We start from the raw sequence: 54,956 nt of genomic DNA, 5'->3' as shown, positions 1-54,956 counted from the left end.
GCTCGAAGTAACCGGATTCGCCGTTGACGTTGACATACAGCGCGTCGAAGGACGTACCGCCCGCAGTCAACGCATCGCGCATCACCGCGGTCGCTTCAGTCAGCAGGTCCCGGATGGCGGTCTTGGTCAACGCTGAGGCAATCCGGTTCCCGTGAATCTTTGCCCGCCACAACGCTTCGTCGGCATAGATGTTGCCGACCCCGGAGATGACGTTCTGGTCGAGCAGGACGCGTTTGATCTCGGTCCGCTTCGCCCGAATGGCGGCCACCGCCCGGTCGAGGTCGAACAGCGGGTCCAGCGGGTCACGGGCGATGTGCGCGACGGCCTCGGGCAGCCGGGTGCCGTCGACATCGACAAGTGGGGAGAGTGCCCAACCACCGAAGGTGCGCTGGTCGACGAACCGCAACTGGGTACCGTCGTGCAGGGTGGCGCGAATGTGCGCGTGCTTCTCCTGCGGCGCGTCGGCCGGCTGCACCAGCATCTGACCGCTCATCCCGAGATGCACGACCAGCGCGTACTCGGGATCGTCGAAGGTGAGCCACAGGAATTTCCCGCGCCGCTGCGCGGAATCGACCCGCAGCCCCTGTAACCGGGCGGCGAGATCGGCGGCGCCTTCGAGATGCCGCCGTACCGACCGTGGATGGGTGACCGACACCGCGTCGATGACCCGGCCGACCACATGCTCGGCCAGACCGCGTCGTACGACCTCGACCTCGGGAAGTTCGGGCACGTCAGGATTCGGCGGTCAGCGCCTGATAGGCGGCGCCCGCCGCCTTCTGCTCGGCTTCCTTCTTGGAACGTCCGATGCCCTGGCCGTAGGACTGCCCGGCGATCACCGTGGTCGCAGTGAACTCCTTGTCGTGGTCGGGGCCGGTCGAGGTGATCTCGTAGCTGGGCACACCGATGCCACGTTCGGCGGTGAGCTCCTGAAGGCTGGTCTTCCAATCGAGCCCGGCGCCCATGCGGGGCCCGCGCTCGAGCAGTTCGGCGAACAGCCGAAGCACGACGCCGCGCGCCACCTCGATGCCGTGCTCGAGATGCACGGCACCCAGCAGGGACTCCATACCGTCGGCGAGAATGCTGGGCTTGTCCCGGCCGCCGGTGAGTTCCTCACCCTTGCCGAGCAGCAGGTGCGGTCCGAGACCGCCGCTGCCGAGCCCGCGCGCCACCTCGGCGAGCGCGTGCATGTTCACCACACTCGCGCGCAGCTTCGCCAACTCACCCTCGGACTTGTCCGGGTGCTCGTGGTACAGGCGCTCGGTGATGCTCAGACCGAGTACGGAGTCGCCCAGGAATTCCAGGCGCTCATTGGTCGGCAGCCCACCGTTCTCGTAGGCGTACGACCGGTGCGTCAGCGCGAGGCGCAGCAGATCCGGCCGTACGTCGACTCCGAGGGCGGTGAGCAGGCTCGCGTGGTCACCGGTCGCTCCGGTGGCGTCCTTGCTTGAGGTCACGTCGCGTGCAGATCGAACCGTCAGACGGCTGCGGTGACCTGGCGACCCTTGTAGGTGCCGCAGGACGGGCAGGCCACGTGCGGCAGGGTCTGCTGGCCACAGGCGCGGTTCGGGCAGGTGATCAGGGTCGGCGCGGCAGCCTTCCACTGGCTGCGCCGCGACCTGGTGTTGGAACGGGACATCCGGCGCTTGGGAACGGCCACGACTGACTCTCCTAGTTCTTAACGGGGTTCGTAACTACTACTGGTCTTGGTCTTGCTTGGGCGCGTCTTCATCGAAAGACTCTGCGGCGGCAAATGACGCGAGCTTGGCCCAGCGAGGGTCAAGTATCTCATGCGAGTGATCAGATCCCGCAATCGCCATCCGCACCCCGCATTCCGAGCACAGCCCGGTGCAGTCGGGGGTGCACAGCGGCTGGAGCGGAAGCGCCAGTCCGATCGCGTCGATGATCACCGGTTCCAGGTCGATGGTGTCGTCGACCAGGCGGTGGATATCGTCTTCCTCGGTGGTCTGCTCGGTGGCACTGTCCGGGTAGGCGAACAACTCGGTCAGTGACAGCCGCACGTCGCCGGTGAACGGCTCCAGGCAGCGTGAGCACTCCCCCTCGGTCGGCGCGGTCACCGAACCGGTGACCAGCACACCTTCGGACACCGATTGCAGCATCAGATCGAGCTCCATCTCGGCGCCCGCGGGGACGGCGATCATCTCCAGCCCCATCCGATCGCCGAGAGTGACGGTGCGCCGCAACTCCCGCATATCGCCGGGGCGGCGCCCCAGGCTGCGAGTGTCGAGCACGAAGGCACCGTCGGGCTCGCGGCGCGAGGCCGCACGCGAACGCGATACGGAACCGCGGTCAGCGGGCATCACGAACTCACCTCACGATCGGAAAACAGGATGGGCAACCACTCCACAGTACTGGAGCGGGCTATCCGATCCCAAATGCGAGCGTCAGCGCCGGTACTCGGAGAGGTAGTCGGGGGCGCCCGTGCCGGAGCGCAGCTGGTGGCGGCCACGGCCGACGGTCCGCAGGGTGGTGTTCAGGGTCTCTTCGAAGTCGGCCAGCGTGGAGTCGACGTAGTGGTCGCATTCGTCGCGCATCCGGTCGGCCTCGGCCTGGGCGCTGTCGATCAGGCGCGCCGATTCGGCGTGCGCGGCCCGCACCACTTCGGTCTGCTGCACCAGGCGCGACTGCTCGGCCTGACCATCGGCGACCGAGCGATCGTAGGAGGCCTGACCGGCTTCGATCATGCGCTCGGATTCCACTCGGGCCCGTCCGGTGACGGCCTCGTACTCGGCATTGCCGTCGGCGACGACCCGGTCGGCTTCGGACTGGGCGCTGGCGACGAGCCGGTCGGCGTGCGCGCCGGCCTCCGCGACCATCCGGTCGGCGTGGGCCTTGGCGTCGGCGAGGATGCGGTCGGCTTCGAGGCGGGCGCTGCCGATGGTTTCCTCGGCCTGCTCGTTGGCGGCGGTCACGGTGGTCTCGGCCGAGGATCTGGCGTCGGAGACGAGTTTGTCCCGGTGGTCGAGGACATCCTGGGCGTCGTCGAGTTCACCGGGCAGCGCATCGCGCACGTCGTCGAGGAGTTCGAGCACGTCACCGCGCGGCACGATGCAGTTACGAGTCGGCGGGATGCCACGCGCCTCTTCGACGATGGCCACCAGCTCGTCGAGTGCTTCGAATACGCGATACATGGCTCACTCCCGCTTCTCTGCCGTGTCTACCTAGGCCAGTGTGCCTCCGATCACCGCCCACGCCGAGACCTTGTAGCGGTGTGTCGTCGTCAGTGTCTCGCACGCCACACAAAGAAGTGGAGAACCACCCTCCGCTTGGTGCTACATTTTTAGATGACATTGATGAAGGAATGACCATGACGGTTCTCGAAGCACCACGGCAGGCGGTTCTCCCCGCGAGCATGTACACCCCGTGGGCTGTCGCATACCCGGGCATCGGCACTCTGACCGACGTCCGATTCGAGCGGCTGGTGCGCTACCTGCGCGGGGACCGCGCCTTCGCACAGCTGATCCGGTTCGCGCTGGTCGGCGGCTCCAGCAATGTCGCCTATGTGCTGCTGTTCTTCGCCATGCACGGAATCGGACCGCTGGTGGCCAATGTCGCCGGATCGGTCGTCTCCACCGTGATCGCCAACGAACTGCACCGCCAACTCACCTTCCACGCCGCCGGACGAGTCGGCTGGTTCACCGCACAGTGGGAGGGCGGCGGCCTCGCCCTCATCGGCCTCGGGCTCAGCACGGCCGGCTTGGCCGCCCTCGAGATCTGGGCGCCCGGGCTCGGCGGCGCGGCACAGGCGGGTGCGGTCCTGGCGCTGACCGCGGCGGTCGGCGGGTTGCGGTTCCTCGCGCTACGCGGCCTGGTCTTCTGACGAACGCGAAAAGGCCCCGATTCCCAAGGAATCGGGGCCTTTTCGCGTTCAGGCGCGTTTCTCGGCGAGCCGCGCGAGCAGCCGCTTGTGCACCGACGCGGGCAGCATGTCCGAGACGTCACCGCCGTAGGCGGCCACCTCCTTGACCAGCGAGCTGGACAGATAACTGTAGGTCGGATTGGTCGCGATGAAGAAGGTGTCGACGCCGGTGAGCTTCTTGTTCATCTGCGCCATCGGCCACTCGTATCCGAAATCGGTGGCGTCGCGCAGTCCCTTCACGATCGCCCCGATCCCCTCCTGCTTCGCGAAGTCGACGGTCAGCCCCTGCCAGGACGCCACCCGCACATTCGGCAGCTCCGCCGTCGCCTCGCGCAGCATCTCCATCCGCTCTTCCACCGTGAACATGCCCTGCTTCTTCGGATTCACCGATACGGTGATCACCAGCTCGTCGAATTGCGCCGCCGCCCTGATGAATACGTCGAGATGCCCGTTGGTGACCGGATCGAAGGATCCGGGACACAATGCTCCAGCCATGCCCTCGACCCTAATGCGGGCCGTAAGCCTCGCTGCGCTCGGCATACTGCCCGCTGACCGGATCGATTGCGCATCGGGGGCGCTTCGCTTCCCCGGTGCCGTCCACCTTCGGGGCTTGCCTCGCTGCGCTCGGCAGTTCGCCCTAAGGTTCAGTGGGACCGTCGTATTCGGCGAGTTCGATGCGGGTTTCGCCGTACTTGCGGGCCTTGGCGGGGGTGTATTCCCGAGGCCAGGTGAGTTCCGGGGAGCGGATGGATCGTTCGACCAGGACGAGGGCGCCGGGCGCCAGCCAGCCGTGGTCGGCGAGCAGGCGCAGGTCGTCGGCGACCACGGTGGTGTCCACGTCGTAAGGCGGATCGGAGAAGACGAGGTCGAATTCGCCCGCGCCGCCCTGGCGCAGGATCGAGGCGACCGCGCCCTGACGCAGCTCGGCGCCCGGCAGACCCAGGTCGGTGATGTTGCCGCGGATGACGGCGGCGGCCTTGCGGTCGGATTCGACCAGCAGCGCGTGGCCCGCACCGCGCGAGAGCGCCTCCAGGCCGAGCGCACCCGATCCGGCATAGAGGTCGAGCACGCGGGCGCCGTCCAGGTCGAGCCTGGCGTCGAGCGCGCTGAACAGCGCCTCACGGACCCGGTCCGAGGTGGGGCGGGTCCCGGCGGGCGGCACCCGCAGGCGCCGCCCGCCCGCCGACCCGGCGACGATACGGGTCATTCGGACTCGGTGACCGCCAGTTCGACCAGCAGATCACCGCCTTCGACCTGCTGTACCTTCGCGATCGCGACCCGGGCGACGGTGCCTGCCCGCGGCGCGGTGATCGCCGCCTCCATCTTCATCGCCTCGATGGTGCCGATGACGTCGCCCGTCGCGACCGAATCACCTTCGGACACCGCCAAGGTCACGACACCGGCGAACGGCGCGGCGAGATGACCCGGGTTGGTCTTGTCGGCCTTCTCCGCGACCGGCACCTCGCTGGCGATGGAACGGTCCCGCACCGCGACCGGACGCAGCTGGCCGTTGAGAATGCACATCACCGTGCGCATACCGCGCTCGTCGGGTTCGGAGATGGCTTCCAGGCCGATGAGCAGCGTGACGCCCTTCTCCAGCTGGACGCGATGCTCCTCGCCGTGGCGCAGCCCGTAGAAGAACTGGTTGGCCGACAGCCCGGTGGTGTCGCCGTACTTCTCCCGGTGCGCCTCGAATTCGCCTGCGGGACCGGGGAACAGCAGCCGGTTCAGGGTGGCGCGCCGCTGCAGCGAGTCGCCGGACAATCCGGCCTCGTCGGCCGGGGTCAGTTCGGTCTCCGGCTTCGCGGGCCCGCGCCCGGCCAGCGCCTTGGTCCGGAACGGCTCCGGCCATCCGCCCGCCGGGGTGCCGAGTTCCCCACGCAGGAAGCCGATCACCGAATCCGGAATGTCGTAGCGGCCGGGATCGGTGGCGAACTCCTCGACGCTCACCCCGGTGCCGACCAGCGACAGCGCCAGATCACCGACCACCTTGGAGGACGGCGTCACCTTCACCAGGCGACCCAGCAACCGGTCCGCCGCGGCGTATTTCGCTTCGACCTCCTCGAACCGATCGCCGAGCCCGAGCGCGATCGCCTGCTGCCGCAGATTCGACAGCTGGCCCCCGGGGATCTCGTGGGTGTAGACCCGGCCGGTCGGGGCGGGCAGCCCGGATTCGAAGGGCGCGTACACCTTTCGCAGCGCCTCCCAGTACGGCTCCAGATCGCAGACGTTCTGCAGATTCAGCCCGGTGTCGTATTCGCTGTGCGCGGCGGCCGCGACGATCGCGGAAAGCGCCGGCTGACTGGTGGTTCCGGCCATGGCGGCGCTGGCGCCGTCCACCGCGTCGGCACCCGCCTGCCAGGCCGCCAGATAGGTGGCCAGCTGACCGCCCGGCGTGTCGTGGGTGTGCACGTGCACCGGCAGATCGAAGTTACTGCGCAGCGCCGTAACGAGTTTCGCGGCCGCCGGAGCCCGCAGCAGACCCGCCATGTCCTTGATCGCGAGCACATGCGCGCCCGCATCGACGATCTGCTCGGCCAGCTTGAGGTAGTAGTCGAGGGTGTAGAGGGTTTCGTTCGGGTCGGTGAGATCGCCGGTGTAGCTCATCGCGACTTCGGCCAGCGTGGTGCCGGTTTCGCGGACCGCGTCGATGGCCGGGCGCATCTGGTCGACATTGTTGAGCGCGTCGAAGATGCGGAAGATGTCGATGCCGGTCGCGGCGGCCTCGGAAACGAAAGCGCGCGTGACCTTTTCGGGGTACGGCGTGTAACCGACGGTATTACGGCCACGCAACAGCATCTGGAGGTTGATATTCGGGATCGCCTCGCGCAGGGCGGCCAGCCGCTCCCACGGATCCTCGAACAGGAAGCGCAGCGCCACGTCGTAGGTCGCGCCGCCCCAGCATTCGATGGACAGCAGCTCCGGGGTCAGCCGGGCGACGTGCGCGGCGACGCCGAGCAGACCGCCGGTGCGCACCCGGGTCGCCAGCAGCGACTGGTGCGCGTCACGGAAGGTGGTGTCGGTGACGCCGACCGCCTTCTGCTCCCGCAGCGCCTGCGCGAAACCCTCGGGGCCCAGAGTGAGCAGCCGCTGCCGCGAACCGCTCGGCGGCGGCACGCTCAGATCGATGGCGGGCAGCTTGTCGTGCGGGTACACGGCGGTGGGGCGCGGGCCGTGCGGCTTGTTGACCGTGATGTCGGCCAGATAGTTCAGGATCTTGGTGCCGCGGTCGGCGGAGCCGCGCAGGGTCAGCAGCTGCGGGCGCTCATCGATGAACGACGTGGTGACCCGGCCCGCCCGGAAATCCGGGTCGTCGAGCACGGCCAGCAGGAACGGGATATTGGTCGTGACGCCACGGATGCGGAACTCGGCCAGCGCGCGCCGCGCTCGGGCCGCCGCCGCCGGCAGGTCGCGGCCGCGGCAGGTCAGCTTGACCAGCATCGAGTCGAAGTACGCGCCGATCTCCGCGCCCAGGTTCGCGCCGCCGTCCAGGCGGATGCCCGCGCCGCCGGGGGTGCGGTATGCGGTGATCCGGCCGGTGTCGGGCCGGAATCCGTTCGCCGGGTCCTCGGTGGTGATCCGGCATTGGAGCGCCGCGCCGCGAATGGACACCGTGTCCTGGCTCAGGCCGAGGTCGGCCAGCGACTCCCCGCTGGCGATCCGCAGCTGCGACTGCACCAGGTCGACATCGGTGATCTCCTCGGTCACCGTGTGTTCGACCTGGATGCGCGGATTCATCTCGATGAAGACGTGGTTGCCGCGCTCGTCGAGCAGGAATTCGACGGTGCCCGCGTTGCTGTAGCCGATCTGGCGGGCGAAGGCGACGGCGTCGGCGCAGATCCGGGCGCGCAGCGCCGGGTCCAGGTTGGGCGCGGGCGCGAGTTCGATGACCTTCTGATGGCGGCGCTGCACCGAGCAGTCCCGCTCGAACAGGTGCATGACATTGCCGTGCTGGTCGGCCAGGATCTGCACCTCGATGTGGCGTGGATTCACCACGGCCTGTTCGAGGAACACGGTCGGGTCGCCGAAGGCCGACTCGGCCTCGCGCGAGGCCGCCTCGATCGACTCGCGCAGCTGCTCGGGCGCGGCCACGCGGCGCATGCCGCGGCCACCGCCACCCGCGACCGCCTTGACGAAGATCGGGTACTCGAGCTCCTCGGCCGCGGCCAGCAGCTCGGCGACATCGGCCGAGGGCGCGCTGGACTTCAGTACCGGCAGCCCCGCGGCCCGGGCCGCCTCGATGGCGCGGGCCTTGTTCCCCGCCAGCTCCAGCACCTCGGCGGACGGGCCGATGAACGTGATGCCCTCGCGCGCGCACGCCGCCGCCAGGTCCGGGTTCTCCGAGAGGAAGCCGTAGCCCGGGTAGATGGCGTCGGCGCCCGCGGACTTGGCCGCGTCGATGATCGCGTCGATGGACAGGTAGGCCCGGACCGGATGGCCCTCCTCGCCGATCTGATAGGACTCCGCGGCCTTCAGACGGTGGACCGAATTGCGGTCCTCGTGGGGAAAGACGGCGACCGTCCCGATGCCCAGTTCGTAGGCCGCGCGGAAGGCGCGGATGGCGATCTCGCCGCGATTGGCAACCAAGACTTTGGAGAACATTGACCCAAGGTACCTGGCGCACAGCACTGGACCGACAGGGATCCGGGCTTCGCAGGAATCTTCACAACCGGCCCTAGCAGCGTTGCGAAGTTGCGGAAATCCAGGCGTCACATCTCACCGCCGAGGACGCGGCGGTGCGCGGAGCACATCGCGGCTGCGCCTATGCTGGACAACGCAGCTGGTTTCTCCGGTGTGTGACGAGTTGGAGCCCCGACGTCACATCCGGAGTCGAGATCCCTGGGGATCGAGAGGGAACCCGGTGAGAATCCGGGACTGTCCCGCAGCGGTATGCAGGAACGACCGCCGTCAAGAGCACTGGAATCATCCGGGAAGCGACGGCCAGTAGGTGAGCCCCCGTGAGGGGGTCGGCCAGAAGGCCCGTGCCCGCGAGTCCGAAGACCTGCCGACTGTGCCGGATACGCCGTATCCGGCGGCCACCGCCTCGTGGATTGGGCGCGCGGACCACCAGTTCCGACAGATCGGGCTCCGTTTCTTCGCGGCGCGCCGAATTTGTCGGCTCCGGTGCCGCCCGCCCGTATGGCGTCGGCTCACATCCCACACAGCACTGGAGCGCCATCGTGACTGTTTCTATCGACAATGGGTTCACCGCAACCGTTCTCGGCCTGCCCCGGGTGGGCCCGCGCCGAGAACTCAAGCGCGCCACCGAGTCCTACTGGGCCGGGCGCCTGGACGCCGACGGTCTGCACGGCGTCGCCGCGGATCTGCGGCGCCGGCAGTACGCCGAATTGATGTCCGCCGGACTGGATTCGATTCCGGTCGGCACCTTCTCCTACTACGACCAGATGCTCGACACCGCCGTACTGCTGGGCGCGCTGCCGCCCCGGGTGGCCGCGATCGAGGATCCGCTGGACCGGTATTTCGCGGCGGCGCGCGGCACCGCGGCGATCGAACCACTCGAGATGACCAAATGGTTCGACACCAACTACCACTACCTGGTGCCGGAGATCGGCCCGGAAACCACGTTCTCGCTGCACCCCGAGATGCTGGTGGCGCAGCTGGCCGAGGCACTGGAGCTCGGTGTGCCCGCGCGGCCGGTGCTGATCGGCCCGCTCACCTTCCTGAAACTGGCGAAGGCGACCGATGGTTCCGCGCTGGATCGGCTCGCCGAACTGCTGCCGCTGTATCGGGAGTTGTTGCGGCAGTTGGCCACCACCGGGGCGAGCTGGGTGCAGATCGACGAGCCGGTGCTGGTGACCGATCTCACCGAGGCCGAGATCGAGCTGGTGCGTGACACTTACCGCGCGCTGTCAGCGGGGGACGATCGTCCGGCGATCCTGGTGGGCACCTATTTCGGGCAACCGGCGGCAGCCTTGGCCGCGTTGGCGGACACCGAGATCGAGGCTGTCGCGATCGATTTCACCGCCGTCGCGCCCGGCGCGGTGACAGCCGGTGCGGCGCTGGCGGGCAAGCTGCTGGTGGCGGGCGTGGTCGACGGCCGCAATGTGTGGCGCACCGACCTGGACCGGGCGCTGACGACGCTCACTGCGGTACAGGATTCCGTTGCGGCCGTGGCTGTTTCGAGTTCGTGCTCGTTGCTGCACGTGCCGTACACGTTGGCCGCGGAGACCCGGCTGGAGCCGACACTGCGGTCCTGGCTGGCCTTCGGCGCGGAGAAGGTCGCCGAGGTGCGTCTGCTCGCCACCGCGTTGCATTCGGGAACCGAGGCCGTTGCCGCCGAATTGGCTACGGTACGTACGGCTCTGGAATCGCGCCGCCGTGATCCGCGCCTGGCCGATCCTCAGGTCCGGGCCCGGCTCGACGCACTGGACGCGGACGCGGACCGCCGTGGCCCCGCCGAGGAGCGGCGCGCCCAGCAGGCCGAACACCTGCGTCTGCCCACCCTGCCCACCACCACGATCGGCTCCTATCCGCAGACCTCGGCGATTCGGCTGGCCCGGGCGACCCTGCGCAAAGGCCAGATCGATCAGGACGAGTACGACCGCCGGATGCGCGCCGAGATCGCGGCGGTGATCGCACTACAGGAGCGCCTCGGCCTGGACGTCCTGGTGCACGGCGAACCCGAACGCAACGACATGGTGCAGTATTTCGCCGAGCAGCTGGCGGGTTTCGCCGCCACCGAGGCCGGTTGGGTGCAGTCCTACGGCACGCGCTGCGTGCGGCCGCCGATCCTCTTCGGTGACGTGTCGCGGCCCGCGCCGATGACGGTCGACTGGATCACCTACGCGCAGTCGCTGACCGGGAAACCGGTCAAGGGCATGCTGACCGGACCGGTGACCATTCTGGCGTGGTCGTTCGTGCGGGACGATCAACCGCTGGCCGATTCCGCCGCGCAGGTGGCGCTGGCGATCCGGGACGAGACCGTCGATCTGGAGGCCGCGGGTATCCGGATCGTGCAGGTCGACGAGCCGGCGTTGCGCGAGCTACTGCCCCTGCGCGCCGCCGACCAGCCGGATTACCTCGAGTGGTCGGTGCACGCGTTCCGCCTGGCCACCGCCGGTGTCGCCGACACCACCCAGATCCACACCCATCTCTGCTATTCGGAGTTCGGTGAGGTCATCGACGCGATCGCCGGTCTGGACGCCGACGTCACCTCCATCGAAGCCGCCCGCTCGCACATGGAGGTGCTCGACGATCTCAACGCCGCCGGTTTTGCCCTGGCCGTCGGCCCCGGCGTGTACGACATCCACTCCCCCCGGGTCCCCGGTGTCGAGGAAATCACCACCGCCCTGCGCGCCGCCCTGAAAGCCGTCCCCGCCGACCGCCTGTGGGTCAACCCCGACTGCGGTCTCAAGACCCGCGGCCCCGTCGAAGTAGAAGCCGCCCTCCGCAACATGGTCACCGCCACCCACGCGGTTCGCTAGCCCACCGATCGACCGGCCGCACCCCGGCCGGTCGATCGGCCTCCGAGGTTGTTAATGACTGACCAGTCATTCATAATCGGAGGTGTGCCGAAAAGAGTCGATCGGACCGCACGCCAGGAGGAAATCTTGGCGGCCGCGGTGAAAGTATTCGCACGCAAGGGTTTTGCCGCCTCCCGCATCGAAGACGTTGCGGCCGAGGCCGGAATCGCCAAGGGCAGCGTGTATCTGTACTTCCCCAGCCGGGATGCGTTGCTGGCCGGGGTCTTCGAGAGTTACGCCGCGAAATCCGAACCGGCCTCGGCCGATCCAGGCACCGGGTCAGCCCTGGACCGCCTGGATCACCTGGTGCGCGCCACGGTCGAGATGCTGGCCGCGCACCCGGATCACGCGCGGGTGCTCCTGGATGTGTGGGCATCGAATCCGCCGCTCGATCTGGCCGATATGTATCGGCGCCATCGCGGCGCCATCGCAGATCTGCTCGTCGAGGCGGCAGCGGCGGGTGAGCTGCGCACGGGTATCGGCGCACCACACGCGGCGGTCATTGTCGGCGCGATCGAAGGCTGCCTCGTGCAGTCCCTGGCAGATCCGGACGTTTCGCTCTCGGAGCTGGCCGAACCGATTCTGCAAGTCTGCGTGGCGGGGATCCGGCGATGAGAATCACCGACCGCCTCATCGCGCCGGATGCCACCCGCGGCGAGATCGTCAGCGGTTTCGGTTCCGCGACCCTGGGGGCCACAACGATTTTCGGCCTCGGACTACACGCCGGGCTGGACCTGTGGCAGGTCGTCGTGCTGGCCCTGGTCGCCTTCGACATGTTCGGCGGCGCCGTGGTCAATGCGACCGCATCCGCCAAACGCTGGTATCACCGCCCCACGCGCACCGCGGCGCATCACCTCGGCTTCGTCGCGGTACACATCCAGCCGTTCGTCCTGGCGTGGGCCGTCCCCGGTTTCACCTGGACGGCCGCCGCCACTATCTATCTCACGACGCTGGTCGCCGCGCTGGTCGTCACCGCCACCCCGCAATCCCTGCGGCGACCGGTCGCCTTCGGCGCCACCGCCTTCGGCCTCACCCTCACCACGACCCTCGTGACCGTCCCCCACATCGCGGCCTGGTTCGCCCCGATCCTGCTCGTCAAACTCCTTCTGGCCCACCTACTCCCGGAGGAGCACCGATAACCTGCCCCTCACTCGATCTCGGGTTTCGGCCGCGCCGGTCGCTTGCGGCGCGAGGTGAAGCTCTCACATGCCTCACCGGCCCTGATCGCGGGCCGCATCCGGCCGCGTCCGCTGATGCCTCGGCGCCAGGATTTCGGGTCGTTCGGACAACACGTCATGCCACGCTCCTAGATCACCCGGGGTCGGTCGCCCCTATCTTGTAATCCTTCGACGCACCTCCGACTCATTCGGTTCCGCTATTTCCTCAGCAAGAGCGGCACGCCGAGATGTCACACGGCGAAGGCGCGGGTGATGGCGGCCATGTCGAAGTAGTCGCGCCAGGCGGTGATCAAACCGTCGCGCACCTCGAAGACACCCACGACCGGGAGCGGGGTGTCGCGGCCGTCTTTGCCACGAAGGGTGTCGGTGCGTTCGTTCATGACGACGGGGCCGTTCGCCACTTGGAGGTGGATGTCGAAATCGATGGCGGTGAAGGTGGCGAGGAAGCCCGAGATGAAGTCGGCGATGGCGGTGCGGCCGAGGATGGGTTCCATCGGAATATTGTGGTAGACAGCGTCTTCGGCGAAGAAGCGGGCGATCTCGGCGGGGTCGGGGGTGGACCAGGCCCGGCACATGGCGCGGACGATCTCGTCTGGGCTGGACATCGGGCAACTCGCTTTCGTCGAACGAAACCCGATTCAACCAAACATATGCTTGTTTGAACACCGTGGAACCCGAACGCACCGGACCGCGCCCCCGTTTAGGCTGATCTCATGTCCAACGACCAACCGCTGCGCTACCGGCTGATCACCGGCGTCGACGATGCCACCTTCTGCAAACGCGTCAGCGACCTGCTCGACGAGGGCTACCGCCTGCACGGAGCACCCGCCGTCACCTTCAACGGCACCGACGTCATCGCGGCCCAGGCACTGGTCCTGGGCGGCTTCATGGAGTGATCCAGCAACCGGGTAGCCAGATGTTCCGAACCGCGAACCGGGTCGGTGCGCGTAGGATATGAGCCTTCACTCGTATCCGAGACCCCCGGCGGCGACGCCCGCCGTCCTTCGCACGCTACACACCGGCCCCGCTCCGCAAAACCCAATGCGCCGCTAGCCATTCGCACAACAGAACTGTCCATTCTGCGATGTTTGCGAAGCCGGACGACTACCATTGCGGCTCGTGCGCAAGATGTACGCGGGAGCCCGGTTGCGGCGATTGCGCGAGGAACGGCGAATGACCCAGGCGGCACTGGCCAAGTCGCTGGATCTCTCGCCCAGCTATCTCAACCAGCTGGAGCGCGACCAACGGCCGCTCACCATTCCGGTGCTGCTGAAACTGAATTCGACCTTCGATCTCGACGTGCAGTTCTTCGCCGCCGACTCCGACGCGCGCCTGGTCTCCGACCTGCACGAGGTCCTGGTGGACGCGGCGGGCGGCGACAGCGCGCCGCTGACCGAGGTCGAAGAACTGGCCACCCGGCAGCCGGAGGTCGCGCGCATCCTGGTCGCCATGCACCGGCGGTTACGCGCCGCCACCGACCAGCTCGACCTGCTGTCCTCCCGGGTCTCGGCCCCTACCGGCGCGCCGAGCGTTCCGATGCCCTACGAGGACGTCCGGGATTTCTTCTACGACCACCACAATCACATCCCGCACCTGGATCTGGCCGCCGAGCACCTTTTCGAGGAATCCGGCCTGACCATCGGCTCACTGGACCGCCAATTGGCCCGGATCGCCGACGAACGCGCCGGGGTGACGGTGCTGGTGCGCGGCGACGGAGCCGACCCGGCCATCCCGAAACGCCACTACGACCCCGACAGCCGCACGCTCACCCTGGCGCGCCGCCTGCGCCCCGGTCAGCGCGCCTTCCAGATCGCCACCACCCTGGGCTTTCTGCTCTTCGGCGACGACCTGGACGCGGTACTGGACGAAACACCGTCGCTGACCGGAGAATCCCGCACCCTGGCCCGGATCGGGCTGGCCAACTATTTCGCCGGCGCCCTGGTGCTGCCCTACGGCCGCTTCCTGCGCTCGGCGGAGGAGCTGCGCTACGACGTCGATCTGCTGAGCCTGCGTTTCGAGGTCGGCTTCGAAACCATCTGCCACCGGCTCAGCACCCTGCAACGCCAGGGGCAGCGCGGCGTACCGTTCTTCCTGGTCCGCACGGACCGGGCGGGCAATATCTCGAAACGACAGTCCGCCACTGCCTTTCACTTCTCCCGGGTCGGCGGCAGCTGCCCGCTGTGGGTGGTGCACGAGGCGTTCGCGCATCCGGGGCGGGTGCTGACCCAGATCGCCGCCATGCCCGACGGCCGCCGCTACCTGTGGATCGCCCGCACCACCGGCGCCACCCCGCACGGATATGGCACGGCGACAAAGAATTTCGCGATCGGCCTGGGCTGCGATATCGAGTACGCCGACCGCCTGGTGTATTCGACCGGGCTGCAACTCGACGAGCCCGCCGCGGCCGTGCCGATCGGCGCGGGCTGCAAGGTGTGCGAACGACCGGCCTGCCCGCAGCGCGCGTTCCCGCAGATCGGCGCGCCGCTGTCGATCGCCGAGCACACCGGCACCGACCTGCCCTATCCCCGGGTCGGCCGCTAGGTTCAGGACTTCGCCAGATACTCCAGCCGCTCGGAATCCACCGCGGCGTGCATCATGCCCGCCAACCCCGGGTGCTGCCGCAGGCCCGGATCGGCCTCCACCAGTTCACGCGCCAAATCCTGTGCGGCGGTGATGACTTCGAGATCGTCGAGCAGCGACAGCAGTCGCAGGGAACGGGCGGTACCCGATTGCGCGGAACCGAGCACATCTCCCTCGCGGCGCTGACGCAGATCGAGCACGGACAACTCGAAGCCGTCGGTGGTGCCCGCGACGGCATCCAGGCGCAGCATGGCCGAACCACCCGGGGCCGCATCGGTGATCAGCAGGCACAGTCCGGCGTGCTTACCGCGGCCGATCCGCCCGCGCAGCTGGTGCAGCTGGCTGACGCCGAACCGGTCGGCGTCGACGATCACCATGACGGTGGCGTTCGGCACATCGACGCCGACCTCGACCACGGTGGTACAGACCAGCACGTCGATCTCACCGGCATTGAAATCCCGCATCACCTGGTCTTTTTCGTCCGACGGCAGCCGACCGTGCAGCAACCCGACCCGGACACCGGCCAGCGCGCCGGTGCGCAGCGTGTCGAAGACATCGAGCGCGGCCGCCGTGGTCGGCGCCTCCTTCTGCTCGGCCTTGCGGCCCTTGCCCTTCGGGCCGTTCTCCTCGTCGTCGCCGATCCGCGAACACACCACGTACGCCTGGCGGCCCGCCTCGACCTCCTCCACGATGCGCTCCCAGGCGCGCTCCACCCATCCCGGATGCTGTTTGCGCGGAACGACTTTGGAGGTGATCGGCGAGCGCCCGCGGGGCAGTTCGGTGAGCGTGGAAGTCTCCAGATCGCCCAGAGTCGTCATGGCGATGGTGCGCGGAATCGGGGTCGCGGTCATCACCAGCAGATGCGGGCTGACCCCCGCTTTCGCCTTGGCCCGCAACGCATCTCGCTGCTCGACGCCGAACCGGTGCTGTTCGTCGACGATCACCATGCCGAGATCGAAGAACTCCACCGCGTCCTGGATCAGCGCGTGCGTGCCGATCACGATGCCCGCCTCGCCGGTCACCGCCGCCAGCAGCGCGGCCTTCTTGGCCGACGCCGTCATCGAGCCGGTGACCAGCACGACCTTGGTCGAATCCTCGGCCGCCCCGAGCTCACCCGCCGTGCCGAGTTCGCCGAGCATGCCGCGCAACGACCGATAATGCTGTGCGGCAAGCACTTCCGTTGGAGCCAGCAGCGCGCACTGCTGACCGGCGTCGACCACCTGCAGCATCGCGTGCAGCGCCACGATGGTCTTGCCCGAGCCCACCTCTCCCTGGAGCAGTCGATGCATCGGCTGGGTCCGCGACAGATCCGCGGATATCTCCGAAATCACCTGCTGCTGACCAGAAGTCAGCTCGAAGGGCAACTTCTTCTCGAAGGCGGCGGCGATGCCGTCGGTGCGCGGCGGACAGGGCCGCGCAGTGCGGCCCGACACCTCGTGCCTGCGCTCGGCCAGCACCAGTTGCAGGGCCAGCGCCTCGTCGAACCGCAGCCGCTCCCGGGCCTGATCGATATCGGTCTTGCGCTCGGGCAGGTGGATCAGCCGCAGCGCGTCGGAGACCGCCAGCAGCGCGCGTTCCGCCCGAACCGCTTCCGGCAGTGGATCATCGATCGGGTCGAGCTGTTCGAGCACCTGCCGCACACAGGCCAGCAGATCCCAGCTCTGCACCTTCGCCGTCGCCGGGTAGACCGGGATGAACTCCCGCTCCATGAACGAGACATCAACTCCCCCAGCGCCTTTGGCGCTCTCGGCCAGGCCGCGCAGATCGCCGCCGCCGCGCACCCGGGTGAACGAGCCGACGGTCTCGTCCTCGGTCTCCGGCAGGATCAGATAGCCGGGGTGGCTGAGGTTCCAGCTGCCGGGTCGCCAGTAGCTGACGGTTCCCGACATCATCGCCCGAAGCCCTTCCTTGACAACGTATTTCACCTTGTCGCCATTGAAGAACGTGACCTCGACCGGTTTGCCCGCCCCGGTGTCCAGCTGCACCTTCAGCAGCGAACCGCGCCGATTGCGCATCGGCTTGAGCTCGGTCTTGGCGATCCGCCCGACCACGGTGATGTGCGCGCCGTCCTCGGGCTCGTTCTCGGTGAGCGGCTGGCCCTGGGTGGCGTAACGCAGCGGATAGTGCCGCAGCAGATCCTCGACCGTGGTCATGTCGAAGGCCTCACCCAGCTTCTCGGCCGCTTTCACACCGAGCACGTGGTCCAGCCGGTCACCGAGTGTCGCCATGCCGTAATCCTGTCTGTGCCTGTGTCACCAAGGTCATTCCACGCCGATCTGCACCAGATCATCGTGCTGCCCACCGGAATACACGCTCACCTCGACACCGGGGAAATCCCGCCCGATGTGCTCGGCCAGTTCCCGCGCCAGCCGGTCGGGCGCGTCGGCACCGAGCAGCAGCGTGACGAGTTCCCCGCCGAGCCCGAGCATCCGGTCCAGCAGGGTACGACCGGCCGCGTGAACATCATGGTCGATGACCACGACATCGTGGCCGACCAGACCGAGCCCGTCGCCCGCGGCGCAGGTGCCGACCATGGTGAGCGCCCGCTCCCGGGCCACCCGCAGCGAACCCCAGCGAGTCGCGGCGGCGGCCTCGGACATGGCGAAGGCATCGTCGACGGCGATCCGGCCGCGATCGTGCACGGCGGCGGCCGCCAGCCCCTGCACCACCGAACCGCTGGGCAGCAACAGCACGTCACGGTGCGCGTCACGGGCGGCGACACCGACCGCCACCAGCTCGTGGGCGGGTAGCGCCCCGTTCGGCAGCACCATGACCTCGCGGTTCGGCATCCGCCGAATCGCGTCGAGCAACGAATGCGCGGTCACCGGTTCCGCGTCCAGGACGACCGCGCCCGCCGCTTCGAACAACGCGGCGGCGCCCACGCCGGCGGCGACCGCGAGCATGCCGCGATCGGCTGGGCCATCGGACACCGCTACCCGGCAGCCCGGCCCGTGCACCGGCGCGGTGACGGCGAAACTCTCGATGCGGATCGCGCTGAGCGTGCCCGCGGCCAGACCCGCCTCGACCGCCGCGCCCGCGTCGCCACAGTGCACGTGCGCGGACCAGACGCCCGCACCGTCGCCCACCACGACCACCGAATCGCCGAGTTCGGCCAGGCGGTCCCGGAGCCGGGTGGCGCGGGCTTCGTCGGTGTCGGCGAGCAGGAACATGACTTCGAAGTGCGGGTCGCCGCCGCCGACCGGCTCGTAATCGGTGTCCGCCCGGTCGATCCCACGCGGCCCGGTGCCCACCCGGTCGGTTCCACGCGGCGCGGTGCCCGTCCATTCGGTTCCGCGCGACGCGGTGCTCTGCTCGCCGGAGGGATACGCGGGCCGAGCCGGGGTCTCGCCGGTGGCCACCGCGACGAAACCGTCCAGCAGGACCAGCAATCCGCGCGCCCCGGCGTCGACCACTCCGGCATCGCGCAGCACCCCGAGCTGACCGGTCGTGTCCTCTAGCGCCTTGGCGGCACCGTCCGCAGCGGCCACCGCCACACCGGCGAGACCGGTCTCCGGGCATTCCGCCGCCCGCGCGGCCGCGCAATCCAGGACCGTGAGCATGGTGCCCTCGACCGGCACACTCAGCGATTCACGCACCAGCACCGCCCCGCGCCGCAGCCCGGCCCGCAGCGTCTCGGCGGTGAGCGGCGCCGCACGCACCGCTTCGGCGATCCCGCGCAGCACCTGCGTGAGGATGATGCCCGAATTACCGCGCGCGCCCGCGGTCGCGCCCCGGGCCAGCGCCGCCGCGACCGTCGCGGCGGCGGGCTCCTCGGTTCCGGCGGCGGCGGTGTCGGCGGCCTGCAGCGCGGCACGCATGGTGGCGAGCAGATTGGTGCCGGTATCGGCATCGGCGATCGGGAAGACATTGAGTGCGTTGATCTCGCCGCGCCGCGACTCCAGACCGTCGACGCAGATCCGGGCCCAGCGCAGCAGAACTGCGCCGTCGATCACATCCCGCACGCCGGGCACCGCACCTCCTGTTTCCCGCTCACGTTCCATTCGCCTCCGCGCCCTCTGTGCCGCAGGGCCACACCCCTGGACCACCCGGTCAGGGGCCTCCCGCCAGGTTAGCGGGCGCTACCGACAGCACCGGTGACAGCCGGGCATCTCCGACCGGTTAGAGTGGAGCCCGCATATCGGCCGCTTCGGCCCACCTCCCCGGACCATCGGTTTGGTGGAACCGGGCCGTGCCAGCTACCCTTGCAGGGTTGCCTCGCGCGGCCCTGGCCGGTTCGCGCTGGTCGGCGTCAGCCGACCAGGCATAAGACATTGTTTCCGGACATGCTGCGACACCTCGTAGCGTCCCCACTTAGACATGAAGGAGTTCGCGACTATGGCTGCCGTCTGCGACGTCTGCGCCAAGGGCCCCGGCTTCGGGAAGTCGGTCTCGCACTCGCACCGGCGTACCAACCGTCGCTGGAACCCGAACATCCAGACCGTGCGCGCCCAGGTTGCCCCCGGCAACACCAAGCGCATGAACGTGTGCACCTCCTGCCTGAAGGCGGGCAAGGTTACGCGCTGAGCGTATCCCCGAGATCGAACGAAGAGGCGAGTGCTCGCGTAGCACTCGCCTTTTTGCTGTCCTGAGCCGACCGGCGCGATACTTCGACCATGACGCACTGGGGGATCCGACCACTCACGCCCGAATACACCCGCGGCCTGGCCGAATGCCATATCGCCTGCTGGCGGGAGGCCTACCGGGGCCTGGTGCCCGACCAGTTGCTCGACGCCTTCGAGATCGAACCGGCGACCCGGCGGTGGGCCCGTAACCTCGAGCGGCACCCGGGCAGCATCCATGTGGCGGTCTCCGACGATGTGGTCGTCGGGTTCGCGGGGGCGACGGAGAACAAGGCCGAATCCGCGGTCGCCGAGATCGAGTTGCAGGCCCTCTACGTGCGCTCGCCCTGGTATGGCAGCGGGCTCGCCGCCGAGCTGCTGTGGACCGCCGTCGACCCGGCCCGTTCCAGTTCGCTGTGGGTGTTCGAAGGCAATCCGCGCGCCCGGTCCTTCTACCGCAAGCACGGGTTCGCACTCGACGGCGGCACCAAGCTCGAGGAGTTCACGCCCGCCCTCCAGGTACGCATGGTGCGTCCGGCTAGGGTGCAGGAATGACAGCATCGCAAAGCGATTCCGTGCGAGGTGGCGGTCGGGCGACGGATGGGCGTTCGGAGCGAGCCGAGTACGTGTCGGTCGCCGACGGCGTCCTACAGATCACCATCGCCACCGCCGCCGCGGGCACCTCCATGGATTTCGAGGGCATCACCGCCGGGACCGCCGCCCTGCGGGCGCTGCCCGCCGAGGTGGGCGCGGTGTTGCTCACCGGCAGCGGCGCGAACTTCTGCGCGGGCGGCAATGTGCGTGGATTCGCCGCGGCGGACGACCGCTCCGCCCATATCCACGCTCTCGCAACGACTCTGCACGACTTCGTGCGCGCGCTCGACGCCGTGCCGGTGCCGGTGATCGCCGCGGTGCAGGGCTGGGCGGCCGGTGCGGGCATGAGCCTGGTGTGCGCGGCCGATATCGCGCTCGGTGGTCCCTCGACCAAGCTGCGCCCCGCCTACCCCGGCATCGGCCTCAGCCCCGACGGCGGCATGTCCTGGACGCTGCCGCGCCTGGTCGGCCTGGGCCGGGCGCGCGAAATCCTGCTCACCGACGCGGTTCTCGACGCCGAGGAAGCGGTGCGACTGGGGCTGCTCAGCCGCCTGGTCGCCGATGACGCGGTCCGCGCCGAGGCGGGCGCGCTGGCCCGGACGCTGGCCACCGGCCCGCGCTCCACCTACGCGACGATGAAACGTCTACTGGCACAGTCGGACTCGGCCACACTCAGCGATCAGCTGGACGCCGAACGCGACGCCATCGCCGCGTCCGCGAGCACCCCGGCCGGCCGCGAGGGCGTCGACGCGTTCGCCGAGAAGCGCAAGCCCGACTACACGAAGGCGAACTGAAACCCTAAGTCTCCAGGACGAACTGGGCGACGGCATCGGTGAAGGCATCGTTGTCGTCGCCCGCCGCCGTATGGGCGGCGCCACCGATCTCGGCGATGCGCACATGCGGAACAAGCTCCTGGAACTGGGCCGCGCCTTCGGCACTGACCACATCGGAGCGCAGGCCGCGCACCAGCATCACCGGCATGGTGAGTTGTTTCGCGGCGGTCTCCATGTCCCCGATCATCGCGGTCGGGTCCTCGACGCGGTCACGCAGCATATCGGGATCCCAGTGCCAGTAGAACCGGCCGTCGCGTTCCCGCAGATTCCGCATCAGACCGTCGGTATTCTTCGGCCGCGGACGATGCGGGAGATACGCTGCGACCGCGTCGGCGGCCTGATCCAGTGAGTCGAAGCCGTCGCGATGCCTGCCGAGGAAATCGATCACCCGGGAAACACCTTCCTGCTCCGGCCGGGTGACGATGTCGACCAGCACCAGCGCCCGGATCGGCGCACCCGGTACCGCGGTGGCGAGCAACGCGGTAATCCCGCCCATGCTCGCGCCGATCACGACCGCGCCGTGCTCGGGTGTCGCGCCGAGCTGTGTCAGCGCGCCCATCAGGTCCTCGACCATGGTCGCGCGGCGGTAGTCGGCGTCGGGCGCCCACTGACTGTCGCCGTGCCCGCGCGCGTCGAGCGTGACCACGCGCATTCCGGCCGCGCCCAGCTTGGCGCCGGTCTGCTTCCAGGAGTGCCGGGTCTGCCCGCCACCGTGCAGGAAGACCACGAGCGGGCCCTCGGCCGGACCGAACCGGTCCCCGGCCAGCTCCAGCCCACCCGAACCGATCAGCCTCAGCTGCACCGGCTCGACCAGATTGTTCGCATTACTCACGATCCGAGCATCGCACACGTACACGCGGTTGAAGAATAGGCGTCTCCGCCCGCGCCGAACTCAGCGTCATCCGGAGGGAGTCTTACGACCGACCGTTTGCGGCCGTCTCGCATCCGAGCAGCCGAAGCGCATGCGCCGCAGGCGCGAGTCTCGGCTGCTCGGATGCGAGACACAAGGGGCCGCAAACACGCGGCGCCGCGGGCGCCGCCAATATCAACAGTCCAGTTTCTGGGCACTCAGGGTGCTCTGGAAGACGCAGGCGACCTTGGCGTTCACCGAAGCAGAGATGGTGGACGAACCGGTGGAGGTCATCTGCTCGGACACGGGCTCCGTGGTTTCCGGTGCGGCGGGCTCGAGCCGCAGCGGCTCCGCGCTCGCGGCGGCGGTGCCACCGGCGATGGCGGCGCACAGGGCGAAGGCGGCGGTGGCGCCTCGGAGGGTGGTACGGGTCTGCATCAAAGCTCCTCTATCGGGTTATCGGGTGGTGCACACTCAGGGCAGGCGCCAGTCGACCGGTTCGGCGCCCAGTTCGTCGAGCAGTTCGTTCGCGCGCGAGAACGGGCGGGATCCGAAGAATCCACGCGACGCCGACAGCGGCGAGGGATGCGCGGATTCGATGTACGGAACCTCCGCCGCGGTCAGGGTCGGCTTCAAAGTCGATGCGTCTCGGCCCCAGAGAATAGCCACCAGCGGTTCGTCGCGCGCCACGAGCGCGCGGATGGCCTGCTCGGTGACCGCCTCCCAGCCCTTGCCCCGATGCGAGGCGGGCGCGCCCGGCCGCACGGTCAGCACCCGGTTCAGCAGCAGCACCCCCTGATCCGACCACGGCGTCAGATCACCGCACGACGGCGCGGGATGGCCGAGATCCTTGGCCAGTTCGGCGAAGATATTGGACAGGCTGCGCGGAATCGGCGAAACATCCGGCGCCACAGAGAAACTCAGCCCCATGGCATGGCCGGGCGTCGGGTAGGGGTCCTGGCCGACGATCAGCACGCGCACGTCGGCGAACGGCCGCTGGAACGCGCGCAGCACATTCTCCCCCGCGGGTAAGTACCCGTGCCCGTCGGCATTCTCGGTCCGGAGAAATTCCCCCATGGCCCGGATCTGCTCCGCGACGGGCTCCAGTGCCTGCGCCCAGCCCGGATTCATAACTTCCGCCAATGGTTTCGCGCCCATGACCGCACAACCTAATCGGCGGGACCGACCCAAGTCCAACCCACACCCCTATCCCCCTCCGCACCAACAGTTCCGGCGGGTTCGAGGCCCTATGGCTGGAAGGACTCCCAGCCGGGGTTGCCGGGGTGCGGCAGGCCGTCGAGGGTGACGCCGTGGCCGGGGAGGACGCGGCCGATGCGGCGCCAGCCGAGGGGGAGTTCGGCCGTGGCGGGCCAGGCGGCGACGAAGGCGTGGTCCTCGCCGCCGGAGAGTACCCATTGCGCCGCATCGACATCCAGTGCCGCCTCGACGGCGAGGCGTTCGGCCAGGGCCTCCAGTGCCGGGTCCCACAGCGCCGCCGAATCCAGGTCGATGGCGACCTCGGACGCGTCTGCGATATGCCCGAGATCTGCCAGCAGACCGTCCGAGATGTCGGTCAGCGCGTTCGGGCGCGATGGCTCGTCGAGCACCGCGCTGTAGGGCGGGCGTGGCGCGCGGTGCGCGGCAACGATTTCCGGCGCGACCGAGATATCCGCACCGGCCGCGAGCACCGCCAGACCGGCGCCGGACCAGCCGAGCCGCCCGGCCACCGCGATCACGTCACCCGGGTGTGCCCCGGATCTGGTGATCGGCGCCTGCCCCCGCAGATCACCGAAGGCGGTCACCGAGATCACCAGGCGCGGACTGCGTACCAGGTCACCGCCCGCGATGGAACCACCCGCGCGCCCGGCTTCGGTCCACATGCCCTCGGTTATTCCGTCGATGACCTGGACCGGGGTTTCGGCGGGGCAGCCCAGCGCCACCACGAACGCGGTCGGGACCGCGCCCATCGCGACCACATCGGCGGCGTTCTGCGCGATCGCCTTGCGGCCGATGTCGTGCGGGCTGGACCAGTCCGGCCGGAAGTGCCGTCCTTCGATCAGCATGTCGGTGCTGACCGCGAACCGGCCGTCCGGCGCGGCGATCAGGGCGGCATCGTCGCCCGGGCCGAGCAATACGGCCGGTGCCTGCGCACGGCCCGCGTTGATCCGTTCGATCAGCGCGAACTCGCCGAGTTCCCGCACCGTCAGCGACCGCACCTGCCCCACCGGTCCGGTCGGCTCGGCGCTCTGCTCATTACCGCTGTCGCTGATAACCCGCCCCTTCCGGCGTCGTACTGGCTGAAATCCGGACGACGGTACATTGTCCAGGGGATTCGAGACTACCGAGCAGGGAAGGACCGGCACACATGGCGGCGCAGGAGCCGGAGCACGAAGGAGCCGACACCGGCCAGGCGAATGCGCGGGGAACGGCTCGTCTCTCGGCCGAACCAGCACAGTCCGGCGCCACGGCCGAGACAACGGAGGCGACCGCGACGCCCGAGAAAGCCGTCGCTGCCGACGAGACCGAGACGAGCGCAGCACCCGTGCCCGGCCGGTCACACACCTACCCGCCCGCCCTGGTCGCGACCGCCGTCGCGCTGCCGATCATGCTGGTCGTCGGTGTGCTGGTGGCGGCGGTGCTGGCCAATCGCGCGCCGGTGGAGCGGGAACCGCTGACGCTGGGCCCGGTGTACGCGCCCGCCGCCGAGGGGCCGGCCTGCACCGCGCTGCTGCCCGCGTTGCCGAGCGAGTTGTCCTCCGAGCGCGGCGCCTACACCCACTCGCAGCTTCGCGACCCGCAGCCTCCGGGCACCCGTGCCTGGCAGCCGGCCGAGGGCGGGGATCCGATCGTGCTGCGCTGCGGCCTGGAGCGCCCGCTGGACTTCCACCGGGCCTCGAAGATTCAACTCGTCAACGGCGTGCAGTGGTTCGAGGTCCGCGATCAGGTCGCCGAGACCAGCACCTGGTTCGCCGTCGACCGGGAAACCTATGTGGCGCTGACGGTTCCGGACGGTCTGGGGCCCACCCCGCTGCAAGCTGTGTCGGACACGTTGAAGCAAACGATGCCCGAGCAGCCGATCGACCCGGGCCCGCTGCCGAACTAGCGCAGGCCGGTGCCGCGGGCGATCGCGGTGTCGATGAGCGTGGAGATCAGGGTGGTGTAGTCGATTCCGGTCGCCTCCCACATGCGCGGGTAGAGCGAGATCGAGGTGAAGCCGGGCATGGTGTTGATCTCGTTGAGCACCGGCCCGTCCGCGGTCACGAAGAAGTCGACGCGCGCCAGCCCCTGGCAGTCCAGCGCCCGGAAGGCACGCACCGCGAGTTCGCGGATCCGGTCCGACATCTCGTCGTCCAGTTTGGCCGGCACGTCGAATTCGCAGACGTCGTCGATGTATTTGGTGTCGAAGTCGTAGAACTCCGGCGCCGCGGCGTCGGCCTCGGGCATCAGGATCTCGGCGACGACGCTGGCCTCGATCCGCCCGTCCGGGAATTCCAGCACCGCGCACTCGACCTCGCGCCCGACGATGCCCGCCTCGATGATCACCTTCGGATCGTGCTGGCGCGCAAGGACGATGGCGGCTTCCAGATCTGCCCAGTCGGTCACCTTGGTGATGCCGATGGAGGACCCGGCCCGCGCGGGCTTGACGAACACCGGCAGCCCGAGCCGATCCATGTCGGCGTCGGTGAGTGTTTTGGTGCCGGGCCGCAGCACCACCTGCACACCGATCGGCAAACCTTCGGCGGCGAACAGCTTCTTGGTGAATTCCTTGTCCATGCCCGCCGCGCTGGCCAGCACGCCCGGCCCCACGTACGGCACGCCCGCGAGTTCGAGCAGGCCCTGAAGGGTGCCGTCCTCACCGAAGGGACCGTGCAGGATCGGGAAAACCACGTCCACCGCACCGAGTTCGGCGACCGGCGCGTCGTCGAGGGCGACGAGCTGACCGGCGCGATTGGGATCGGTGGTGAGTGTGAGCGCGGTTCCGGTGGTGTCCACCGACGGCAGTTCGGTCCGGCCGTTCGCGTCCGGCAGCCCCATGGCGGCGACCTCGGAACCGCCGAGCACCCAACCGCCTTCGCGCGTGATGCCGATCGGCACCGGCTCGTACTTCTCCGGATCCAGGTTGCGCAGCACACTTCCGGCAGACCGACACGACACGGCGTGCTCGTTGCTGCGCCCGCCGAACACCACGGCCACCCTGATCCGGTTCGTCATGGCTGGAACCGTACCCGTTCCGCGGTGCCGCTACTCCGCACGGCCGGACGCTAACGCTCCGGTTTGATCTGACGACCCAGCAGATATCCGACCGCCTCGGCTACCGACACGCCCTCGTGGCACACCTGGTGCACGGCGTTCGTCAGCGGCATCTCCACCTGGTGCACCTCGGCCAGTGCCCGCACCGATGTGCAGGACTTCACACCCTCGGCGACCTGGCCATGGGTCGCCTCCTGCGCGGCCTGCATGGTTCTGCCCTGGCCGAGCACGTATCCGAAGGAGTAGTTGCGCGAATCGGCGGAGGTGCAGGTGGCGACCAGATCGCCGACGCCGGCCAGTCCGGCCAGGGTCACCGGGTCCGCGCCGACCGCCACCCCGAGTCGCATCACCTCGGCCAGCCCACGGGTGATCAGGCTGGCCCGGGTGTTGTAGCCCAGCCCCATCCCGGAGGCGATGCCGGTCGCGATGGCGATGACGTTCTTGCAGGCGCCGCCGATCTCCGCGCCGATCACGTCGGTGTTGGTGTAGGGGCGGAAGTATCCGGTGGCGCAGGCATGCTGCACCGCCGCCGCGCGCTCGGCGTCCGCGCAGGCGACGACGGCGGCCGCGGGCTGTCCGGCCGCGATCTCGCCGGCCAGGTTCGGGCCGGAGAGCACCGCGATCCGGTGCGGGTCGCAGGCGGTGACCTGTTCGATCACCTGGCTCATCCGCAGCAGGGTGCCGGTCTCGATGCCTTTGGCCAGGCTCAGCAGGGTGGCATCCTGGCCGGCCACCGCGCGCTCCAGCGCTGGGGTCCACTTCTCGAGATTTCCCCGCAGGGTCTGAGACGGAACCGCCAGTACCACGATCTGCGCGCCGTCCAGCGCGGCCTCGTGATCGGAGGTCGCGGCCACGGCGGGCAGCTGCACATCGGTGAGATAGGACGGATTGCGATGCGTGGTGGCCAGCGCCTCGGCCACCTCCGGGCGGCGCGCCCAGATCGTCACCTCCGTGCCCGCGTCTGCCAGTACCTTCGCGAACGCGGTCCCCCACGAACCCGCACCCATCACTGCCGCCCTTGTCATCTGCCCAATATGCCATCCCCCGTGGCATGGCGCCGCCGCTGCCCGCAGTTAGATTGGGCTCATGCGTCCGCACTCCGTGCACGCCGTGATCGCCGTGAAGAACCTCGATCTGGCCAAGAGCCGACTGGCCGACCGGCTGCGCCCCGAACACCGGGCGCGGCTGGTGCTGGCCATGCTCGCCGACACCGTGACCGCCGCGGCGGCGACACCGGGGATCGGCTCGGTCACCGTCGTCACCCCGGATGCCGCGGTCGCGGCGCTGACGCGCTCGCTCGGCGCGTTCGCCCATCCCGAGCCCGGGACGGCCGGCGATCTGAACAGCGCGCTCGCCGATGCCGCCGCCGCGTTGCGGCGCCGGCACGGCCCGATCGAGCTGCTGGCCCTGCAAGCCGACCTGCCCGCCCTGCTACCCGCCGAACTCGACGACCTGCTCGCCCGCGCGCCGGCCGGGAAGCGTTCGGTCGTCGTCGATCACGCCGGTACCGGCACCGCCGCCCTGTTCGTCGGCGACGGCACCCTGCCCCTGGATCCGCGCTTCGGTCCGGGTTCGGCGCGCGCGCACCGTGCGGCCGGCGCCGTCGACCTCGACGGTGACTGGCCAGGGCTACGTCTGGATGTCGACACCCCTGACGACCTCGAGGCCGCGATCACGCTCGGCGTGGGCCCGGCCACCCGTGCTCTCCTACCCGAAATCGGCTGGTCCACCGGGGTTCACGAGGCTGTTCGCCGGGTGTGCTAGCCGGTCGCCGGCCGAACGTGAGACGCGCTGCATTGCCGGGTGTCGACCTGCGAAGTACGCGCGAAGTGAGGGATGATCGTTGGCGTGAGTGATACGGAAATCGTCAAGCAGCAGTTGCTGCCGACGCCGCCCCCGGCCGCGACGCCGCTGGCGGCCGATCCCGAGGCGCAGCGATTGCCCCGTGATCGCTACCTGAACCGAGAACTCAGCTGGCTGGATTTCAACGCCCGGGTACTCGCCCTCGCCGAGGACGCGTCGCTGCCGTTGCTCGAGCGCGCGAAATTCTTGGCGATCTTCGCCTCCAATCTGGACGAGTTCTATATGGTCCGGGTCGCGGGTCTCAAGCGCCGCGCCGAGACCGGTCTCACGGTCCGCTCGGCCGACGGACGCTCGCCCAGCGAGCAGCTGGAGCTGATCGCGACCCGCGCCCAGGAGATCGCCGACCGGCACGCCCGGGTGTTCATGAATTCGGTGCTGCCCGCACTCACCGCCGAGGGCATCGCGATCATCGACTGGTCCGATCTGGACGGCGACGAACGCCGGCGGCTGTCCGGGCACTTCCAGGAGCAGGTCTTCCCGGTGCTCACTCCGCTCGCGGTGGATCCGGCGCATCCGTTCCCCTATATCAGCGGCCTGAGCCTGAATCTCGCGGTCACGGTGAAGGACTCGGCGACCGGCGGTGAGCATTTCGCTCGCGTCAAGGTCCCCGACAACGTGGACCGCTTCGTCCGGGTGCGCCGCACCGAATCCGGGTCCTCGATCGCGGCTTTCCTGCCGATGGAGGCGCTGATCGCCGCGCACCTGGAACTGCTGTTCCCCGGAATGGAAGTGGTGGAACACCATTCGTTCCGGATCACCCGCAACGCCGACTTCGAGGTCGACGAGGACCGCGACGAGGATCTGCTCCAGGCGCTGGAACGCGAACTGGCTCGCAGACGCTTCGGATCGCCGGTCCGACTAGAGGTTTCCGACGATATGACCGAGCACATGCTCGATCTGCTGCTGCGTGAACTCGATGTCGATCCCGGCGATGTCATCCAGGTGCCCGGCCTGCTCGACCTGTCCTGCCTGTGGCAGGTGTACGGCGTCGATCGGCCCAATCTCAAGGATTTCCCGTACGTTCCGGCCACCCCTCCCGCCTTCGGCGAACGGGAGACACCGCGCAATGTGTTCGCGGCTCTGCGGGAGGGCGACGTGCTGGTGCACCACCCCTACGATTCGTTCTCCACCAGCGTGCAACGCTTCATCGAGCAGGCCGCGGCGGACCCGCAGGTGCTGGCCATCAAGCAGACGCTGTATCGCACCTCCGGTGACTCCCCCATCGTCAACGCGCTGATCGACGCCGCCGAGGCCGGTAAGCAGGTGGTGGCCCTGGTCGAGATCAAGGCCCGCTTCGACGAGCAGGCCAATATCAAGTGGGCGCGCGCGCTGGAGCAGGCGGGCGTGCACGTGGTCTACGGTCTGATCGGCCTGAAGACACATTGCAAGACCTGTCTGGTGGTGCGGCGCGAGGGCGCGACCATCCGCCGCTACTGCCATATCGGCACCGGCAATTACAATCCGAAGACCGCACGGCTCTACGAGGACGTCGGATTACTCACCGCCGCACCGGAAATCGGCGCCGATCTGACCGATCTGTTCAATTCGCTGACCGGTTACTCGCGTAAGGCCAACTACCGGAATCTGCTCGTCGCGCCGCAGGGCGTGCGCCAGGGGATCATCGAGCGAATCGAACGTGAGACCGAAGCCGCCCGCCAGGGCCGGGACGCGCGAATCCGTATGAAGGCCAATGCGATCGTCGACGAGCAGGTGATCGACGCGCTGTACCGGGCTTCGCTGGCCGGCGTGCCGGTGCAGATCGTGGTGCGCGGCATCTGCGGCCTGCGCCCGGGCGTACCCGGTATGAGCGACAACATCGAGGTGCGCTCGATTCTCGGCCGCTACCTGGAGCACTCGCGGATCATGCACTTCCAGGCGCAGAACGAGTACTGGATCGGCAGCGCCGACATGATGCACCGCAATCTGGACCGGCGCGTGGAAGTCATGGCGCAGGTGAAGGATCCGCGCCTCACCGAACAGCTCGGCGAGGTCTTCGATTCGGCGCTGCATCCGGCGACCCGCTGCTGGGTACTCCAGTCGGACGGCAGCTGGCAGGCCTGGCCCGACGGCATCGGCGCCGACGCCGATGGCGTGCCCGTACGTGACCACCAAGAGTTCCTGATGCGATTGCGGAGACCTGACCAGCCGTGATGGGTTCGACCGGATACGAAGACGACGGCACGCCGTTCTGGGATCCCCGGGTACACGCCAATATTCACGCCGCGGGCGCGGTGCTGTGGCGGCGCTCGGCGGCCGGTGCGGTCGAGATCGCCGTGGTGCACCGCCCGAAGTACATGGACTGGTCGCTGCCCAAGGGCAAGCTCGATCCCGGTGAGACCCCGGTGATCGCGGCGGTGCGCGAGGTCGGCGAGGAGACCGGTCTGGACTGCCGGCTTGGCCGCTATCTCGGGCATGTCACCTACCCGGTGCCCGGCCATCGCAAGCTCAAGCGGGTGGACTACTGGGCGGCCGAGGTGGCCGGTGGCGCGTTCAGCGCCAATTCCGAAGTGGACCAGCTCAGTTGGTACACCTTGGACAAGGTGCAGGATCAGCTGTCCTATCCGATGGACCGGCAGGTCCTGCGCGCGTTCACCCGGGTGCCCGCCCGTACCAGCACGCTGATCGTGGTGCGGCACGCGAAGGCCGGGCGGCGCGAGGGCTTCGACGGTCCCGACGACCAGCGTCCGCTGGAGCGTGCCGGGCAGCTGCGCGCGCAGGGGCTGGTGCCGAATCTGTTGGCGTTCGGCGCATCCGAGGTCTTCTCCGCCGATCCGCTGCGCTGTGTGCAGACGGTGCAGCCGCTGGCCGAGAAACTGGGCGTACCAATAACTCTGGAGCCACTCCTGTCGGAATCCGGATATGCGGCCGATCCCGATGCGGCCCGCGCGCGCATGGTCGATCTTGTTTCTGATTCCGCGGTGCGCGTTGTGTGCAGTCAGGGCAAGGTGATTCCCGATCTGCTGGCCTGGTGGGCCGAGCGGGACGGCATCACCTTGCCGTCGGCGCGCAATCGCAAGGGCAGCGCCTGGGTGCTCTCGTTCGTCGGCGGCAAACTGGTGGCCGCCGACCATATGGATCGCTCGCTGTCGACCGGCGTCGTGAAGTCCAGCGCCCCAAGCTGATTCGAGTTCAAACTTACAAAACGAAAGCGGCCCCGAGAGTGAACCTCGGGGCCGCTTTTTGTCGATACATCCGGTGATTCGTCTGCAACAGCACCGAATTACCTAGCGGCGCAGTCGAAACCACTCCGCATATGTCGAACGTATTGCCGGACGCTGCGATCAGCGCGAGCGACGTGCGGTGACCTTCTTGGCAGCGGTCTTCTTCGCGGGCGCCTTCTTCGCGGCGGTCTTCTTGGCAACCGTCTTCTTGGCGACCGTCTTCTTGGCCGGAGCCTTCTTGACGACAGCCTTGGCGGTCTTCTTGGCGGTGGTCTTCTTGGCCGCCGTCTTGGTGGCGGTCGTCTTGCGAGCGACCGTCTTCTTCGCGGGCGCCTTCTTCGCGGCCGTCTTCTTGGCCGGTCCGGCGGTCTTCTTGGCGGTCGTCTTCTTGGCGGTGGTCTTCTTGGCCGCCTTCTTCGCCGCCACAGGCGCATTCACGCCACGCTTGACCGCCGGGCCGCTCGCGGCCAGCTTCTGCTTACCCGCGATGACAGCCTTGAACTGGGCTCCGGGACGGAACGCGGGCACCGAAGTCGGCTTCACCTTGACGGTTTCGCCGGTACGCGGGTTCCGGGCCACACGGGCCGCACGCTTGCGCTGTTCGAAGACACCGAAACCGGTGATGGTGACGCTCTGGCCTTTGTGCACCGCGCGCACGATGGTGTCGACAACATGCTCGACTGCCGCGGTAGCCGTGCGCCTGTCCGTACCCAACTTTTCGGTCAGAACGTCGATCAGTTCCGCCTTGTTCATTGAATCCTCCGCAGACTAATGGCCCGTCGTCGGACCGACTAGGTACCACGGTAAACCCACATTGGGCAAGAGTCTATGTGCCACGCCAAAATTCATCGTGGTTTAGCACACGTCTAGCTACCCTCTCCCGTGGTACCCAGCTATCTGCCCGGTGTGATTACGCCTGCGAAATACGCGCCGGGAGCGTGGCGGGCTTCCAACTCGGCCTTGCCTTTTCGAACTCGGCGATGACCTCGCTACGCCGCAGCGTCAGCCCGATGTCGTCCAAACCCTCCAGCAGACGCCACCGGGTGTAGTCATCAATATCGAACGGCAACACGACCGTTCCGGCCGTCACGGTGCGGGTTCGGAGGTCTACTACCAATTCGAGGCCGGGCTGTTCCTCGATCAACTTCCAGAGCATTTCGACATCATTCTGTGACATCTGCGCGGCCAGTAGCCCACCCTTACCCGCATTGCCGCGGAAGATGTCGGCGAAGCGCGAGGAGATCACGACCCGAAAGCCGTAGTCCGACAGCGCCCACACGGCGTGCTCTCGTGAGGAACCGGTACCGAAATCCGGACCGGCGACCAGCACGCTGCCGTGTTTGTAAGGCTCGGTGTTGAGAATGAAGTCCGGATCCGATCGCCAGGCCGCGAACAGGCCGTCCTCGAATCCGGTTCGGGTCACCCGCTTCAGATAGACGGCGGGGATGATCTGATCGGTGTCGACATTGGACCGGCGCAGCGGCACCCCGACACCCTGGTGGACGGTGAAGGCTTCCATTGAGATTCTCCTGATCGAGTAGGGATTCGCGCCGAATCAGTCCAGATCCGCAGGCGAGGACAGCGTTCCGCGGACCGCCGTCGCGGCCGCCACGAGCGGGGAAACCAGGTGCGTACGGCCGCCTTTGCCCTGCCTGCCCTCGAAGTTGCGGTTGGACGTGGACGCGCAGCGCTGGCCCGGATCGAGCTGATCGGGGTTCATTCCCAGACACATCGAGCAGCCGGCCTGGCGCCATTCGGCGCCCGCGGCGGTGAAAATCTCGCCGAGTCCTTCTTTTTCCGCCTGCGCGCGCACCCGCATGGAGCCCGGTACGACCAGCATTCGGACACCGTCGGCGACCTTGCGGCCCGCCAGCACCCCCGCCACCTCCCGCAAATCCTCGATCCGCCCGTTGGTGCACGAACCCACGAATACGGTGTCCACGGCGACCTCCCGCAGCGGCATACCCGGGGTCAAATCCATGTACCGCAGAGCTTTCTCCGCGGCATCGCGCGCCGTCTCGTCGGCGATCTCGGCCGGATTCGGCACCGAGGCGCCCAGCGGAGCGCCCTGTCCGGGATTCGTGCCCCAGGTGACGAAGGGAGTCAGGGCGCTGCCGTCGATGTGCACCTCGTGATCGAAAACGGCGCCCTCGTCGGTCTTCAGCGCGTCCCAGGCGGCCACAGCGGCCGTCCAGTCATCACCCTGCGGCGCGTGCGGGCGACCCTTCAGGAATTCGTAGGTGATTTCGTCCGGCGCGATCATGCCCGCCCGCGCGCCCGCCTCGATCGACATGTTGCAGATCGTCATTCGAGCCTCCATCGACATGGCTCGAATGGCCTCGCCGCGGTATTCGAGCACATAGCCCTGACCGCCGCCGGTGCCGATCTTCGCGATCACGGCCAGGATCAGGTCCTTGCTCGTCACGCCGGCGGGCAGTTGCCCGTCCACGGTGATGGCCATGGTCTTGAACGGGCGCAGCGACAGCGTCTGGGTGGCCAGCACGTGCTCGACCTCGGAAGTGCCGATACCCATGGCCAGCGCGCCGAACGCACCGTGAGTCGAGGTGTGGCTGTCACCGCAGACCACGGTCGTTCCCGGCTGAGTCAGGCCGAGCTGGGGGCCGACCACGTGCACGATGCCCTGATCGAGATCGCCCATGGGGTGCAGCCGCACCCCGAATTCCGCGCAATTGCGCCGCAGCGTCTCCACCTGGGTGCGCGAAACGGGGTCCGCGATCGGCTTGTCGATATCGACCGTGGGGACATTGTGGTCCTCGGTGGCGATGGTGAGATCCGGGCGCCGCACCTGCCGTCCGGCGGCGCGCAGGCCGTCGAATGCCTGCGGGCTGGTCACCTCGTGCACCAGGTGCAGATCGATGTAGATCAAATCGGGTTCCCGCGCGGCGCCTTCGCCTTCGCCGCGAGCAACGACGTGCTGTTCCCACACCTTTTCGGCCAGTGTGCGTGGGCGGTCGGCCATGTTCGATCACCTTTCCGACGAGCAGCGAACCCACCCGCGCACGGGGCTGAACACGCGCGGCGGGCTGCTGCCAAAGAGTTCGGTCCATCGCGACATCGGTGCCGTTGATCACCCCAGGGTTGACCATCTCAACATCCGAGACGCTAATATCGTTCTATGAGACAGCATAGCGGTATCGGCGTTCTCGACAAAGCAGTGGCGGTGCTCTACGCCGTCGCCGAGCATCCCTGTGGTCTCAACGAGCTCTGCACCCGCACCGGCTTACCCCGGGCCACCGCCCACCGGCTCGCGGTCGGGCTGGAGGTGCATCGTTTGCTGGCCCGTGACAGCAACGGACTCTGGCGGCCCGGGCCCGCCCTGGCCGAACTCGCCGCCGGCGCCTCGGACCCACTCCAGGAGGCAGCGGCGGCCATTCTGCCGCGGCTGCGCGAGATCACCGGCGAGAGCGTGCAGATCTATGTGCGCGACGGCCACTCCCGGGTCTGCATCGCCTCGATGGAACCGCCCGTCGGCCTGCGCGACACCGTGCCTGTCGGCGCCCGGCTCCCGCTCACCGCCGGCTCGGCCGCCAAAGTGTTGCTCGCCTGGGCCGATCCGGAATTGCAGCGCATCATCCTGGCCGACGCCGTCTTCGGCGAACGCGCCCTGGCCGAGGTCCGCAAACGCGGCTGGGCGCAGAGCGCGGCCGAACGCGCGGCCGGTGTCGCGAGCGTGTCCGCGCCGGTGCGCGACAGCGCGGGCACCATCGTCGCGGCCGTCTCGGTATCCGGACCGATCGACCGCATGGGCCGTCGTCCGGGCGCACGCTGGGCCGCCGATCTGGTGGCCGCGGCCGAAGCTTTGCACAAACGTCTGTAACGCGTTCTAACTGCTTGGCTCTAGAGTTGGGCCATGGGAGTCAATCAACGGGCACAGATCGTCATGTCCGACACCGAGATCACCGAATTCCTGCAGCGCAGCCGGGTCGCGACCCTGGCCACGCTGAGCGCGCAGGGCACGCCGCACCTGACCGCCATGTGGTACGCCGTGCTCGACGGTGAGATCTGGTTCGAGACCAAGGCCAAATCGCAGAAGGCGGTCAACCTGCGCCGCGATCCGCGCGTCACCGTGATGATCGAGGCCGGCGACACCTACGACCAGCTGCGCGGCGTCTCCTTCGAAGGCACCGCCGAGATCGTCGACGATCCCGAGCGCCTGTTCGCGGTCGGCGTCAGCGTCTGGGAGCGCTACACCGGCCCCTACAGCGAGGAGATGCGCCCGTTCGTCGAGCAGATGCTGCACAAGCGCGTCGCCGTGCGGGTGGCCGCGGATCGGATCCGCAGCTGGGACCACCGCAAACTCGGCCTGCCCGAGATGCCGCGCGGCGGCAGCACCGCCGACCCGCTGGACTGAAAGTGGCATGACACGGCAGCGGCCGCAGGCTAGCGTCATGGAGTTCGATAGAGGTCGACGAGGAGGAGCAGGCGATGACGGATTCGGCAGGTTCAGCCGAAGGCACCGACGAGGTGAAGCGCAAGTTCCGTGAGGCACTGGAGCGCAAGAAGTCCCAGCACGCCAAGGCAAACGACCACCTGGACGGCCGCTCCAAGGCCAACGCCGCCCACGGCAACGCCAGCCACAAGCGCGAATTCCGCCGCAAGAGCGGATAAACCCAGCACAACCAAGAGAACAAGGCAAGAACAAGAAGGCCCCCACACCAACGTGCGGGGGCCTTACTTGTGCGTACACCCACCCCACACCTACACCCACCTCACACCTACACCCCCCTGTATGTACCAGCGCAGGATTGGGGGGTCCGGGGGGCGCAGCCCCTCCGGGTGGGGCGTGGGGGCTCCGCCCCCACAAAAAATGCGAAACAAGAAAGGCTCATGCTCTCCATGAGCATGAGCCTTCCATCTTGTGTAGCCCCGACGGGATTCGAACCCGCGCTACCGCCTTGAGAGGGCGGCGTCCTAGGCCGCTAGACGACGGGGCCAGGACTTTCGGTCTCGGATGCTTGATCCTTGACCTTGGAAGCTCGGTTAGCTTAGCTGACCGGAGCCCGGCGACCAAATCGCCGGATGCTGAACCACTTTCGGCCGCGAACCGAGAGACGAACAACATTCCCAGCTGGGGTACCAGGACTCGAACCTAGAATGGCTGAACCAGAATCAGCTGTGTTGCCAATTACACCATACCCCAATGACCAGAACGCAAGACCCCACCGTCTGGGTGACTGTGAGGCCGTGTTCCGAACGAGAAGAAGAGTACCAAACCCCTCCCGGTAAACCACAAATCGCCTGGTCAAAGCCCTGTTTTCGGCCGAATTAGGCCGTTGGTGCCCAGTTCCGAGCGGCGCGCAGCCGGTCCAGGGTGAGTTCCCGGCCCAGCAACTCCATCGACTCGTACAGCGGCGGGCTGATGTGTGATCCGGTCACCCCGACCCGCACCGGCGCGAACGCCTTACGCGGCTTGAGCCCCAAATCCTCGATGAGCGCGGTTTTCAGCGCTTCCTCGATCGCGGGAGTCGTCCACTCGGCCAGCGGCTCCAATGCGGCAATGGCGGCATCCAATACGGCTACGGCGTCCCCGCCGAGATTCTTCGCGCCCGCCGCGGGATCGATAGCGAATTCCGCCGGGGAAATGAACAGGAATCGCAGCAGATCCCAGGCATCACCCAGTACGACGATCCGAGTTTGTACCAGTTCGGCCGCCGCGGCGAACGTCTTCTCATCGACCTCTGCGCCGATATGTCCCTGATCGGTGAGGAACTCACGCAGTCGACGTGCGAAATCGCCGGTTTCCAGCAATCGGATGTGCTCGGCGTTGAGCGCATCCGCCTTCTTCTGATCGAATCGCGCCGGATTCGAATTCACCTTCGCAATATCGAATGCCTCGACCATCTCCGTCATGGAGAACACGTCGTGGTCGTCGGAGATACCCCAGCCGAGCAGGGCGAGGTAATTCAGCAAACCTTCGGGGATGAATCCGCGATCCCGGTGAGCGAACAGATTCGATTCCGGGTCGCGCTTGGAGAGCTTCTTGTTTCCCGCGCCCATCACGAACGGCAGGTGCCCGAACTCCGGCGTGAACTCCGCCACCCCGATGCGCTCGAGGGCGGCATAGAGCGCGAGCTGACGCGGCGTGGAGGACAGCAGGTCCTCGCCGCGCAACACGTGGGTGATCCGCATCATGGCGTCGTCGACCGGGTTGACCAGTGTGTAGAGCGGATCGCCGGAACCGCGGGTGAGCGCGAAGTCGGGGACGGTGCCCGCCTTGAAGGTGGTCTCGCCGCGCACCAGGTCGTGCCAGGTCAGGTCGGCGTCGGGCATGCGCAGGCGGATGACCGCGGGGCGGCCGGCGTCGCGGAACGCCTGGATCTCCGCCGGGGTCAGGAAGCGGTCGTGATTGTCGTAACCGAGCTTGGGATCGCGTCCGGCCGCGCGGTGACGCGCCTCGACTTCCTCAGGGGTGGAGAAGGATTCGTAGGCCTCGCCGGCCTCGACCAGTCGCCGCACCACGTCCAGGTGCAGATCCCGGCGCTGCGACTGCCGGTACGGCTCGTACGGGCCGCCGACCTCCGGGCCCTCGTCCCAGGTGAGGCCGAGCCAGCGCAGCGCGTCCAGCAGCGCCCGGTAGGACTCCTCGGAATCGCGTGCGGCGTCGGTGTCTTCGATCCGGAAGACGAATTTGCCGCCGTGATGGCGGGCGTAGGCCCAATTGAACAGGGCCGTCCGGATCAGGCCGACATGCGGCGTCCCGGTGGGCGATGGACAGAAGCGGACCCTTACGTCGGTCATTGCTCTCTTTCGTGATCAGCGCTTGGCGGCAACGGGATTGATGAGGGTGCCGATCCCCTCGACGGTGACCGAGACCTGCTGACCCTCCGCGACGGGCCCGACGCCCTCGGGAGTGCCGGTCAGGATGACGTCGCCCGGCAGCAGGGTCATCACTGTGGATACCCATTCAACGAGTTTCGGAATGTCATGCAGCAGAAGCGAAGTCCGGCTGCGCTGTTTCACTTCGCCGTCGAGCTCGGTGACGATCTCGACATCTGTTGCGTCCAAAGAGGTTTCGATCCACGGACCGAGCGGGCAGAAGGTGTCGTAGCCCTTGCCGCGGGTCCACTGGCCGTCGGCGCGCTGCTGATCGCGGGCGGTCACGTCGTTGGCGACGGTGTAGCCGAGGATCACATCCTGGGCGCGCGCGGCGGGCACGTCCTTGCACGGGCGGCCGATGACGACGGCCAGTTCACCCTCGTAGTCGACCTGAGAAGAACTGGGCGGCAGGATGATCGGGACGTTGGGCCCGATGATGGCGGTGCTCGGCTTCAGGAAGATGACCGGCTCTTCGGGCGCGGGCCCGCCCATTTCGGCGGCGTGCGCGGCGTAGTTCTTCCCGACGCAGACCACCTTGCTGGCCAGGATCGGCGCGAGCAGGCGGACATCGGCCAGCGGCCAGCTCCGTCCGGTGAAGGTGGGGTTTCCGAACGGGTGTTCCGCGATTTCCTTCGCGATGGCGTCGCTTCCCTGCCCGTCGATGCTGACGAACGCGACCCCATCCGGACTTGCAACTCGACCTAGGCGCATGGCCGCAGTCTATCCACCCGCCTCGACCTGCCAGAACGGGGTTGTGGACGGGCCCGAAAGGGGGTGGGGCCGAGACGGTTCGCGTTTCGGCGCGGGCCGAAGTGATGCGAGGGGATGGTGTGAGCAGTGTGACAGCGCCCGGCGGGAACGGAATCGGTCACGCGGGTGTAGCGTGCTGTCTACGAGTTCATAGAATGGGACCATGATCCCATAGTTTGAGATATCGAGGTGAGGCCGATGGCTACGACGGTGGAGATCCGCGATACGCGGCGGTGGTCCATGCTCGGCCTCGGCGTATTCGCCCAGGCGTCGAGTTCGGTGTTCGTCCACGGTGTGCCGTTCCTGCTGCCCGCACTGACCGCGCGCGGCATGGCACTGCCGACGGCCGGACTGCTGGTGGCCATGCCGACGGTCGGACTGGTGTGCACACTGATCGCCTGGGGCTACGTGGTCGACCGGATCGGCGAGCGCAAAGTGCTGGTCGGCGGCCCGCTGCTGATGTTCGTAGCCGGCTGCGCCGCCGCCGCGACGCACAACGACATCGCCCTGGGCGCACTGCTGTTCGCCGGCGGCGTGGGCGCGGCGAGCACCAACGGCGCCAGCGGGCGGGTCATCGTCGGCTGGTTCCCGCCGCAGCGGCGCGGGCTGGCGATGGGCATCCGGCAAACGGCCCAGCCGCTGGGCGTCGGCGTCGGCGCGGTCACGATTCCGGCGGTCGCGGCCGAATTCGGCGTAGCGGCTGCGGTTCTGGTGCCCGCGCTGATGGCGGGCGCCGCCGCGATCGGCTGCCTGGCCGGCATCGTCGACCCGCCGCGGCCGAAGCCGTCGGAGGCCGATCCGTCCTTGCGCGCCAACCCTTATCGCGGCGACGGAACGCTGTGGCGCATCCATGCGGTGTCGGTGCTGCTGGTCTTCCCGCAGGCGACGGTATGGACCTTCGGACTGCTGTGGCTGCACCGAGATCTGGGCTGGTCGCTGGCGGCGGCGGGCCTACTGGTCACCGGAACCCAGGCATTGGGCGCGCTGGGCCGGATCGGCGCGGGCGCCTGGTCGGATCGGGTCGGCAGCCGGATGGGCCCGCTGCGCACGGTGGCGATCGCGGCGGTGATCTCGATGGCAGCCCTGGGCATCACCGCGTGGACACACTGGTGGTGGGCGGCGGTGCCGCTGCTGGTCGCCGCCTCGGTGATCACGGTGTCCGACAACGGGCTGGCGTTCACGGCGGTCGCCGAGATTGCCGGGCCCTATTGGAGCGGGCGCGGTCTGGGCGTGCAGAACACCGGCCAGAACCTGGTGATCGCCGCCGTCCCACCGGTTTTCGGCGCGCTGATCACGATGACCGGTTTTCCGGTCGCCTATCTGGCGGCGGCCGCGCTCGCCGTGGCCGCGGTGCCGCTGGTGCCCGCCGACCGGTCGCAGCGGTAGTCCCGGCCGCGGGCCGGTCGGCGAACCGGCTGGCCCGCGGCCCGGTCAGCTGACAGGATCTTGCGGATGGAGGAGTACGCAGAGATTGTCGACAAGGTTCGGGGCGCGTTTCTGGGCGGGGCCGTCGGCGATGCACTCGGGTGGCCGATCGAGTTCTTGTCGCTGGATCGGATCCGCGAGGAATACGGCAGCACGGGCGTCACCGGGTTTCTCCCGGGCCGCCCACTGCCGCACCGGATCACCGACGACACCCAGATGACGCTGTTCAGCGCCGAAGCCCTGCTGCGCACACCGCCCGGCGCCGATCCCATCCCCGCGCTGCGCCGCGCCTATCTGCGATGGCTGGACACGCAGCGCGGGCCCGGCCCGGGCCCGGCGCCCGATGGCTGGCTGGCCGCCCAGCAGTTCCTCTACGACGTGCGCGCGCCGGGCAATGCCTGCATGGGCGGGCTACAGATCCAGCGGGCCGGCTATCAGCCGCCCGTGCCTCTGGGACAGCCCGGCACCGTCAACACCAACTCCAAAGGCTGTGGCACGGTGATGCGCTCGGCTCCGTTCGGGTTGGCCGGACTCGGCGCCGACGTCGCCTTCGACGTGTCTGCCCGCGCCGCTCAACTCACCCACGGTCACCCGACCGGCTACCTGGCGGCGGGCGCGTTCTCGGCGCTGCTCGATCGGATTCTCGGCGGCCTGGACCTGCGAACCGCGCTGGCGCAGACCATCGCTCAACTGGACCCGGTGCCGGGCAGTGCGGAAACCGTTGCCGCACTGGAGACCGCGATCCGCCTGGCCGACGACGCCGAGTCGACGCCCGAGGTGGTCGAGCAGGTGGGCGCGGGCTGGATCGCCGAGGAGTGCCTCGCCGTCGCGGTGTACTGCGCGCTGCGCGCGGAGGAAACCAAGGATATCCGTGCCGCCCTGCTGCTTTCGGTGAACCACTCCGGCGACTCCGATTCCACCGGTTCGGTCGCGGGCAATCTGCTCGGAGCGGTGCACGGGCTGAGCAAGCTCCCCATGGACTGGGTCGCCGAGGTGGAGGGGCGCGATGTGATCCTCCAGGTCGCCGATGACCTCGTGGTCAATTTCGGCTACCGCGACCGCGCTCGAATCGAGCAGCGGTACCCACTCGACCTACCCGAGTAGTCGGCCGGAGGATCAGCATCCAGAGCGAATGTCACGTTCCATGCGTGACATTCGCTCTTTTCGTCGTGGTCGCAGAGCCGGCCACCGGAAGTCAACACTCGTTGGCCAACAACCGTTGACTTCTGTTCGGGAGGCGGTCTATCGTTGTCAACAAGCGTTGGCCAACAAACGTTGGTCATCGAGAAAGCTTGGAGGGCATGATGATTCCCGAACAGACCGATGTCCTGGTGATCGGCGGCGGGCCGACCGGAATGCTGCTGGCCGGAGACCTCGCACGCGCCGGTGTCGCCGTCACCCTGGTGGAGAAGCACGCCACCGGATCCCAGCTCACCCGCGCCTTCGGCGTGCATGCCCGCACCCTCGAGCAGCTCGACGCGCGCGGCATCGCCGAGCCGGTCCTCGACGGCGGCGCCACCATCGACGAACTCCGCCTGTTCGGCGGGGTCCATGTCGACCTGGGCAAGCTGCTCGACGGCCGCTTCCCCTATCTGCTGATCACCCCGCAAACCCACGTGGAGGAGGTCCTGCGCAAGCGGGCCGTGGAACTCGGCGCGAACCTGGTCCCGGCGGCCGAGCTGATCACCTTCACCGACACCGGAACGGGCATCGAAGCCCAAGTGCGGCACGAGGATTCGACACACACCGTGCGTGCACGCTACCTGGTCGGCGCCGACGGGTACCACAGCCGGGTGCGCGAGACCCTGGGCCTGGAGTTCCCCGGTAAGTCGGTGCTGAAGTCGATCATGCTGGCCGATGTCCGGCTCAGCGAGCCGCCGCAGGATGTGCTGGCGGTCAACGGCGTCGGCGACGCGTTCGCCTTCGTCGCCCCCTTCGGCGACGGCTGGTACCGGATCTTCGCCTGGAATCGCCGCAACCAGGTGCCCGATACCGAGCCGGTGCAGCTCGAGGAACTGCGCGAGGTGGTGCGGCGCGCGCTCGGCACCGATTTCGGCATGCATGATCCGCGCTGGCTTTCCCGCTTCCACAGCGACGAGCGGCAGGTCGAGTCCTATCGGATGGGCCGGGTCTTCCTGGCCGGCGACGCCGCCCACGTCCACTCCCCCGCCGGCGGGCAGGGCATGAACACCGGCCTCCAGGACGCCGCCAATCTCGGCTGGAAACTCGCTGCGGTGCTGCAGGGCTGGGCGCCCGAGCGCCTGCTCGACACCTACCACGCCGAGCGGCACCCGGTCGGCGCGGAGGTGCTGCGCAGCAGCGGCGCCATCATCCGCGCCGCCATGCTGGATTCCCGCCTCGGCCGCATGGTCCGCAATACCGTTGCCAACGGCGCGCTTTCGCTGCCGCCGGTGGCGCACAGGATCGCCGGCTCGATCTCGGGCATCGGCTTCACCTACCCCCGCCCGCACGGCGCCGACCACCGCGTCGGCACCCGCGCCACCGACCTCCCGCTCGCCGACGGTGACCGTCTCTACTCCGCCCTGCGCGCCGGAACGTTCATCCTGATCACCGCCACCCCGATCCCCCTCGCCGACCACATCCGGGTCGTCGCCCCCGCCGAACCCCAGCGCGACGCACTCCTGATCCGCCCCGACGGCTACATCGCCTGGGCCGGCGACCCCGAGACCTTCGATTTCGCCGCGACTCTCGCCGCCTGACCCGGCACCCCGAAACGCGGAAGGCCCCGACCGATCCGGTCGGGGCCTGTATTCGCTGACGGGCGTGCTCAGACGGCGGCGGCGATGCGGTCGCCGATCTCCACGGTGGAGGAGGTGCCGGAGCGGGAGGCGAGGTCCTTGGCCACGGCAGCTTCGATGCGGGCGGCCTGCTCGGTGTGGCCCAGGTGGTTCAGGAGCAGGGAGACCGAGAGGATGGCGGCGGTCGGGTCGGCCTTGGACTGGCCCGCGATATCGGGGGCGCTGCCGTGCACCGGCTCGAACATCGAGGGGTTGACGCCGGAGGCGTCGATATTGCCGGAGGCCGCCAGGCCGATACCGCCGGAGACGGCGGCGGCGAGGTCGGTGATGATGTCGCCGAACAGATTGTCGGTGACGATCACGTCGAAGCGGCCCGGATCGTTCACCATGTGGATGGTGGCGGCGTCGATGTGCTGGTAAGCCGTTGTCACCTCCGGGAATTCGGTGGCGACCGCGTCGACGGTGCGCTGCCACAGCGACCCGGCATAGGTGAGCACATTGTTCTTGTGCACCAGCGTGAGGTGCTTGCGGCGGGTCTGCGCGACCGCGAAGGCGTAGCGCACCACGCGTTCGATGCCGAAGCGCGTGTTCGTGCTGACCTCGGTGGCGACCTCGTGCGGCGTCTCGACGCGGATGGCGCCGCCGGTGCCGGTGTAGGGGCCCTCGGTGCCTTCGCGGACGACCACGAAGTCGATGTCGGGGTTACCGGCCAGCGGGCTGGTGACACCGGCGAACAGCTTGGACGGGCGCAGGTTGACGTGGTGGTCGAGCGCGAAGCGGGTGTGCAGCAGCAGCCCACGCTCGAGCACGCCGCTGGGCACCGACGGGTCGCCGATCGCGCCGAGCAGAATCGCGTCGTGCTGCTTCAGCTCGGGCAGCACGTTGTCGGGCAGGATCTCACCGGTCGCGTGGTAGCGCTTGGCACCCAGGTCGTACTCGGTCTTCTCGACACCGGGCAGCACCACGTCGAGCACCTTGAGCGCCTCGGCGATGACCTCGGGACCGATTCCGTCACCGGGGATGACAGCAAGCTTCATGAAGGTAATGCTCCTGTTCGGATGTGTGCGCCCGTCAATCCGGCCCACGATAGCTGGCACCGGGGACACCCCTGTCACCAGGGCAAACCTCTCTCACACAGTGAGATCGGCAATTCTCGCTAGAGTTTGGAGCATGTTCGACAACTACAGACTCGAGCGCAAGATCGACCGGCTCGAACGCAAGATCGACCTCATTCTCGCGCATCTCGGCATCGAGGACCCGGCCTCGACGCTGGACTACGCCGAGATCGACGAACTTCTGCGGCGCGGCAAGAAGATTCAGGCGATCCGGCTCTACCGCACGCTCGATCCGGCGGCCAGCCTGGTCGAGGCCAAGGAAGCGATCGAGGCACGGCAGGTCGAGGTGTACTGACGAAAACGCCGAGCCCCCCACATGCGAGGGACTCGGCGAACGGTCGTCGATCAGGCCAGGTCGACGAGCACGACCTTGGCCGCGCCCACGGCCTCGGCGATCGCGGCCTGCACCTCGGCGGACACGTCCTGGTTGACGCGCAGCACCACGGTCGCGCCCTCCTGGTCCACGTCCTGGCTCAGCTGCGCGGCGAGGATGTCGATCCCGGCCTCACCGAGTTTGGTGCCGATCTTGCCCAGCGCGCCCGGCTTGTCCCCGTAGTTGAGGACGGCCAGGTTCAGGCCCTCGGCGCGCATGTCGTAGTTGCGGCCGTTGATGTTGACGATCTTCTCGACCTGGGCGGGCTCGGTGAGCGCGCCGGCCACGTTCAGGGTGCGGCCGTCGCCGAAGACGGCGCGCAGATCGACCAGGCTGCGGTGGGTCGGGCTCTCGGTGTGGGTGCTCACCGTGGCCTCGAGCCCGCGATCCTTGGCCAGCGCGGGCGCGTTGACGAACGTGACCTGGTCCTCGACCAGCGCCGAGAAGACTCCGCGCAGCGCCGAGAGTTCCAGCACCGCGACATCGCTGGCGGACAGCTCGCCGCGCACCTGCACCTCGAGGCTGACCGGCAGCTCGGAGGCGAGCGCGCCGAGCAGCGCGCCCTGCTTGCGCACGATGTCCAGCCACGGGGCGACCTGGTCGGTCACGGTGCCTCCGGTGACATTGACCGCGCCGGGCACGAACTCACCCGCGAGGGCCAGCTGCACGGACTTGGCGACATCGGTACCGGCCCGGTCCTGCGCCTCGGCGGTGGAGGCGCCCAGGTGCGGGGTCACCACGACCTGCGGCAGACCGAACAGCGGGCTGTCGGTGCAGGGCTCGGTCTCGAAGACGTCGATGCCGGCGGCGCGGACGTGACCGGAGGTGATGGCGTCGGCGAGCGCCTGCTCGTCGATCAGGCCGCCGCGGGCGGCGTTGACGATGATGACGCCCTTCTTGGTCTTGGCGATCGTCTCCGCGTTCAGCATGCCCTTGGTCTCGGGCGTCTTGGGCAGGTGGATGGAGATGAAGTCGGCGCGCTCGAGCACCTCGTCCAGGGTCACCAGTTCGATGCCGAGCTGAGCCGCCCGCGCCGGGGAGGTGTAGGGGTCGTAGGCGATGAGCTTGGTCTCGAAGGCCGCCAGGCGCTGCGCGAACAGCTGGCCGATCCGGCCCAGGCCGATGACGCCGACGGTCTTGCCGAGGATCTCGACGCCGTTGAACTTGCTGCGCTGCCAGGTGTGCTCACGCAGGGTGGCGTCCGCGGCGGGGATCTGGCGGGCGGCGGCGAGCAGCAGGGTGACGGCGTGCTCGGCCGCGGTGTGGATGTTGGAGGTCGGGGCGTTGACGACCATGACGCCGCGCTCGGTGGCCGCGGGCACGTCGACATTGTCGAGGCCGACGCCGGCGCGAGCGACGATCTTCAGGTTCTTCCCGGCGTCGAGCACCTCGGCGTCGACGGTGGTCGCGGAGCGCACGAGTAGCGCGTCGGCTTCGGGGACCGCGGCGAGGAGCGCCGGGCGGTCGGGGCCGTCGACCCAACGAACCTCGACTCCATCACCGAGCGCGTCGACGGTCGACTGGGCGAGCTTGTCGGCGATCAGGACAACGGGACGGCCTGCTTGGCTCACGATGGAGTACTCCTGGGAATGGTGGTCGACATTGTCTGGGGTGCATTACAGCCCGCCGCACAGCTTAGTGGGATCGATTTCGGGCCCCTTTACCCCCCGGTAGGCACCCGCCGTCAGTGGCCCACGTCACGGCCGGCCCGGACATGGCGGAAGGCCCCTCACCCGAGGCGAGAGGCCTTCCCACATTTCGCGCCGATCAGGCAGCGCAGGGTCGATCGAATTGTTCGATCGAGAATTCAGATCAGCCGCCGAACGAGCCGGTCCACAGGGTGTCGATGATGCCGTGGAAGGCAGCGGAGCCGGTGTTGAGCAGACCGGACAGCGCAGCGGAACCGGTGTCGATGATAACGGGGATCATTTGAATACCTCTTCGGTCGAAATGTTTCCAGCGAACTGGCTTGCACATGACACATCGGGGCCCGTGCGAATGCGGTTACGAAATTCTCCGGTTTAGTGATGCAGGACACAACTATTTCATCGTGTGACCCAAGCCACGCTGAACTGGACCCAGCGCCCCCAGAATCGTGGGCTTGACCTGGGGAAATAAGCGAAGAGCAGGCTGGACGGTCGACCAGGTCGAGGCTCGCTCGGAATTCCGTGAGAGAACTCTGGCAGACTTCTAAGAATTCCAGGTCGAGCGGCGGCAATTCAATAAGATGCCGCTGTTATCCACTCCGCCGCCACCCGCCGGGCACGCAGACGGAAATTCTCGGAATGTGTCCGTGATACCCCCGAAATCCGCCGGGAAGACCGGCACGCGTCGGCGCGGCGAAAACCGATGGCCCACCGGGCGCGAGCACAACTAGCATCCGCGAGCATGACGCTGCGCACGATCCCCGGCACGATGGACCCGACCGTTGTCGGGCAGATCGACGATGAGCTGACCCGGGTCGAGCGCGAGCACCACGTCACCGTGCGGCTGGCCGTGGAGAGCGGCAGCCGCGCCTGGGGCTTCCCCTCCCCCGACTCCGACTACGACTGCCGCTTCGTCTACATCGGCGATCTGGACACTTACCTGACGCCATGGCCCGCGCGCGATGTCATCGAGACGCCGCTGGTCGGCCTGCTGGATGTGAACGGCTGGGATCTCGCCAAGGCGCTGCGCCTGCTGGTCGCGGGCAACGCGGTGCTCATCGAGTGGCTGATGTCACCGATCGTCTATCGCGGCGACGCGGACTTCCGGACCGCGCTGCGCGCGCTGGCGGCCGAGGTGGCCGATCGTGACCGGGTGGCCCGCCACTATCTGCATCTGGGCAGCAAGCAGTGGGCGCTATTCGAGCGCGGTCGCTCGTTGAAAAAGGTGTTCTACGCGCTGCGGCCCGCGATGGCGCTGCGCTGGCTGCGTGAGCATCCGGGGGCCGCGGTCGCGCCGATGCACCTGCCGACGCTGCTGGCCGAATGCGAGCTGCCCTCGGCCCTGGTGGAATCGGTCGCCGAGCTCACCGAACTGAAGGCCCGAACACGGGAGATGGGCAGCGGAACGATTCCGGCGCCGATCGCCGAGTTCCTGGCCGCCGAGTTCGAACTCGCCGCAGCGGGTTTCCCGACGGGATCAGGGCGGCATCCGGACCGGGCCCGGGAGCTGACGACGGAGTTCTTCCGCCGCGAGGCGCTCAGTCGATGACGCGCACGCCGACGGCCTCGGGGCCGGCTTTGGCCGCCCGGATATCGAACTCCACCCGCTGCCCCTCGGTGAGGTGACGGAAGCCCGAGCGGCCTAGTTCGAGGTAGTCCACGAACACATCGGGGCCACCACCGTCCGCCGCGATGAACCCGAAACCCTTTTTCGTGTCGAACCACTTCACGGTGCCGTGCGCCACGCACCCATCCTAGAGGGCGGCGCACAGGCCCCGGAAAGCGAGACAGCCCCCGCACCGTGCTGGTGCGGGGGCTGTCGAAGCTTTAGATCGCGAGATCAGAGAACGCGAACGTCCTGCGCCTGCGGGCCCTTCTGGCCCTGGCCGATCTCGAACTCCACGCGCTGACCCTCATCGAGGGACCGGAAACCCGAGCCGCTGACGGCCGAGTAGTGCACGAAGACGTCGGGGCCTCCGCCGTCTTGCGCGATGAAGCCGAAGCCCTTCTCGCTGTTGAACCACTTCACAATGCCCTGAGCCATTTCATACTTTCTGTAGACGAGCCAGATTCTGACAAACGGAATGTCCTGGTCTCGTAGGTCAACGATGCCATGATCGGACGAATTCGGCCACATCCAGAGGGCCCAACTGTGAGGTAACCAACCCTGGGCCCGCGCCATGGTGATCGGCCCCAGCGGGTATTCGCGCCGCTCAGCCCCCATTTCCATCCGGAAATTCCGCACCGGGACGCCGCTGGCCCACCTGAGAAGTTACTGAGCGCGCCGGATCGAGGTAGCGGAGCTGTCGGCGCTTGCCCGGTTCGTAGTCCGCCCTGCCGGAAAGATGTTGCGGCACACCGACTTCCCACCAGGCATCGCTCTCGGTCCAGGTTGCGGGCCGGGTGCGGACCACGACGACCGCCGGCCGGGAGTGTTCGAGGGCCGCGGCCCGGGCGTCGGAGTACGCCGCCCGGAACTCGGCCAGGTCAGCGGCCGGAAAGACCGCGCAACCGAGCGCCTGCGCGTGCGCGGCGAAATTCACGCGGGGCGGATCCGGGAGGGTGGTCCGGCAATCGGCGTAGAAATTATTGAACAAAACTCCGCCCTGCCCCGCCTGTAGCCGCGCGATGACCGCGTAACCGTCGTTATCGCACACCACCGCGACGAACGGGTGGCCCGCGAAAGCCGCCGAGAACAGCTCGGAATTCGCCATCAGATACGACCCGTCGCCGAGCAGCGTGGTGACCAGCCCGCCCGTGTGCGCCATGGCCGCGCCCCAGGCCCCGGCAAGCTCGTAGCCCATGCAGGAGAAGCCGTACTCGACATCCATCGCGGGGCCCGCGCCGTGCGCGCGCCAGCCGCCGACGAGTTCGCCGGGCAGGCCGCCGGAGGCGGTCATGACGTAGTCGCCGGGCTCGCTCAGATCGTTGACCGCGCCGACCACCTGGGCGTAGCTGGGCACACCCGCCGTGGGAGCGCGCAACTCGTCGATACGGGCGTCCCAGCCGCCGCGCAGGACTGCCGCGCGCCGGGTCCAGGACTCCTCGACACGCCCCTCCGGGGACAGGTGCGCGGCGAGTTCGGCGACGGTCACCCGCGCATCCCCGACGACGGCCAGCGCACCGTGCTTCACGGCGTCGAAGCGGGCGGTGTTGATGGTGACGACGCGGACGTCGGAGGCGAAGACGGTCCAGGAGGCGGTGGTGAAATCCTGGAGCCGGGTGCCGATGGCGAGCACCAGATCGGCTTCGGCGGCAAGGGAATTGGCCGATGCTGATCCGATGATACCGAGTGGTCCCGCGTAGAGCGGATGGTCGTGCGCGATCAGCGTGCGCCCTGCGGTGGTGTCGGTGACCGGAATCCCGTGCCGCTCAGCGAGTTCCATGATCTGGGAAATGGCGTCCGAATAGCGAACACCGCCGCCGAGCACGAGCAGTGGCCGCTCGGCCGACCTGATTGCCGCGGCAGCGGCCTCGAGCGCGCGAATATCCGGACGGGGGCGCGGAATTCGATGCACGACCGGTTCGAACAGGGCGTCGGGGAAGTCGAAGGTCTCGGCCTGGACATCCTGCGGGAGGGCCAGGGTGACCGGGCCCGCGTCCGCCGGATCGGTCAGCACGCGCGCCACCTGCGGCAGCGTGGCGATCAGCTGTTCGGGACGGGTGATGCGGTCGAAATACCGCGACACCGCCCGGAATGCGTCGTTGACGGTGCCGGTCGGGTCGTGGAAGTGCTCGACCTGTTGCAGTACCGGGTCGGGCGCGCGCCCGGTGAAGGTGTCCCCCGGAAGCAGCAGCAGTGGAAGGCGATTCGCGTGCGCCACCCCGGCGGCGGTGACCATGTTCAGCGCGCCCGGCCCGATCGAGGAGGTGGCCACGCCCACCTGGCGGCGATGGGTGGCCTTGGCGTAGCCGACCGCGGCCAGCGCCATGCCCTGCTCGGTGTGGCCACGCCAGGTGGGCAGTTCGTCCCGCCGCTGGGCGAGCGCGGTGCCGAGGCCGAGCACGTTGCCGTGCCCGAAGATCGCGAACACCGCTGGGAACAGCGGGACTTCGCGCCCGTCGAGCGCTTCCGCGCGTTGCGCGATCAGCCAGGCGACAAGGGCTTGTGCGGTGGTCGAATACATCGGAACCGTCCTCTACGGGCGCCCCTCGTGGGTGGTGACAGGGCAACGGGGATCGCGGGGTTGGCTGGTCCAGCTCGCGCGCACCCAGGTGTGCGCGGGGTCGTCGCAGAAGGCCATGGAGCGGTCCGCGGCGGGTCCGGCGAGCACGTTCAGGTAGTACATGGCATAGCCGGGCGCCGCGACACACGGGCCGTGGTAGCCGTGCGGGATCAGGAAGACGTCACCGTCGCGGACTGCGACGGTGACATCGAGGGTGTCGTCGTAGGTGCGGTGCAGGCCGAACCCCGTGCGGGACGGGGTGATGCCATCCCGGTCGGCGATCCGGAAGTAGTAGATCTCCTCGTTGACCACCTCGCACTCGGAGGTCGTGTCGTGCTTGTGCGGCGGATAGGACGACCAGTTGCCGTCGGGTGTGATCAGCTCGCAGGCGTTGAGTTTGTCGGCGTGGTCCCACACCCCGGGGACACCGAAGTTGGTGACCTGCCGGGTCGCCTGGCCCGCGCCACGCACCTGCACCGGAACATCCTCGGCAGGACCGTATTTCGGGCTCAGCCGACGAGTGCACCGCGCCATCGGCAACGCCACCTCCCAGCCACGCGCCGAGCTCAGCTCGACCTCGGCATCGCGCGGGATGTAGACGAAATCGGTCACGCGTGTGAATACCGTGTCGCGGCCGCGCAATTCGTAGGTGACGCCATCGACCCGGACGGTGCCCGAACCCGCCAACGGCAGCACGAACGCCTCGAACTCACCGGTGTGGACCGTTCGGGCGGTCCCGGCGGGCACCGTGAGCACTCGCAGACCGGTATACGCCCACTCGGCCTGTTCCGGTGTCAGCAGCACCGGATCCGCCCCGTCCGCCAGCGACCCCGCCGTCCTGTGCAGCCTCACCGGGCTTCCTTCAGGACCCGGGCGGCGGCGTCCACCGCGGCGGCCACATTCCCGTCGGGCGGATAGAGCAACGACCGCCCGACCACCAGTCCGCGCACCACCTCGTGGTTCAGCGCGCTCCCCCACGAGGCGATGTCGGCGGCCGGATCGACCGAGGGTGTTCCGCCGAGCACCAGGACCGGCAGGGTGGTCGCGTCCAGCACCGAGTTGTCCTCGGGTGCAGGGATTTTCAGCCAGGTGTAGGCGGAGGTGACGCCCAGCCCGGAGGCGACCGTGATCGCCCGGGACAGCGCCGGTGCGTCCTTGCTCATGACCAGCGTGCCCGACTCGTCCCGGTGATACGGCAGCGGTTCGACCATGGCCAGCAGGCCATGTGCCGCGAGCTCGGACACCGCCTGGGCGCAGGCGTGCAGGGTCGGTACCGTGCCCGGATCCGAATCGACCAGGCGCAGCAGCATTTTGCCGCCGTCGAGGCGGTACCTCACCAGGGAATCGGCGTCGTAGCCGGTGAATCGGTCGTCGATCTCCCATTCCGCACCGGCCAGGCCCCCGCGGTTCATCGAGCCGATGACGACCTTGTCGTTGAGCGCACCGAGCAGCAGCAACTCCTCCACCACGTCCGGGGAGCCGAGCACACCGTCGACCGCCGGGTTGGACAGGGCGATGAGCAGGCGCTCCAGCAGGGCGCGCCGATCGGCCATGGCGGTGCGGTCCGCGCCGACGCCGAGCGCGCCGCGGGCCGGGTGGTCGGCGGCGACCAGGAACAGCGTGGGTTTGTCCGGCATGAGGGTCGGTCTGCGGACGCGGCGGGCATAGGCGCGTTCGACCGCGCCTGGATCGGTGGCCCGGATACGCAGCAGTTCCCGCCAGCGCGCATCGGTCAGAAACATGACGCCTCCTTCGATAGCCGGAACCCGCACTGTCACCGGGACATTCGAGTAGCCACAGCCTCGATCTCCGCGTGCGTCGGCATGGCGTCGGCGCAGGCCAGTCGCGCGGCCACCAGGGCGCCGGCGGCGTTGGCGTAGGCGGCGATCCGTTCGGGATCCCAGCCGGAGAGTAGACCGTGGGCCAGCGCCCCGCCGAAGCCGTCCCCGGCCCCGAGCCCGCACACCACGCGCACCGGGCACGGCGGTATCGACCAGCGCCGATCGGGGGTGGCCAGGAGCACACCGTCGGCGCCGCGTTTGATGACGGCGAGCCCGATGCCCCGGGCGAGTAGCCGGTCCGCCGCGGTGTCGGGGTCGGCGGTGCCCACCGCCACCTCGGTTTCGGCGCGGTTGCCCACCACGACGGTTACATGGTCGAGCATCCAGGCGATCTCCGGCCGGGCCAGCGCCGGATCGGGCCAGAACATGGGCCGGTAGTCCAGGTCGAGCACGGTGTGGCCGCGGCGGCCACGGTGGCGCAGCACGGCTCGCTGGGTGCTGCGGCTGCTCTCGGCGCTGACACCGGTGCCGGTCACCCAGAGCAGCGGCACCCGCTCGACCAGATCCCAAGGGACATCCCGGGATTCGAGCGTCAGGTCGGGGGCGAGCGGCGCGCGGTAGAACAGCAGCGGTGGATCTTCGGGCGGGTCCAGCGCGCAGAACACCACGGGTGTTTGCAGATTCGGTGCGGTGCCGACGTATCGCGCTGTCACCCCGAAGTTTTCGAGCGCGGTCCGCACATAGTCGCCGAAGCCGTCGCGACCGACCTTGGTGAGCACGGCGCTGCGCCGGCCCAGCCGCGCGGCGGCGACGGCGACATTGGTGGCGGTACCCCCGAGCGATTTCGCGAAAGTGTCGACCGCGGCGAGCGGTACGCCGCTCTCACGCGGATACAGATCCACCCCCACCCGGCCGACGGTCAGGATCTCGACTTCGGCGGTCATGAGTCGATCACCCGCTCGAGTTCGTGCTCGAGCGCCGCCAACTCCGCGCCGCCGGCCATCTGCCGGGTCAGCTCGGCGACGTCGATCTCGGATTTGGCGTACGAGCCGAGCACCGTGCCGCGTTTGAGCAGCAGGAACCGATCCCCCACGGGGTAGGCGTGGTGCGGATTGTGCGTGATCAGCACGACGCCGAGCCCGCGCTCACGCGCCTGCACGACATAGCGCAACACCACGCCGGCCTGTTTGACGCCGAGCGCGGCGGTCGGTTCGTCGAGGATGAGCACCTCGGCCCCGTAGTGCACCGCGCGGGCGATGGCCACGCACTGCCGCTGGCCGCCGGAGAGCGTGCCGACCGGCTGCTCCAGATCACGGATCTCGATCCCCATGTCCGACAGCCCTTTCCGGGCGATCTCCCGGCCCTCGCGGATGTCGAGCATGCGGAACGGGCCGATGCCGCGCGTGGGCTCGGACCCGAGCACGAAGTTCCGCCAGACACTCATCAGCGGTACCACGGCCAGATCCTGATAGACGGTCGCGATACCGCGATCCAAAGCGGCACGCGGGGAAGCGAATCGGGTGGCGACGCCGCTCAGCCGCAGCTCTCCTCGGTCGTACTGGTGCACCCCGGCCAGGATCTTGATCAGCGTGGACTTGCCCGCACCGTTGTCGCCGAGCACACAGGTCACCTCGCCCGCCCGTACCGTCATCGAGACATCGCTCAGGGCGACCACGCCGCCGTAGCTCTTGCCGATACCGACGGTCTCGATCAGTGGGGCGGTCATCGCCTGACCCTCTCGGCTCGCTTCTGGAATCGGTTGTTCACCAGCACCGCGGCCAGCAGCAGCACGCCCAGGAACAGCATGAACCAGTCGCTGTCCCAACGGGCGAACACGATGCCCTGCCGGGCCATGCCGAAGATGAGCGCGCCGATGGCCGCGCCCACGGCGGACCCGAACCCACCGGTGAGCAGGCATCCACCGACCACCGCCGCGATGATGTAGTGCAACTCCAGGCCGATGCCCTGGTTGGCCTGGACACTGGTGAATCGCAGGATCATGCAGGAACCGACCACCCAGCCGGCGAACGCGGTGGTCATGAACAAGATGATCTTGGTGCGATCGGCCGGCACGCCGACCGCTCGCGCGCTGGGCAGCGCGCCGCCAACCGCGAAGATCCAATTGCCGAACCGGGTGCGGGTCAGCACGAATGCGGCGATCACCGTCAGCACGATCCACCACAGCACCGACGCCTGCACGCTGGTGCCGCCGATCCGCAGCGTCGACGCGAACACCGACCCCGCGGACTGATAGCCGGGCGCGCTCCGAATACCCGCCACCTGAACGGTTCCCGTCACCAGCCGGGTGACGCCGAGGTTCAGCCCTTGCAGCGCAAGGAAAGTGCCGAGCGTGACGATGAAACTCGGCATACCCGTGCGCATGACGAGCCAGCCGTTGAACGCGCCGACCGCCAAGGCGAACAGCAGCGACGCCAGCAGCGCGGCCCACACGTTCCAGCCCGCGTGGACCGCCAGCAATGCCGTCACCAAGGCGGTGGACGCTGTCATCACGCCCGCCGACAGATCGAACTCGCCGCCGATCATCAGCAGCGCGACCGCGACCGCCATGATGCCGAGTGTGGAGGCGTCGTCCAGCCAGTTCGCGATGCCCATCGGGCTGAGGAAGCGCTCGGTGATGATCGAGAAGAACACGAACACCCCCAGCGCGCCGAGCGCCGCACCGACCTCCGGGCGCACCAGCAAGCGGTGCCACAGGGACGGACCGGCTGCCACCACGCTCGACTTGTCCGAAACCGGGGTGGCAACGGTCATGTCGGTCTCCCTAAGTTCGTAGGTGTCTGGGGTTGGTGCCCTGGATGCCCAGGGCGGTGGGGTGTAGCTCATGTCGGTTTGCCTTTGGTGAGGCTCCGAAGG

The 54,956-nt window shown here is 68.4% G+C and carries 53 protein-coding genes, 2 tRNA genes and 1 riboswitch (1 of these 56 running past the window's edge); of the genes, 21 read left to right on the top strand and 34 right to left on the bottom strand.

The annotated features are described in order from the left end of the window. From mutM to ACFVMC_RS31440, 5 genes are all read right to left on the bottom strand, one after another. Nucleotides 1-730, bottom strand: partial view of a bifunctional DNA-formamidopyrimidine glycosylase/DNA-(apurinic or apyrimidinic site) lyase gene (gene mutM, locus ACFVMC_RS31460; protein ID WP_379216354.1) — the 5' portion only. It extends 131 nt beyond the left edge of the window; only the first 730 of its 861 coding nucleotides appear in the window; the start codon lies at nt 728-730; the stop codon falls past the left edge of the window. Between the two features lies 1 nt (nt 731). Continuing rightward, on the bottom strand, nt 732-1,454 hold the full coding sequence (gene rnc / locus ACFVMC_RS31455) for a ribonuclease III (protein ID WP_379216352.1): 723 nt from the start codon (nt 1,452-1,454) through the stop codon (nt 732-734). Between the two features lie 20 nt (nt 1,455-1,474). Further along, a complete protein-coding gene (rpmF, locus tag ACFVMC_RS31450) occupies nt 1,475-1,657 on the bottom strand; it encodes a 50S ribosomal protein L32 (protein WP_379216350.1) in 183 nt (60 codons plus the stop codon). A gap of 37 nt (nt 1,658-1,694) precedes the next feature. Beyond that, nucleotides 1,695-2,318, bottom strand: coding sequence for a YceD family protein (locus ACFVMC_RS31445; RefSeq protein ID WP_379216348.1), 624 nt, complete (start codon nt 2,316-2,318; stop codon nt 1,695-1,697). 84 nt (nt 2,319-2,402) lie between these two features. Beyond that, nucleotides 2,403-3,149 (bottom strand): DivIVA domain-containing protein, encoded by a 747-nt coding sequence (locus tag ACFVMC_RS31440; RefSeq protein WP_379216346.1) that lies wholly within the window; start codon nt 3,147-3,149, stop codon nt 2,403-2,405. A 176-nt stretch (nt 3,150-3,325) separates the two neighbouring features. Here ACFVMC_RS31440 and ACFVMC_RS31435 point away from each other — a divergent pair, with 176 nt between their 5' ends. Next, entirely contained in the window at nt 3,326-3,838 is a 513-nt protein-coding gene (locus ACFVMC_RS31435; protein ID WP_379216344.1) for a GtrA family protein, read from the top strand. A gap of 48 nt (nt 3,839-3,886) precedes the next feature. Here ACFVMC_RS31435 and coaD read toward each other — a convergent pair whose 3' ends face one another. From coaD to ACFVMC_RS31420, 3 genes are all read right to left on the bottom strand, one after another. Continuing rightward, nucleotides 3,887-4,372 (bottom strand): pantetheine-phosphate adenylyltransferase, encoded by a 486-nt coding sequence (gene coaD, locus ACFVMC_RS31430; protein WP_379216342.1) that lies wholly within the window; start codon nt 4,370-4,372, stop codon nt 3,887-3,889. A 142-nt stretch (nt 4,373-4,514) separates the two neighbouring features. Continuing rightward, entirely contained in the window at nt 4,515-5,084 is a 570-nt protein-coding gene (gene rsmD / locus ACFVMC_RS31425) for a 16S rRNA (guanine(966)-N(2))-methyltransferase RsmD (protein WP_379216340.1), read from the bottom strand. Then, a complete protein-coding gene (locus ACFVMC_RS31420) occupies nt 5,081-8,479 on the bottom strand; it encodes a pyruvate carboxylase (RefSeq protein ID WP_379216338.1) in 3,399 nt (1,132 codons plus the stop codon). Before ACFVMC_RS31420 ends, rsmD begins: the two co-directional genes overlap by 4 nt. A gap of 212 nt (nt 8,480-8,691) precedes the next feature. Next, nucleotides 8,692-8,902: riboswitch (cobalamin riboswitch) on the top strand. A gap of 155 nt (nt 8,903-9,057) precedes the next feature. On the opposite strand from ACFVMC_RS31420, the gene metE reads away from it, so the two are divergent. The 3 genes from metE to ACFVMC_RS31405 all read left to right on the top strand — a co-directional run bounded on the left by metE (nt 9,058) and on the right by ACFVMC_RS31405 (nt 12,500). After that, nucleotides 9,058-11,322 carry a 5-methyltetrahydropteroyltriglutamate--homocysteine S-methyltransferase gene (gene metE / locus ACFVMC_RS31415; protein ID WP_379216337.1) on the top strand — a complete coding sequence of 755 codons (2,265 nt, stop codon included), beginning with the start codon at nt 9,058-9,060 and terminating at the stop codon, nt 11,320-11,322. A gap of 84 nt (nt 11,323-11,406) precedes the next feature. After that, nucleotides 11,407-11,976: a TetR/AcrR family transcriptional regulator gene (locus tag ACFVMC_RS31410; protein ID WP_379216335.1), complete on the top strand. Its 570-nt coding sequence runs from the start codon at nt 11,407-11,409 to the stop codon at nt 11,974-11,976. Next, a complete protein-coding gene (locus ACFVMC_RS31405; protein WP_379216333.1) occupies nt 11,973-12,500 on the top strand; it encodes a hypothetical protein in 528 nt (175 codons plus the stop codon). The genes ACFVMC_RS31410 and ACFVMC_RS31405 overlap by 4 nt, the downstream gene beginning before the upstream one ends. A 269-nt stretch (nt 12,501-12,769) precedes the next feature. Here the strand turns inward: ACFVMC_RS31405 and ACFVMC_RS31400 are convergent, their stop codons facing one another. Continuing rightward, nucleotides 12,770-13,144, bottom strand: coding sequence for a nuclear transport factor 2 family protein (locus ACFVMC_RS31400; RefSeq protein WP_379216332.1), 375 nt, complete (start codon nt 13,142-13,144; stop codon nt 12,770-12,772). 108 nt (nt 13,145-13,252) lie between these two features. On the opposite strand from ACFVMC_RS31400, the gene ACFVMC_RS31395 reads away from it, so the two are divergent. Together ACFVMC_RS31395 and ACFVMC_RS31390 are read left to right on the top strand one after the other, a co-directional pair. After that, nucleotides 13,253-13,435 carry a DUF1737 domain-containing protein gene (locus ACFVMC_RS31395; RefSeq protein WP_379216330.1) on the top strand — a complete coding sequence of 61 codons (183 nt, stop codon included), beginning with the start codon at nt 13,253-13,255 and terminating at the stop codon, nt 13,433-13,435. Nucleotides 13,436-13,658: 223 nt separating this feature from the next. After that, nucleotides 13,659-15,080, top strand: coding sequence for a short-chain fatty acyl-CoA regulator family protein (locus ACFVMC_RS31390; protein WP_379216328.1), 1,422 nt, complete (start codon nt 13,659-13,661; stop codon nt 15,078-15,080). A gap of 2 nt (nt 15,081-15,082) precedes the next feature. Here the strand turns inward: ACFVMC_RS31390 and recG are convergent, their stop codons facing one another. Continuing rightward, on the bottom strand, nt 15,083-17,347 hold the full coding sequence (recG, locus tag ACFVMC_RS31385; RefSeq protein WP_379216326.1) for an ATP-dependent DNA helicase RecG: 2,265 nt from the start codon (nt 17,345-17,347) through the stop codon (nt 15,083-15,085). Nucleotides 17,348-17,380: 33 nt separating this feature from the next. Beyond that, nucleotides 17,381-19,120, bottom strand: coding sequence for a DAK2 domain-containing protein (locus ACFVMC_RS31380; RefSeq protein WP_379216324.1), 1,740 nt, complete (start codon nt 19,118-19,120; stop codon nt 17,381-17,383). 334 nt (nt 19,121-19,454) lie between these two features. Between ACFVMC_RS31380 and rpmB the strand changes: the two genes are divergently transcribed. From rpmB to ACFVMC_RS31365, 3 genes are all read left to right on the top strand, one after another. Then, on the top strand, nt 19,455-19,643 hold the full coding sequence (gene rpmB / locus ACFVMC_RS31375; protein WP_194814704.1) for a 50S ribosomal protein L28: 189 nt from the start codon (nt 19,455-19,457) through the stop codon (nt 19,641-19,643). A gap of 89 nt (nt 19,644-19,732) precedes the next feature. Next, nucleotides 19,733-20,233, top strand: coding sequence for a GNAT family N-acetyltransferase (locus ACFVMC_RS31370; protein ID WP_379216322.1), 501 nt, complete (start codon nt 19,733-19,735; stop codon nt 20,231-20,233). Beyond that, nucleotides 20,230-21,066, top strand: coding sequence for an enoyl-CoA hydratase/isomerase family protein (locus ACFVMC_RS31365; RefSeq protein ID WP_379216320.1), 837 nt, complete (start codon nt 20,230-20,232; stop codon nt 21,064-21,066). The genes ACFVMC_RS31370 and ACFVMC_RS31365 overlap by 4 nt, the downstream gene beginning before the upstream one ends. 4 nt (nt 21,067-21,070) lie before the next feature. On the opposite strand, the gene ACFVMC_RS31360 is transcribed toward ACFVMC_RS31365, so the two are convergent. From ACFVMC_RS31360 to ACFVMC_RS31345, 4 genes are all read right to left on the bottom strand, one after another. Continuing rightward, the gene (locus tag ACFVMC_RS31360) at nt 21,071-21,937 is read right to left on the bottom strand and encodes an alpha/beta fold hydrolase (RefSeq protein ID WP_379216318.1); all 867 of its coding nucleotides are present in this window, start codon (nt 21,935-21,937) and stop codon (nt 21,071-21,073) included. Nucleotides 21,938-22,150: 213 nt separating this feature from the next. Beyond that, nucleotides 22,151-22,393: a hypothetical protein gene (locus ACFVMC_RS31355; protein ID WP_379216316.1), complete on the bottom strand. Its 243-nt coding sequence runs from the start codon at nt 22,391-22,393 to the stop codon at nt 22,151-22,153. A gap of 36 nt (nt 22,394-22,429) precedes the next feature. Next, nucleotides 22,430-23,113, bottom strand: coding sequence for a uracil-DNA glycosylase (locus tag ACFVMC_RS31350; RefSeq protein ID WP_379216314.1), 684 nt, complete (start codon nt 23,111-23,113; stop codon nt 22,430-22,432). 89 nt (nt 23,114-23,202) lie between these two features. Beyond that, nucleotides 23,203-24,171 (bottom strand): thiamine-phosphate kinase, encoded by a 969-nt coding sequence (locus tag ACFVMC_RS31345; protein ID WP_379216313.1) that lies wholly within the window; start codon nt 24,169-24,171, stop codon nt 23,203-23,205. A gap of 149 nt (nt 24,172-24,320) precedes the next feature. On the opposite strand from ACFVMC_RS31345, the gene ACFVMC_RS31340 reads away from it, so the two are divergent. Then, entirely contained in the window at nt 24,321-25,058 is a 738-nt protein-coding gene (locus tag ACFVMC_RS31340) for a DUF3515 family protein (protein WP_379216311.1), read from the top strand. Here ACFVMC_RS31340 and ACFVMC_RS31335 read toward each other — a convergent pair. Both ACFVMC_RS31335 and ACFVMC_RS31330 read right to left on the bottom strand, forming a co-directional pair. After that, on the bottom strand, nt 25,055-26,167 hold the full coding sequence (locus ACFVMC_RS31335) for a D-alanine--D-alanine ligase family protein (protein WP_379216309.1): 1,113 nt from the start codon (nt 26,165-26,167) through the stop codon (nt 25,055-25,057). The genes ACFVMC_RS31340 and ACFVMC_RS31335 overlap by 4 nt on opposite strands. Nucleotides 26,168-26,217: 50 nt before the next feature. Further along, nucleotides 26,218-27,231: an NAD(P)H-dependent glycerol-3-phosphate dehydrogenase gene (locus ACFVMC_RS31330; RefSeq protein WP_379216307.1), complete on the bottom strand. Its 1,014-nt coding sequence runs from the start codon at nt 27,229-27,231 to the stop codon at nt 26,218-26,220. A gap of 61 nt (nt 27,232-27,292) precedes the next feature. On the opposite strand from ACFVMC_RS31330, the gene cofC reads away from it, so the two are divergent. From cofC to ACFVMC_RS31315, 3 genes are all read left to right on the top strand, one after another. Next, nucleotides 27,293-27,970 carry a 2-phospho-L-lactate guanylyltransferase gene (gene cofC / locus ACFVMC_RS31325; RefSeq protein WP_379216305.1) on the top strand — a complete coding sequence of 226 codons (678 nt, stop codon included), beginning with the start codon at nt 27,293-27,295 and terminating at the stop codon, nt 27,968-27,970. A 72-nt stretch (nt 27,971-28,042) separates the two neighbouring features. Then, a complete protein-coding gene (locus ACFVMC_RS31320; RefSeq protein ID WP_379216303.1) occupies nt 28,043-30,220 on the top strand; it encodes an RNA degradosome polyphosphate kinase in 2,178 nt (725 codons plus the stop codon). Beyond that, nucleotides 30,220-31,191 (top strand): NUDIX domain-containing protein, encoded by a 972-nt coding sequence (locus ACFVMC_RS31315; RefSeq protein ID WP_379216301.1) that lies wholly within the window; start codon nt 30,220-30,222, stop codon nt 31,189-31,191. Before ACFVMC_RS31320 ends, ACFVMC_RS31315 begins: the two co-directional genes overlap by 1 nt. Before the next feature lie 159 nt (nt 31,192-31,350). Here ACFVMC_RS31315 and ACFVMC_RS31310 read toward each other — a convergent pair whose 3' ends face one another. From ACFVMC_RS31310 to leuC, 3 genes are all read right to left on the bottom strand, one after another. Beyond that, nucleotides 31,351-31,983 carry an HU family DNA-binding protein gene (locus tag ACFVMC_RS31310; RefSeq protein ID WP_379216299.1) on the bottom strand — a complete coding sequence of 211 codons (633 nt, stop codon included), beginning with the start codon at nt 31,981-31,983 and terminating at the stop codon, nt 31,351-31,353. 157 nt (nt 31,984-32,140) lie between these two features. Continuing rightward, nucleotides 32,141-32,749: a 3-isopropylmalate dehydratase small subunit gene (leuD, locus tag ACFVMC_RS31305; RefSeq protein ID WP_379216298.1), complete on the bottom strand. Its 609-nt coding sequence runs from the start codon at nt 32,747-32,749 to the stop codon at nt 32,141-32,143. A 36-nt stretch (nt 32,750-32,785) separates the two neighbouring features. Then, nucleotides 32,786-34,210: a 3-isopropylmalate dehydratase large subunit gene (gene leuC, locus ACFVMC_RS31300; protein ID WP_379216296.1), complete on the bottom strand. Its 1,425-nt coding sequence runs from the start codon at nt 34,208-34,210 to the stop codon at nt 32,786-32,788. A 156-nt stretch (nt 34,211-34,366) separates the two neighbouring features. On the opposite strand from leuC, the gene ACFVMC_RS31295 reads away from it, so the two are divergent. From ACFVMC_RS31295 to ACFVMC_RS31285, 3 genes are all read left to right on the top strand, one after another. Continuing rightward, nucleotides 34,367-35,068, top strand: coding sequence for an IclR family transcriptional regulator (locus ACFVMC_RS31295; RefSeq protein ID WP_379216294.1), 702 nt, complete (start codon nt 34,367-34,369; stop codon nt 35,066-35,068). 33 nt (nt 35,069-35,101) lie between these two features. Next, nucleotides 35,102-35,602 carry a pyridoxamine 5'-phosphate oxidase family protein gene (locus ACFVMC_RS31290; RefSeq protein WP_379216293.1) on the top strand — a complete coding sequence of 167 codons (501 nt, stop codon included), beginning with the start codon at nt 35,102-35,104 and terminating at the stop codon, nt 35,600-35,602. A 74-nt stretch (nt 35,603-35,676) separates the two neighbouring features. Beyond that, complete coding sequence (locus ACFVMC_RS31285; protein WP_379216291.1) at nt 35,677-35,859, top strand: DUF5302 domain-containing protein; 183 nt, start codon at nt 35,677-35,679, stop codon at nt 35,857-35,859. 253 nt (nt 35,860-36,112) lie between these two features. On the opposite strand, the gene ACFVMC_RS31280 is transcribed toward ACFVMC_RS31285, so the two are convergent. The 4 genes from ACFVMC_RS31280 to ACFVMC_RS31265 all read right to left on the bottom strand — a co-directional run bounded on the left by ACFVMC_RS31280 (nt 36,113) and on the right by ACFVMC_RS31265 (nt 38,778). Further along, nucleotides 36,113-36,185 (bottom strand) — tRNA-Glu (locus ACFVMC_RS31280). Nucleotides 36,186-36,319: 134 nt separating this feature from the next. Next, nucleotides 36,320-36,391, bottom strand: a tRNA-Gln gene (locus tag ACFVMC_RS31275). A gap of 125 nt (nt 36,392-36,516) precedes the next feature. Continuing rightward, the gene (gene gltX, locus ACFVMC_RS31270) at nt 36,517-37,989 is read right to left on the bottom strand and encodes a glutamate--tRNA ligase (RefSeq protein WP_379216289.1); all 1,473 of its coding nucleotides are present in this window, start codon (nt 37,987-37,989) and stop codon (nt 36,517-36,519) included. Nucleotides 37,990-38,004: 15 nt separating this feature from the next. Next, the gene (locus ACFVMC_RS31265) at nt 38,005-38,778 is read right to left on the bottom strand and encodes a fumarylacetoacetate hydrolase family protein (protein ID WP_379216287.1); all 774 of its coding nucleotides are present in this window, start codon (nt 38,776-38,778) and stop codon (nt 38,005-38,007) included. A 237-nt stretch (nt 38,779-39,015) separates the two neighbouring features. Here ACFVMC_RS31265 and ACFVMC_RS31260 point away from each other — a divergent pair, with 237 nt between their 5' ends. The 3 genes from ACFVMC_RS31260 to ACFVMC_RS31250 all read left to right on the top strand — a co-directional run bounded on the left by ACFVMC_RS31260 (nt 39,016) and on the right by ACFVMC_RS31250 (nt 42,962). Further along, the gene (locus tag ACFVMC_RS31260; RefSeq protein ID WP_379216285.1) at nt 39,016-40,203 is read left to right on the top strand and encodes an MFS transporter; all 1,188 of its coding nucleotides are present in this window, start codon (nt 39,016-39,018) and stop codon (nt 40,201-40,203) included. 66 nt (nt 40,204-40,269) lie between these two features. Next, complete coding sequence (locus ACFVMC_RS31255; protein WP_379216284.1) at nt 40,270-41,346, top strand: ADP-ribosylglycohydrolase family protein; 1,077 nt, start codon at nt 40,270-40,272, stop codon at nt 41,344-41,346. Nucleotides 41,347-41,543: 197 nt separating this feature from the next. Next, on the top strand, nt 41,544-42,962 hold the full coding sequence (locus ACFVMC_RS31250) for an FAD-dependent monooxygenase (protein ID WP_379216282.1): 1,419 nt from the start codon (nt 41,544-41,546) through the stop codon (nt 42,960-42,962). A gap of 68 nt (nt 42,963-43,030) precedes the next feature. Here the strand turns inward: ACFVMC_RS31250 and ACFVMC_RS31245 are convergent, their stop codons facing one another. Further along, on the bottom strand, nt 43,031-44,038 hold the full coding sequence (locus tag ACFVMC_RS31245; protein WP_379216280.1) for a 3-isopropylmalate dehydrogenase: 1,008 nt from the start codon (nt 44,036-44,038) through the stop codon (nt 43,031-43,033). A gap of 133 nt (nt 44,039-44,171) precedes the next feature. Between ACFVMC_RS31245 and ACFVMC_RS31240 the strand changes: the two genes are divergently transcribed. After that, the gene (locus tag ACFVMC_RS31240; RefSeq protein WP_379216278.1) at nt 44,172-44,411 is read left to right on the top strand and encodes a hypothetical protein; all 240 of its coding nucleotides are present in this window, start codon (nt 44,172-44,174) and stop codon (nt 44,409-44,411) included. 50 nt (nt 44,412-44,461) lie between these two features. Here the strand turns inward: ACFVMC_RS31240 and serA are convergent, their stop codons facing one another. Next, complete coding sequence (gene serA / locus ACFVMC_RS31235) at nt 44,462-46,060, bottom strand: phosphoglycerate dehydrogenase (protein ID WP_379216277.1); 1,599 nt, start codon at nt 46,058-46,060, stop codon at nt 44,462-44,464. An 817-nt stretch (nt 46,061-46,877) separates the two neighbouring features. On the opposite strand from serA, the gene ACFVMC_RS31230 reads away from it, so the two are divergent. After that, the gene (locus tag ACFVMC_RS31230) at nt 46,878-47,684 is read left to right on the top strand and encodes a DNA polymerase beta superfamily protein (protein WP_379216275.1); all 807 of its coding nucleotides are present in this window, start codon (nt 46,878-46,880) and stop codon (nt 47,682-47,684) included. Here ACFVMC_RS31230 and ACFVMC_RS31225 read toward each other — a convergent pair. From ACFVMC_RS31225 to ACFVMC_RS31190, 8 genes are all read right to left on the bottom strand, one after another. Then, nucleotides 47,674-47,880, bottom strand: coding sequence for a cold-shock protein (locus tag ACFVMC_RS31225; protein ID WP_379216273.1), 207 nt, complete (start codon nt 47,878-47,880; stop codon nt 47,674-47,676). The genes ACFVMC_RS31230 and ACFVMC_RS31225 overlap by 11 nt on opposite strands. Nucleotides 47,881-47,975: 95 nt before the next feature. After that, nucleotides 47,976-48,179: a cold-shock protein gene (locus ACFVMC_RS31220; RefSeq protein WP_014987157.1), complete on the bottom strand. Its 204-nt coding sequence runs from the start codon at nt 48,177-48,179 to the stop codon at nt 47,976-47,978. A gap of 169 nt (nt 48,180-48,348) precedes the next feature. After that, on the bottom strand, nt 48,349-50,262 hold the full coding sequence (gene iolD, locus ACFVMC_RS31215; RefSeq protein ID WP_379216271.1) for a 3D-(3,5/4)-trihydroxycyclohexane-1,2-dione acylhydrolase (decyclizing): 1,914 nt from the start codon (nt 50,260-50,262) through the stop codon (nt 48,349-48,351). A 12-nt stretch (nt 50,263-50,274) separates the two neighbouring features. Continuing rightward, complete coding sequence (iolB, locus tag ACFVMC_RS31210; protein WP_379216269.1) at nt 50,275-51,153, bottom strand: 5-deoxy-glucuronate isomerase; 879 nt, start codon at nt 51,151-51,153, stop codon at nt 50,275-50,277. Further along, nucleotides 51,150-52,043 carry an aldolase gene (locus ACFVMC_RS31205; protein WP_379216268.1) on the bottom strand — a complete coding sequence of 298 codons (894 nt, stop codon included), beginning with the start codon at nt 52,041-52,043 and terminating at the stop codon, nt 51,150-51,152. The genes iolB and ACFVMC_RS31205 overlap by 4 nt, the downstream gene beginning before the upstream one ends. Before the next feature lie 32 nt (nt 52,044-52,075). Further along, complete coding sequence (gene iolC / locus ACFVMC_RS31200; protein WP_379216266.1) at nt 52,076-53,026, bottom strand: 5-dehydro-2-deoxygluconokinase; 951 nt, start codon at nt 53,024-53,026, stop codon at nt 52,076-52,078. Continuing rightward, nucleotides 53,023-53,808, bottom strand: a complete 786-nt coding sequence (locus ACFVMC_RS31195) for an ATP-binding cassette domain-containing protein (protein WP_379216265.1) — start codon at nt 53,806-53,808, stop codon at nt 53,023-53,025. The genes iolC and ACFVMC_RS31195 overlap by 4 nt, the downstream gene beginning before the upstream one ends. Next, on the bottom strand, nt 53,805-54,854 hold the full coding sequence (locus ACFVMC_RS31190; protein WP_379216446.1) for an ABC transporter permease: 1,050 nt from the start codon (nt 54,852-54,854) through the stop codon (nt 53,805-53,807). Before ACFVMC_RS31190 ends, ACFVMC_RS31195 begins: the two co-directional genes overlap by 4 nt. Nucleotides 54,855-54,956 lie beyond the last annotated feature (102 nt).

Source organism: Nocardia sp. NPDC127579 (genome assembly GCF_042672005.1).
In the GTDB taxonomy this organism is placed as follows: domain Bacteria; phylum Actinomycetota; class Actinomycetes; order Mycobacteriales; family Mycobacteriaceae; genus Nocardia.
Note: the sequence above shows the minus strand (reverse complement) of the source record. Positions and strands in the feature narration are given on the sequence as shown.

Coding starts and splice junctions, on each gene's coding strand:
- ACFVMC_RS31260 (WP_379216285.1), top strand. CDS start 39,016: ATGGCTACGACGGTGGAGATCCGCGATACGCGGCGGTGGTCCATGCTC.
- leuC (WP_379216296.1), bottom strand. CDS start 34,210: ATGGCCGACCGCCCACGCACACTGGCCGAAAAGGTGTGGGAACAGCAC.
- ACFVMC_RS31245 (WP_379216280.1), bottom strand. CDS start 44,038: ATGAAGCTTGCTGTCATCCCCGGTGACGGAATCGGTCCCGAGGTCATC.
- cofC (WP_379216305.1), top strand. CDS start 27,293: ATGCGTCCGCACTCCGTGCACGCCGTGATCGCCGTGAAGAACCTCGAT.
- recG (WP_379216326.1), bottom strand. CDS start 17,347: ATGGCGACACTCGGTGACCGGCTGGACCACGTGCTCGGTGTGAAAGCG.
- ACFVMC_RS31340 (WP_379216311.1), top strand. CDS start 24,321: ATGGCGGCGCAGGAGCCGGAGCACGAAGGAGCCGACACCGGCCAGGCG.
- ACFVMC_RS31370 (WP_379216322.1), top strand. CDS start 19,733: ATGACGCACTGGGGGATCCGACCACTCACGCCCGAATACACCCGCGGC.
- ACFVMC_RS31250 (WP_379216282.1), top strand. CDS start 41,544: ATGATGATTCCCGAACAGACCGATGTCCTGGTGATCGGCGGCGGGCCG.
- ACFVMC_RS31255 (WP_379216284.1), top strand. CDS start 40,270: ATGGAGGAGTACGCAGAGATTGTCGACAAGGTTCGGGGCGCGTTTCTG.
- ACFVMC_RS31335 (WP_379216309.1), bottom strand. CDS start 26,167: ATGACGAACCGGATCAGGGTGGCCGTGGTGTTCGGCGGGCGCAGCAAC.
- leuD (WP_379216298.1), bottom strand. CDS start 32,749: ATGGAAGCCTTCACCGTCCACCAGGGTGTCGGGGTGCCGCTGCGCCGG.
- ACFVMC_RS31440 (WP_379216346.1), bottom strand. CDS start 3,149: ATGTATCGCGTATTCGAAGCACTCGACGAGCTGGTGGCCATCGTCGAA.
- rsmD (WP_379216340.1), bottom strand. CDS start 5,084: ATGACCCGTATCGTCGCCGGGTCGGCGGGCGGGCGGCGCCTGCGGGTG.
- ACFVMC_RS31420 (WP_379216338.1), bottom strand. CDS start 8,479: ATGTTCTCCAAAGTCTTGGTTGCCAATCGCGGCGAGATCGCCATCCGC.
- ACFVMC_RS31350 (WP_379216314.1), bottom strand. CDS start 23,113: ATGGGCGCGAAACCATTGGCGGAAGTTATGAATCCGGGCTGGGCGCAG.
- ACFVMC_RS31445 (WP_379216348.1), bottom strand. CDS start 2,318: ATGCCCGCTGACCGCGGTTCCGTATCGCGTTCGCGTGCGGCCTCGCGC.
- iolD (WP_379216271.1), bottom strand. CDS start 50,262: ATGTATTCGACCACCGCACAAGCCCTTGTCGCCTGGCTGATCGCGCAA.
- ACFVMC_RS31380 (WP_379216324.1), bottom strand. CDS start 19,120: ATGGAACGTGAGCGGGAAACAGGAGGTGCGGTGCCCGGCGTGCGGGAT.
- ACFVMC_RS31290 (WP_379216293.1), top strand. CDS start 35,102: ATGGGAGTCAATCAACGGGCACAGATCGTCATGTCCGACACCGAGATC.
- ACFVMC_RS31320 (WP_379216303.1), top strand. CDS start 28,043: ATGATCGTTGGCGTGAGTGATACGGAAATCGTCAAGCAGCAGTTGCTG.
- ACFVMC_RS31365 (WP_379216320.1), top strand. CDS start 20,230: ATGACAGCATCGCAAAGCGATTCCGTGCGAGGTGGCGGTCGGGCGACG.
- ACFVMC_RS31220 (WP_014987157.1), bottom strand. CDS start 48,179: ATGGCTCAGGGCATTGTGAAGTGGTTCAACAGCGAGAAGGGCTTCGGC.
- ACFVMC_RS31310 (WP_379216299.1), bottom strand. CDS start 31,983: ATGAACAAGGCGGAACTGATCGACGTTCTGACCGAAAAGTTGGGTACG.
- ACFVMC_RS31230 (WP_379216275.1), top strand. CDS start 46,878: ATGACGCTGCGCACGATCCCCGGCACGATGGACCCGACCGTTGTCGGG.
- ACFVMC_RS31405 (WP_379216333.1), top strand. CDS start 11,973: ATGAGAATCACCGACCGCCTCATCGCGCCGGATGCCACCCGCGGCGAG.
- ACFVMC_RS31435 (WP_379216344.1), top strand. CDS start 3,326: ATGACGGTTCTCGAAGCACCACGGCAGGCGGTTCTCCCCGCGAGCATG.
- ACFVMC_RS31285 (WP_379216291.1), top strand. CDS start 35,677: ATGACGGATTCGGCAGGTTCAGCCGAAGGCACCGACGAGGTGAAGCGC.
- ACFVMC_RS31295 (WP_379216294.1), top strand. CDS start 34,367: ATGAGACAGCATAGCGGTATCGGCGTTCTCGACAAAGCAGTGGCGGTG.
- ACFVMC_RS31400 (WP_379216332.1), bottom strand. CDS start 13,144: ATGTCCAGCCCAGACGAGATCGTCCGCGCCATGTGCCGGGCCTGGTCC.
- iolC (WP_379216266.1), bottom strand. CDS start 53,026: ATGACCGCCGAAGTCGAGATCCTGACCGTCGGCCGGGTGGGGGTGGAT.
- ACFVMC_RS31240 (WP_379216278.1), top strand. CDS start 44,172: ATGTTCGACAACTACAGACTCGAGCGCAAGATCGACCGGCTCGAACGC.
- ACFVMC_RS31355 (WP_379216316.1), bottom strand. CDS start 22,393: ATGCAGACCCGTACCACCCTCCGAGGCGCCACCGCCGCCTTCGCCCTG.
- ACFVMC_RS31195 (WP_379216265.1), bottom strand. CDS start 53,808: ATGACCGCCCCACTGATCGAGACCGTCGGTATCGGCAAGAGCTACGGC.
- gltX (WP_379216289.1), bottom strand. CDS start 37,989: ATGACCGACGTAAGGGTCCGCTTCTGTCCATCGCCCACCGGGACGCCG.
- ACFVMC_RS31330 (WP_379216307.1), bottom strand. CDS start 27,231: ATGACAAGGGCGGCAGTGATGGGTGCGGGTTCGTGGGGGACCGCGTTC.
- ACFVMC_RS31190 (WP_379216446.1), bottom strand. CDS start 54,854: ATGACCGTTGCCACCCCGGTTTCGGACAAGTCGAGCGTGGTGGCAGCC.
- ACFVMC_RS31315 (WP_379216301.1), top strand. CDS start 30,220: ATGGGTTCGACCGGATACGAAGACGACGGCACGCCGTTCTGGGATCCC.
- ACFVMC_RS31265 (WP_379216287.1), bottom strand. CDS start 38,778: ATGCGCCTAGGTCGAGTTGCAAGTCCGGATGGGGTCGCGTTCGTCAGC.
- ACFVMC_RS31205 (WP_379216268.1), bottom strand. CDS start 52,043: ATGTTTCTGACCGATGCGCGCTGGCGGGAACTGCTGCGTATCCGGGCC.
- coaD (WP_379216342.1), bottom strand. CDS start 4,372: ATGGCTGGAGCATTGTGTCCCGGATCCTTCGATCCGGTCACCAACGGG.
- rpmB (WP_194814704.1), top strand. CDS start 19,455: ATGGCTGCCGTCTGCGACGTCTGCGCCAAGGGCCCCGGCTTCGGGAAG.
- ACFVMC_RS31395 (WP_379216330.1), top strand. CDS start 13,253: ATGTCCAACGACCAACCGCTGCGCTACCGGCTGATCACCGGCGTCGAC.